Here is a 57,671-nt window from a genome sequence, read left to right on the forward strand (position 1 = left end):
ATCAAGAAGCCGGATATACGTCAGCAGTTGTGATCGTCGATCCTGATCAAGCCGGTCGTTGCAATCGGGCGGGGTCCATATACATCCACATATGAACCGAGCCGCGCAGCGTCTGGGCCTTGCGCCTTCGATCCCTCGCGCACGACCAGATCACGCCCTCGCGGGGCAGAAATAAAAAACCGGGCCCTTATGCAACAGCCACCTGCACAAAGGTCCGGCCTTATCTTAGCTTGCCGCGATACCAAACGGCTGCAAAGGACGCTTCGTATCCTTTGGGAGGTCTCGCTCTTCATCCGGGTTAAGACCCGGAGGCGGCAATATATCAGCAGCCGATATGACTACTTCTTTTTCTTTGAAGTCTTCTTCGCCACCTTCTTGGTAGCTGCCTTCGCCGTCTTCTTTGCCTTCTTTGCTTTCTTGGCCATGTCGTCCTCTGTAAGAATTGGCTCTCAGTGAACATGCCCTCGCCGTGCATAGACATGCGCACGAGTGAGACGATATCACAAAAACAAAATTGATACCAAGGAGACGCAAATCCGCATTGAGTCGCTCGCCGGAGGCACTCGCTCTCGGGTCCCGCCGTCATTGCATTCCGGCGTCTATCACTGCCCAGAGCTCGGGTATCTTAACCGGTCTCGCGACTGCACCCGGTCCCGGGTCCCGCTGCTACGCGTCGGCGCTATGGTGAACCTCCTCCGGGTGCCGTTTCTCTTAAGGCGATGCGCCCTTGGCGCACGCCCAAAACCCGTTAACAAGCAGGGCCGATCGATACGGGACGGCCGATCAGTGATCCCTTTAACTCTTTGCGCCGATGGTTGCTCAGCTTTTGGCCACGGTTGGAAACTTCAGAGCACGACGCGCCATCATCTTGCTGGCGAGGGCGAGCAGCATGCTGAGCGGCTTCAGTCCTTAAACCTCAGAACGCGCAACCTTATTACGGCCCGATCGCGGCCTTCTTTTCCGGGTCGCGCGCCATGAGATTCAATCGTTTTGCGCGGTGAGCAGATGACGCTCTTGTCCCTGTCGCTGAAATAAATTGTAGCGAATTGTGTCCACGTGCCTCCGGCTTGGTCGCCGCTATCGTTTCCTCCATGTGAGACTGCAACCAGAGAGATGGGGCTACTCGGTTGCGGAGTTTATCGTTCCGCGCCGTGAGACTTTCCCAACAGAAATCTAATTATCCGGCGGCACGAATTGAAACAGGCATTCTTATTTTTCCTGCGTGGTTGACGCTGGTCAGCTACTCAACAATGTTGAGGTGCCATGACGCGTTCATGACTACCGAAAATTGAGAGGGGTGCGATGACGTTTTTGAGCTTCCGGCGTGCCAATATCCGTAAGGGATATACCGCGCGATGACGTCAGCGCGTGAACGTGAGCTTCACCTTGGCCTCAACCTGCATGGCGCCGGGGGACATGCAGCGGCGTGGCGGTGGCCTGGAAATCCTCCCGGAGCATTCTGCGATATTGAGCATTACGTGCGAGCCGCAAAGCTCGCCGAGCGTGGAAAGCTGGACGCGGTCTTCCTCGCCGACACGCCAGCGCTTAATCCGGCAATCGACAAGCACCCACCGCTCAACGGTATCGAACCGACGATTACGCTTGCCAGCGTTGCAAGAGAAACAAGATTTGTCGGCCTGATCGGCTCGGCATCCACCACCTATAACGAACCTTATAACCTCGCGCGCCGATTCCAGTCGCTTGACGTTGTCAGTGGCGGCCGTGCGGCCTGGAACGCAGTTACGACATCCAATGTCTATACAGCGAGGAGCTTTGGTGGCCGCGAGCTGTCACGTGATGACCGCTACCGCCGGGCCGAAGAATTCGTGGAAGCCGTGCGAACCCTTTGGCTGAGCTGGGGAGAAGGTGCTCTGATCCTGGATCAGGCCTCCGGGCGGTTTGGTGATCCGGGCAGGCTGCGGACGAGGAGGCATGCCGGCGAGTTCTTCGATATCAGCGGGCCATTGACACACCCGGGCTCACGACAGGGACAGCCGGTCATCTTCCAGGCCGGTGGATCGGATCAGGGACTTCAGTTCGCGGCGCGAAGTGCCGATGCCGTGTTCTCATCGACAGGCGATTTGGAAATCGCCTTGCGGGAGGCCGATCGCCTCAGGTCCTTTGCTTCTCAACATGGACGACGGGCGCCCCTCGTCCTGCCAGGTATCGTCACGTTCGTCGGCGGAACCGAAAAGGAAGCGATCAAGCGCAAGGCGGAGCTTGATGACCTTCTCAACTTCGACGTTGCCGTTGATGGGCTGGCCAGTCGTTTCGGCATTCCTGCCGAGAAGCTGAAGATCGACGAACCAATCAATCTCAGTTTGCTGACGGAACATGCGGACGCGGCTTTTTCGATCGGCCAGCATCGGACGGTGGAAGCTCTCGCGCGTTCCGGCAAAACCGTCCGTCAGATCATCGTCGAGGCGCCTGCCTACGGCCACCGCATCCTGGTTGGAACGCCGGAACAGATTGCCGCGTCCTTCGAAGAGTGGTTCCGCTCTGGCGCAGTCGACGGGTTCAACGTCATACCGGATGTTCTGTCCGACGGCACGCCTGCGTTCGTCGATCATGTTGTTCCCATTCTGCAGCGGCGCGGCCTATTCCGCTCGGATTATCGCGGCGAAACGCTGCGCGAGCATCTTGGCATTCCAATGCCGGGTGAGCGCGCCGAGCAGGTCTCCGCCGCCTAACGTTCTTCTCCCCTTGTCACATTTGGAGCTTATCATGTCTAAGCCAGCTGCCGTTCGTTCGGCGTTTCTTCTCAAAAGTCTAAATCGTCGTCTGAAGTCTCACGCCGCAATCATCGCCATCGCGATGTCGGGCCTTTCGATCGCGGATGCCGTGCAGGCTGAGGATGCTACAGCTGGCAAGCCGCAATCGGGCGGGATTATCCGGTACGGTCACTTCCAGGAGCCGCCGTGCCTTTACGGTGGTTGGGTGCAGCAATGGTACCTGCAGCGTCAATTCAGCGACAATCTGGTCGTCAGGGCTGACGACGGAAAAATCCTGCCTTGGCTTGCGACCGGCTGGAGCATTTCGGATGACCGCACCATTTATATCTTCCAGATCAAGCCCGACGTCAAATTCACGGACGGGACTATTCTGGACGCCCAAGCGGTCGTCGATAACATCAATGGATGGTTGAGCGACAATCCGGAGCTGGAGAATCCGACTGCCGGCCCTTATCTCAAGGGCGTCTTCGAATCCGCGGCGGCAACTGGCCCGCTGACGTTCAAGGTCACGCTCAACACGCCCTTCGAGCCGCTATTGAATGTCTTTGCGCAGTCCTCGCAAGGTATCCTGTCGCCGACGGCGCTGAAGCGTGGCAAGGCTGTGAACTGCGAAAGCCCGGTGGGTTCAGGTCCGTTCATCGTGGAGAAATGGAATCGTGGCAAGAACGTCATATTTCGTCGAAACCCCAACTATAATTCGGCGCCGGCGAACGCCAAGCATCAAGGCCCAGCCTATGTCGAGGGCATCGAGTGGCGTTTTCTTGCTGACCCCACGATACGCTATGGCTCGCTTCTGACCGGCGAATCCGACGTTGTCTATCATATCCCGGCCGTCAACTGGCAGGACGCCAATTCCCACTTCACGATCGTGCGTCACCTGACGGGTGGAACCCCGCTTCGGCTTGCGTTGTACTCGGAGAGACCGCCGTTCGACGACGTACGTGTCAGGCAGGCTTTTGCTTATTCTTCCGACCGGCGTGCTGCCGTGCAAGCGGCCTTTCTCGGCTCGCTGCCCTATGAGGGCAATTTCGCTTTGAGTCGAAGCTCGCCGGAATATGTCAGCGACCTCTCAAAATCCTATTCCTATGACATCGAGAAGGCGAACAAGCTGCTCGATGAGGCCGGGTGGACGGAGCGCGATGCAAACGGCATTCGAGCTAAGAACGGCAAAGCGCTGATCATACGCATCACCTACACCAACGCCTTTTCGCCTCCCGATGGCGATCAGGTCCTGCAGATCATCCAGCAGCAAGCGAAGGCTGCGGGGTTCGACGTGCGGCTCCAGCCCACCAACCAGGCTGATTTCTGGGCGGGAAAGAATTTTGGTCCAAATGACTATGAGATCGTTCCCCTGTATTGGGTTGCGCCCGGCGCCGAGATCTATCGCATCTCATACAAGCCCGACCTGAATGGTGTCCGCAATCCCTTCAATCCATCCCGCTATCAGGATCTGCCGCTGTGGGACATCATCCGGAAGGCCGAACAGGCGCCTGACAAGGTGCAACGCATCGCGCTTTACCAGCAGGCGGAGCGCCGGATCGTCGAGAACGCGCCGTCCCTGAGTTACACGGTGTTGGATGTCACCCTCGCTTTAGCCGATAATGTGAAGGACGTCTGGCTCGACAGCGGGTCGGTGGGTGAACCCGTTTTCTCGGACGCCTACTTCTCCGGCAAGAAATGAATGCGGCGAAGAGGATAGGCCACCGAAGCCTCTGGCTGGCGCGCCGGCTCTTATCCGGCGTGATCGTGGTCTGGGCCGCGGCGACATTCACCTTCCTTGTGCAGTTTCTGATGCCCGGGGAGCGCGCCCAGATCATCTTCAATGCAAATAGCGGAAGCGTGGGAGAGATTTCTCGGGGCCAGCTGCTCGCCATCAATGCCAGATATGGCTTCGATCAACCCGTCTTCGTGCAATACGGAAAGTATATAAGGGATATGATGCACGGAGACCTCGGGCAGTCCTACGTTCAATATCAACCTGTCACGGGCCTGATTGTGCGCCAGATCGGACCGACGATTGCGCTCGCCTTCGCCGCCATTTTGGCGGCTTGGATCATCACCATCATGACCACGGTTCTTTTCGCCGGGCGCGACAACATGTGGTCCAGGGCGCTCGGCCGATTTCAGGTTCTCCTGGCAATCTTGCCGCCCTATTGGCTGGGGACAATCCTGCTGGTCGTCTTCGCGATCCAGCTTCGACTGTTTCCTGTCGTCGGCGGCAACACGCTCATGGGCCTAGTTCTGCCGACAATGGCCCTGGCCTTGGAAATCTACGGCTTTCTTGGTCAGGCGGTCCTGAGTGAATTCACGCGAGTTCTCGACCAGCCCTTCATCACCTCGTCCAGGATGCGCGGGACAGGAGATTTCAGCGTCCGCCTGGGTCACGCTCTGCGCCATGCTGCCTTGCCAGGGATCACCCTTTCCGGCTGGATCATCGGCAAGCTGCTGTCGGGCGCGGTATTGATCGAAGCGGTCTTCGGCCGTCAAGGGCTGGGCGGCGTTCTTGTCGCGGCAACGTCGACACGCGATGTCCCGGTCGTCTCGGGGGTGATCTTGGTTTCAGCTTCCCTGTTTGTCGCGGCCAGCTTGGTCGTGGATATCGCGGTGCAGCTTATCGATCCCAGGATGAAGCAGGCATGAGTTTCGCCACGAGCTCCGCCGGACACGCAAAAGCGTTCCCTGGAAGAGTGCTAGGAGGCGCTCGTACGCTTCCGGTTCCGGTCCTCATCGCGACTGTCTTCGTCGTGTTCTTCCTGGTCGCAGCGATCGAGCCGAAATTGCTTCAGACGCATGATCCGCTGGCGCTGAGCTTGATGTCACCTCTCAAGGCTCCCTCATTGACCCATTGGCTGGGGACGGACCAATCCGGACGAGACCTCTATTCCCGTATCGTGGCAGGGACAGGTCAGTCTCTCTCGATTGGCCTCGGTGCGAGTGCGCTCAGCCTCGCCATCGCGCTCATACTGGGTGTGACGGCGGGCCTGTCCGGCGGCTGGATCGACAATGTGCTCAGCCGGCTCTTCGACGCCTTGTTCGCTCTCCCCACTCTGTTCCTGGCGCTTCTCTTCGTTTCGTTGCTGGGCACCTCGGTCTCGACGCTGATGATCGCCGTCGGCCTTGGAACGTCGCCCGGCTATGCGCGCATGGTGAGGGTGCAGGTTCTGAGGGTCAAAGCGACCGGGTATGTTGAGGCGGCAAAGGCGCTCGGCCACTCGCCACGGCGCATCCTGTTCAAGCATATCCTTCCCAACGCCATCAGCCCGCTTGCGACAATGTTCACGCTCGGGATCGGGCAAGCGATCATTTGGGCATCCGGCCTATCATTTCTCGGCCTGGGAGTTGCGCCCCCGTCATCGGAATGGGGCGCGCTGCTCAATGCCGGCCGCAACTACGTGATCTATGCATGGTGGCTCGAAATCATGCCCGGTATAGCGATCGCTGCCTTCGCGCTTTCTGTGACTGTCATCGGCCAGTACGTGCAGCAACGCCTGGAAGGAAGGATCGAGCTTTCATGAATGTGACCTATCCCGCAGCTTCTTTCCGGCCAAACGCCACACGGTTCCCGGCTAGCGACCCGCTGCTCACGGTACAAAACCTCAACGTTTCTTTCGGGCCGGCGCATGCGCGTCGAGCTGTGGTCAAGGGGGTCTCTTTCACTGTTGAGGAAGGCCGGTGCGTCGCGATCGTCGGTGAATCTGGTTCAGGCAAAAGCGTTACCGCCCGGACCCTGGTTGGCCTGACGGGCACGCGTTCTCATGTCCAGGCTGACCGCCTGACCTTTCAGGGACAGAATATTGATCGGCTCGGTGACAAGGAATGGAGAGCCTTGCGCGGCAAGCGCATCGGCTTCGTGTTGCAGGACGCGCTTGTGTCGCTCGATCCGTTAAGACCGGTCGGCAACGAGATCGGTGAAGCGCTGACTGTTCACCGTGCCATCAGGACGGGCGCAGACTTGACAGAACGGGTGGTTGAGCTTCTGAAGCTCGTCGGCGTGCCCGAGCCGGCGGTGAAGGCGCGGCAGCTTCCACATGAGCTGTCAGGCGGCCAACGGCAACGAGCCCTGATTGCGACCGCGATCGCTCTCGATCCGGCTCTTTTGATCGCAGATGAGCCCACGACGGCGCTGGACGTCACCATCCAGGCGCAGATCCTGGATCTGCTCAGCGAAACCCGCGAGCGCGGCAAGGCCATGATCCTCATCAGCCACAATCTTGCCGTGGTATCGCAGATGGCCGACGAAGTCATCGTCATGTGGCACGGCGAAATGGTCGAGCATGGCTCATCAGAACAGATCTTTGGCGATCCGAGACATGAATATACCCGGGGCCTTCTCAAGGCGATCCCGTCCGTCCGGTCACGCGGGAGCCGTCTGTCGTCCTCCAGAGCGCCGCGCTTCGTCTCGGCTTCAGGCGAAGAGACCAGAGAGCTGAACCGATCGAATATCGCACAGCGTGGTAAGCCGCTGCTCGAGGCGGAAAGGCTCGTCAAGCGCTTTCGCGGACCGGATGGCAAGCTGCGTACCGTCGTCAATGAGGTCTCGTTCAGCCTCGCCGAGGGAGAGACGCTTGGCATCGTCGGGGAGTCAGGCTCTGGGAAGACGACCGTAGCACGCATGGCGCTCGCGCTCGAAATGCCTGATGAAGGAGAGGTGAGGCTTGAAGGAGAACCGTGGACCTCTGCGACAGAGAAGCAGCGACGACGCCGGCGATCGGATATTTCGGTGATCTACCAGGACCCACTCAGTTCATTCGATCCGCGCTGGACCATCGAGCGGGTCATTGAAGATGCCTTGGTCACACGCCGCGGAGCCTCTTCCCTGGACAGAGGCAGTCGACAATACGAGCTCAGTGAGCTGCTTGATCTTGTGGGTCTGTCACCAGGCTTCAGGACCAGGCGTCCACTGGAGCTGTCGGGCGGTCAACGCCAGAGGGTTGCGATCGCCCGCGCGATTGCTCCACGCCCCAGGATCATCGTGTGTGACGAGCCGGTCGCGGCACTTGATGTATCCATCCAGGCGCAAATTCTCGATCTGCTTGGCGACCTCAAGTCTCATTTGGGCGTCAGCTATCTCTTCATCTCGCATGATCTCGGCGTCGTGCACCACCTGAGCGACCGTGTTCTTGTCATGAATCATGGCGTGGCCATCGAAGCTGGCGGAGCAGACGAGGTGTTTTTGCGGCCTCAACAACCCTATACGAGGAGGCTGGTCGCGGCCGTTCCACGATTGCATTTCCAGGCGGCGTAAAATCCTCATAGGCCAGCCGCTCAATCGCCGGTTCGCAGCAACAGGAGGTAGACGACTGAGCGCATTTGGGCACTTTCGTCGGGGCCCGGTAGCGAAGATCGCAGTTGTGGCTGGGAAGTCATCACTTGAGGAAGAGCCGCAAAAACCGAAGACAACGCCGAGGTGACGCGTTGACCGAGGCGGAGGGTCTGCGCCGAGATTGACGCTGGCCGGCCGGCAGACAAAAAGGCCCCAGCGTCACCAAAAGGGTAAGTGAGCTGGGGCACAAGTCACCTTCTGGCCCGGGATCACGAACCCGAGCCATCGGGAAAACTTGGCAAGCTCATCGTCGTTCCGCGACCGAACGAAACACAACAAATATTGGCTCGAGGGCCGGATATGAGAGCCGAAAGAATGGCTGCTTTGTTGGCAAAGTGATTTATCGCCGTGGGCGAGGGTTATGTTCGTTGAATAGATCACGCAGGCCACGCAAGGCGGGTCCAAGCCGAAGAGTGCCCGCGTCCTTGCCGAGATCATCAAGGGCAAGAGGCGCGAGACAAATATTCTGAGGCTCAACGAAGGTAATTTCACTTTTGCACAAACCGCGCAACCTTTCGTTGACTGCTAAGTTTCGCTGACTCTGAATGGAGCAGGTGCCAATGCCTCGCTACTTCTTTCATCAGCATGCGCGGGCGAAAAATTGAAGACCCTATTGGAGCACTATTCCCCACTGATAAGGCAGCATGTGACCGAGCCGCCCAGCGGATGCCGGCCGACCTGAAAAGAACCGCGGTGCGTTCCGACAACACCTGCGTCGCCACGGAGGTAACTGACGGCAACCGGACATTATTTGTCGTCAGAGGAACAGTTGTCGTCGAACGGCGGTAAGACGCTTCGGCGTCGGCAAACGCGCCGGGCGTCATCATGCCCCTTGATGCGGCGCATGGGTCCGAAATTGGCTCGCCTGCGAAGCTGCGCCGCGCCCTTCGCAGGTTAACCCATAGCGGTAATGGCCCTGAACCTCAGGAAGGCCGTTTAGCGAAAGCCAAACCTAAGCCAAGCATCACCATCGCTGCGCCTGACCCTTCGCGCAGTCTTTGAATAAGTTTTGGGCGTTCAGCTACACCGCTTCGGATACTGCTTGCAGCAAAAGCCACCACAATGTCTGCCAGCGTATTTAAAAAGACTGACACCGCGCCGAGAACAATAAACTGGATCGCCACATGTCCAGCGTTCAAGTCGACGAACTGTGGAATGAAGGCTAGAAAGAACGCTGCGGTTTTGGGGTTCAGCGCTTCCACAAGTACCCCCTCCCGAAACGCTCGCCGCGTCCCAATGGAGGCCGTCGCTTTGCCGAACCCCGCATCCTTACGCGCGGATCGGAACGTGCGTACACCCAGCCAAACGAGATAGGCGGCTCCCACGAACTTAAGCGCGGTGAATAGTTCTGCACTGGTCAGCACGATGGCCGAAATCCCCAAGCCTCCAGCGACGACGTGAACCATACCACCTAAGCCGGTTCCAAGGCTGGAGCTAATACCTTCGCCCCGGCCACCCGCGAGGGTCCGTGCAGCCACGTAAAAAATGCCCGGCCCCGGCGTTATGGCAAGTAGCAGCGCGGCAGTAATGTAGAGTGCGAATTGGATGGGATCAAACATGAGCGCGCTATTACCACTAAAAAGCCTCAGGCAACAGCCCGGAAATTGCTTCCGAGAAGTCGGCATTTGGCTTATCGCCGCCGGTGTCCCACCGCGAAGATATGTCGGCTTCTGTTAGGGGTAGAGGGGCCTGAACTTAAACCGGCCAATTCGTCCCGAGTACCCCTGAGCCGCAATGCTCAGGACGTGCCGTCTGGGCCGCTGTGTGCAATAGCTGCCGTAAGAACTTCGATTCTTCGGGCGATCTCGCGCATGCGCTCAGAAGCACGCTTCAGTGCAGGGAGAACGGCAACATCGCTGATAGAAGCAATCTCGTTCACCTCTCGGTCGACAACCTCCAATTCTAGTCGGTGTTTCCGAAGTTCTGCGTTCATTAAGTCCAGGTTGTCCATCGTCTAAATCCAATGCGCAGCTTCCCCGCTGCTCCCTGTTTGCGTGCGACGATCTTACAATACTAGGCCAACGCCAGTGCCGCCCGTTGCATATTCGAGGCCATGTCGGCAGTCACTGCGCTTTGTTCATCGACTGCCGCAGCGGTGCTGGTGACATATTCGTCAACGTTCACGATAGCCGATTTGATTGCATTTAGCGCACCTAACACATCACCGGACGCGCCGGTAAGTGCGGCAATCTCAGCATTGATCTTGTCAGTGGCCTGCTTAGCTTGATTTGCCAAACTCTTGACCTCCGATGCAACAACGGCAAAGCCGCGCCCCGCTTCGCCAGCGCGAGCAGATCGATAGTCGCATTCAGCGCGAGAAGATTGATCTGCCCAGTGATGTTCGCGATCAACTCGACGATCCCGCCCATCGCATCGGTTGCCATCGTGAGACGCTGCGCTTGGCCATCTGCGCCTTCGACTCGGCTGACTGCCGTGTCTACTACGCTGCGGGCCTTGACCATCGTTTCGGAAATCTCGCGAATCGAAGCAGACATTTCTTCGCTTCCGGCTGCGACGGAATGAATGAGTCCCTTAGCCTCTTCAGCCTTCATCCGTGCAACAGCTTTCTCCGTCACGTCGGTCGCGTATTTCACAACCTTGAAAGGTTTGCCGTTGGGATCGATGATAGGATTGTACGAGGCTTCGATCCAAATCTCGCGGCCGCCCTTTGCAAGCCGCTTAAATTCACCGGCCTGATATTCACCGGCTCTAAGGCGATCCCAAAACTCCTTGTAAGAGGAAGAGCCGCGTTCAGTAGGATCGACAAACATGCCGTGATGTTTTCCTTTCACCTCACCCAAGTCATAGCCCATCGCACCAAGGAAGTTTTCGTTCGCCCATTGGATGGTGCCATCCATTGCAAATTCAATAACCGCCTGCGATTTTCGAATGGCCTCAATCTGCCCCTTCGTGTCGGCGGATTCCAGGCGTTCTCTGGTTACATCAGTTGCAAATTTGACGATTTTGATGGGCTTTCCGAACTCGTTGAGGATCGGATTGTACGACGCTAATATCCAAACTTCGCGGTTGCCCTTAGCCAGGCGCTTGAATTCGCCGCTGACAAGCTCGCCCCGGTTCAGTTTAGCCCATCCCTCTTTGTACGCGGTGCTTGCCGCAAAGTTTGAATCAACGAAGATGGAATGGTGCTTGCCGGCAATTTCAGCTAATCCGTAGCCCATCACTCTCAGGAAATTTTCGTTTGCGGTGATGATGTTGCCGTTCAAGTCGAATTCAATGACGGCCTGCGCACGATCCAGCGCGGCAATCTTTCCGTTTTGCTCAACATTCTTTACGTGTTGCGCAGTGATGTCCGTAGCGATCTTTACGACCTTGTAGGGTTTCCTGTCCTTTCCAAGAATGGGGTTGTAGGTCGCTTGTAGCCACAGCGGGGAGCCGTCCTTTCTGATCCTGTGGTACTGCGCGGCCTGGAATTCGCCGCGCGCTAACCTCTTCCAGAACTCGGCATAGCCGGGCTTCTCGCGCTCGGCCGAAGGAACGAAGATGCTGTGGTGCTTGCCTTGTATCTCCGATAACGAATACCCAACGACCGCGAGGAAGTTGGCGTTAGCGGTGACAACCGTCCCATTCGGCTCGAATTCGATCACAGCTTGCGAACGATTGACCGCCTGCGCGGTTCCGATGGCGTCTTGAACGACTTTGTTGATGCGGCGAAACATGGTCCATCCCGACACGGCTGAGCAATGCCTAAAGAATAGGCAAGCAGTGTAAACGGATCGCTAACTATGCGAACGCCCCCGTATTTGTACGATGTCATTCTTTTTGCGCGAAAGAAATTGGCGGTTCTGCGAGTGGAACTTGCTGATTGTGTTTTCGTGCAGCTTTCGTCACCGACGATCACTGCCATTGATACCGCCTGTTCGCAGCCGCGCATGAGTCTGTTTCTGGCAGATGGCAGCCGCATCTCACGGCCGAGGATATGTCCGCTGTTAAAACGAGCCAAATCGTCGCAATTGATCGTGCGCCCCGAGGGCGCGAACTATCAGTGAGGGAGGATCTCACCCGGATAATTGTCGATTGGTCCGGAAGCTGGCAGGCGGCTCGGCCGGGTAACTGGCTGGGTCGGAGCCCTGCGACGAAGGCGGCCTTGGGCCGCTGAGCGATCCGATGGGCCGTAACAGAGTGAAGCCCGAGCAGGCCTCGAAAGTTCGAATGCGGATGCCGACCCTCCGGTCATTTGGGGAAGGCCGCACGTGTGGGGAAGCAATCGACACGCGCACCCACGCGATCCGCCGGGGTAGTGGGCACGGCACGTCGGAAGGGTGGTTCGCAGTTACAGGGGGAGACCCGTCGCGGACGAGGGTAGCGGCCTCAGCATCGCATCAGGCGGTGGTCACGGCGGGAGTCGGACGGGGCAATATGAGCGTTGAGGCCGGGTAACGCCGGCGGAGCAAAGGGCCCCGACTTCTGGTGCGCTTTTGAAGATGGTGAGGTGAAGGTGATTGGTGATGAGCCTGACAACGCCTGATAAGATCCGGAGCCTTCAGAGAAAGCTCTACTGCAAAGCGAAGGCGGAGCCCACCTTCCGCTTCTATCTGCTCTACGACAAGATCTGTCGCGAGGACATCCTAGACCACGCCTATCGGCTCGCGCGCATCAATGCGGGTGCGCCGGGTGTGGATGGGATGACGTTTGCTCGCATCGAGGAGCAGGGCCTGGAAGCCTGGTTGGCGGGCTTGCGCGCGGAACTGGTCTCGAAGACGTATCGACCTGATCCGGTGCGGCGGGTGATGATCCCCAAAGCGAATGGTGGCGAGCGTCCGCTCGGCATTCCGACCATTCGTGATCGTGTGATTCAGACTGCCGCCAAGATCGTGATCGAACCGATCTTCGAGGCTGACTTCGAGGACAATGCCTACGGCTACCGGCCCGCTCGCGGGGCGGTGGACGCGGTCAAGGAAGTACACCGGCATTTATGCCGGGGCTATGCTGACGTCGTTGATGCTGATTTGTCCAAGTACTTCGATACGATCCCGCATTCCGAGCTGATCAAATCAGTAGCCCGGCGTGTGGTGGATCGAAACGTCCTGCGCCTCATCAAGATGTGGCTGAGGGCGCCGATCGAAGAACGGGACGCGGATGAGATCCGGCGCATGGGTGGCGGCAAGCGAAACACGCGCGGCACGCCGCAAGGCGGTGTCGCAAGTCCACTGCTGGCCAACATCTATATGAACCGGTTCCTGAAGCATTGGCGTTTGACTGAAAGCGGCGACACGTTCCGCGCTCACGTCGTCTCCTATGCCGACGACTTCGTCATCCTCAGCCGCGGTCGCGCGGCGGAGGCATTGGCGTGGACAAAGGCGGTGATGACCAAGCTCGGGTTGACGATCAACGAGGCGAAAACTTCGTTGAGAAACGCCCGACAGGAACGCTTCGACTTCCTCGGCTACTCGTTCGGCGCGCATTGGTTTGAGGCGAACGGGAATTGGTATCTGGGCGCGAGCCCGTCCAAGAAGAGTGTGCAACGGCTCAAGACAAGGATCGGTGATGTTCTGGTGCCGAGCAATATCGATCCATGGCCAGAAGTATGTGACAAGCTGAACAGGTCACTGCGAGGCTGGTCCAACTACTTCGGCTACGGCTCGCGGAGCAAGGCATACCGTAGCGTCGACCAATACGTCTTCGAACGTGTGCGCAGGTTCCTCGTGCGAAGGCACAAGGTGCAAGGGCGCGGCAATCGCCGATTCACATTCGATGTCATTCATCGAGAACTCGGCGTTCTGTGCCTCCAACGCCTGCCCCGAGCGGCCCCGTCGCGTGTCTCGCGGTGAAGCCAGTCGGAAAGCCGGATGCCGGAAATCGGCACGTCCGGTTTGATGAGCGTTGCGCCTTGAAAGCGCGTTGAACTCTGCCGCTTGAGATGGCGGCCGCGGTAAAGCCTAGCGAGCAGCCGCGTACCGAGTCTTGCGTGGCGTCCGGTAACGGCCGCTGCGAAGCGTAGACAGGGAGGTGGTAGGCCGGAATGCAGTGAACGGGAAAATAGCCCCGAAATCGAACGTGATCGGAGTAGCCGACCCTGTCGCTCAAAGGGGAAGGCGGAATCTCAGGCCGCGCCAGAGCGAGTGGCCGGAGGTGCTCCCGGGGTTCGTACCGCCGGCATGCAACCAAGGGGATCAACGGGAACAAGGGAGATCCATTCGGTTCAAACGCAAGTTTGTAGGGCCCGACAAGCCGACAAGGTGAGGGAGGCCTGACGACCGAGTGGAAGTCATACTGACTGATAGTACTCGGAGGACGGGAGAGCCGGCCACATGGGGAAGCGGTCAGCGGTAGGTGAATTGTTCTTGGGCAACATGGGCTCCATGCAACGGGAGACACGGCCTTCTATGCAACGAGAAGATCAGCTGACCATGGAAACGAAACTTGAACAGATAGCAGCGAAAGCTCGATGTGAACCGAAACTCCGCTTCACGTCGCTGGCACATCACATCTCGCGCGACCGGGTATGGAGGAGTCTGTCACAGATTCCGAAGTCGTCGGCCGCAGGGGTGGATGGTCAGACGGTGGAGGCGGCGAAGAAGAGCTTCGATGTATGGATAGAGCCGATGCTCCAGTCCATTCACCGTGAAGGATATAGAGCGCCGGATATTCGGCGGGTCTATATCCCCAAGCCCGGCAAGACGGAAAAGCGGCCACTTGGCGTGCCAACTGTCGCCGACCGGGCGCTCCAGCGCAGCACGGCCGAAGTATTGTCTGCCATTTATGAGCGGGACTTTCTGCCCTGCTCATTCGGTGGCCGGCCAAAGCTCAGCGCTCATCATGCCTTGGCGACCCTCAATGAGGCCATCGCCGGCGGCAAGATGGGTTGGATGCTGGAGGCGGATCTGAAGAACTTCTTCGGGAGTCTCAATCATGATTGGGTTCTCCGATTTGTTGCGCATCGAGTCGGTGATCCACGCCTGATCAGTTTGATCCGGCGCTGGCTGAAAGCGGGTGTCTTGGAAGGTGGAAAGGTCCATCCGAACGAGGAAGGAACACCGCAAGGGGGATCGATCAGCGTACTTTTGAGCAACCTTTATCTGCATTATGTGCTCGACCTCTGGTTCGAACGCGTGGTGAAGAGCCGGTTGCGGGGCGAAGCCCGGCTGGTGCGCTATATCGATGACTTTGTGATCTGCTTCCAATATCGATCGGACGCCATCCGTGTTCAGGACGCCTTACGCCTTCGGTTGGGAAAGTTCGGCCTCACTCTTGAGCCGACCAAGACCAAATTGGTTGAGTTTGGCCGGTTCGCGCAGCGACACGCAGGCAAACGCAGCAGAAAACGCCCGGAGACCATCTACTTCTTGGGCCTGACGCTGTATTGCACGCGAAACCAGAAGGGTAACTTCAAGGTTGGGATGCGCACCGAGAAATCTCGCTTGCGGCGCAGCCTTTTGTCACTGCAGGAGCTCATGCGGCAAATACGACATCACGCGATCAGTGACCAGGTCGGCGAAATCAACGCCTTCCTGCGCGGCCACTATGCTTATTACGGGGTCGCCGGAAATCTTCGGTGTCTCGTAAAGGTGTACCGTGCCGTGCAGCGTTACTGGCATCGGATGTTGCGCAGCCGTAGCTGGGCGGGACGAGCCCTCAACTGGAGCATGTTCAACCAGATCAAAGAACGGACGCCGCTACTGAAACCAAAGCTGCGCCTCCCATATGCGGAGTTGCAGGCTCTTGCAGTGCTGTGAATCAACTGTCGAAGAGCGTAGTGCGGTAAATCCGCACGCTACGTTCTGTGGGAGCCGGAGGCGGGCAACTGCCTCCGGCGACCCGGTGGGATGGGAAACGGGGCGATGGCCAATGGCCCCAAGCTACCGCGCCCATCCTCGACTCTACCGTAGCGGCCCCCCGGGGTGCTCGACACGGCATATGCTCCGGGGTGCAGAACTGTCCCGCACTGCGCAAGGTTACCGCATTTGCCGGACGACCCTAGTTTCTGCGTGCCGGCCAGGGCGTTGGGGCAGGACCGCAATCAGCACGACAATGGCAACAAGGATCACAGCCGAAGCCCAGGGACGGTTCAAGGCGAGGCCACGCAATCAAGTTTTCGCCGGACGGTGGTACAGTCGATCTTGGCGTCACCGGGGAGGGCGAAATGGCGGTCGTCCAAATCGAGGATGGCGGGCCCGGTATCACGCAGGCTGACATCGTGCGCATATTCGAGCCCTTCTTCCGCGGCGGCCAGCCGAGCGGCGAGGGCTGCGGGCTCGGTCTATCGATCGCCAAACGCGCGATCGATCAGGCGAGCGGTGTCATCGAAATTGAGAATATCCAGGCTCGAAATCGCCGGAGAAATAGCTTTCCGCGAAAGACAGGCCAGGGAGCTAACTTCGCTATCGCAGCGCGTTGTTGCCAAGTGAGCATGTCGGCGCATGGCTTCGCACCTTGCTTGGGTCTGAAAAGATAACCCGCGAGCCGTCGGGACAGGGAGCGACTTGGCATACGCCTCATCGTGAAAATGTACGTCAAGGAGCCGCTGACCCTCGCTCCTTTTCAAACAGGCGCGCTGACGCAAAGATGAAATTGCCTTGAGAATATTGCGACGTGGCGCGGCATCAGAAACGAGCGTCCATGACGCCAAACTGGAATACGGCCCTAGCGCGCTCTGGGCGACCCACGCTACCCCCTCGCCCGAGCCACCTCACAGCACAATGGGAATGAAATGGTTGCAGTCACCTGTGAACTGCCGGCCTCTGGTTACGCGCTTGGAATGTATGGCTGCCTCAGGTGCGAATTTGCAACCCGGGGGGAGGGCACAAGAGCGGTTGAGAAGAACTGAAGAGGCGCTTTCCATGCTTCAAATCAGGACCAATGACGCGCAGACGCATGCGCGCGAGGACATTTAGACCCTGGGGCCAGCGGATTTTCTGCTTCGCGCGTGCGGTTTTTGCCGCGCGGGCTCTCGTCTCGTGTTGGGGTGGATGGCCCCCTTCCGCCACACTGCGTGGCAAGATGAGGTCGTCGCTGACCTCGCACGAAGGAGCCTCCCATGGAAACGAACGTTCGCATCGGTTTGGATACGTCAAAGAGTGTATTTCAGTTGCATGGCGTTGATGGCACCGAGCAACTAGTTCTGCGGCGCAATTGAAGCGCGGGCAGGTTTTGGAGTTCTTCAGGCGTTTGCCTTGAACCAGTCTTGTCGCTGCGCGCCTCAAGGCAAAATAGCACCCGGAGAGCCTGCGCACAGCGACCCGAAGGGGCACGCGACTCCGAGCGCGATGCGCCCACGCCTGGTAGGGCCTGCGCCCCCCAAAAAGCACCTCAAGGCCAAGTCCCTGAGAATGCAGCGGAAGGCGGAGCCAGCCCGAGATTTTGTATTCTGTCATTGTCTGCGGACGGAGCTCTCGCTAGCCGAACTACGCTGCAGCTTGATCACGCGCTTCGAGAGAGACTTGCGGTACGGGTCGCGGAGATTAAGGTGACATTTAAACGCTGCAGCGCGGATGTGCGCCTATCGTCTCCCCACCCGAGTCCGACCTCGCTCGACATGCTTGTGTGCTCGAGAGGCGCATCTCGCTTGAGGTAAATGCGCAGCCTGAAGGAGGCCATTCGGCGACAAATTTTGTGATGCAGCCATCTTTGAATGATCGGCGCGACTGCGTGTCGTCCAAAATTTGCTGCGAGGCGCGATGGCTCGGAAAAATTTTGACTAACCGGATCATAAATGTCCCTCCTCAAGATAGAGGGATCATGGGCTGTTGGGGAATTGGGATGTTCGCCAGATTGAAACTTCGCATTCGTGGCCGACTTGTCGCCGGCTTCTTTGTCGTGTGTACGATTTTTGTGCTCTCAGTCGCAGTCACACTCGTGTCGGTCACCGCCGTCTCTATCACCGTCAACCAGATGGTGAGCTCGCGCACGCCGGCGGCGATCGCCAGTAGCGAATTGGTCAGCAATATTCATGCGACGCTCTCGGCTTTGCGCGGCTATCTCTTGAACGGCAATTCGCAGGCCAAGCTCGACCGGCTGGCCATGTGGAAAAAAATGGATGCGATGGTGGTCGCGTTTGACGAACTGTCGAAAGACTTCGCCGGCTCCGAAACTCGAGACAAGTGGACGGATGCCAAGACTTTGATTTCAGAGTTTCATGCAGCCCAGGAGAAGGCGGAGGCGGTTGCGTTCACCGCGGACGCGTATCCGGCGACAAAGCTCATGACGACGGAGGCAGACCCCCGTGCCGATAGCATTTTTTCGGAAACCACTCGAATGATCGACGAGGAGGGAGGCCTTGAGGCGACACCCGAGAGAAAGCAATTGTTGAAAGCGCTAGCCGATACGCGCGGCAATTTCGCGGCCGCAATATCACTGCTTCGGACATATCTGATGACGGGCAAAAAGCAAGATAAGCAGAAGTGCTTCAAGCCTTGGGAGCTGTTCGAGAGGGGCCTCGCCGACGTGACCGCCCAGGCCTCGCTTCTTACGCCCAGGCAAAGGGAATCGTTCGATAAGGTCACCAAGGCCGCGCAGGAATTTTCATCGCTCTTTGAAAGGATCTTCGCCCTGCGGGACTCCCCTGGCTGGAATTTGCCCGCCGACATTCTCGCCAGCGAAGCGGCGCCACGCGCGCTCAAGATCCTGGACCTGCTCGACGGCACCACCGGCGAGGATGGAGCGCGAAGTGGCGGAATCAAGACCGTCCAGATGGGGCTGCTCGCTGACGGCGGACATGAGGTGGAAGCGGGTCTACGGCTGTTGAGAGTGACGCTATGGGGACTTCTTGTTGCTGGAGTGGCGCTCGGCATTGTCATTGCGTTCCTGACCGCGCGCGCCATAGCGACACCCATTCAGGGAATGACAGCCGCGATGGGCAGGCTGGCAGCTCATGATACGTCCACAACAGTGCCTGGGATTGGACGGCCTGACGAAATCGGCGAAATGGCAGATGCAGTCGAAGTCTTCAAAAGGGGCATGATCGAGGCTGATCAATTGCGAACCGAGCAGGCGGAGAGCGAGGCTCGTGCGCTTCATCAGCGCCGCACGGAGCTCCTACAACTCGCCAGCCGCTTCGAGAGTGCGGTTGGAGATATTGTACATACCTTGTTCTCGTCTTCGACCGATTTGGAGGCAGCCGCCAATGCCCTCAGCAACACGGCCGAGACGACGCAAAGGCTCTCTGCTCAGGTGTCTATCGCCTCCGGGGAGGCTTCCAGCAATGTGCAATCGGTCGCCTGCGCGACCGAGGAAATGAGCTCTTCGGTGACCGAAATCAGCCGGCAAGTTCAGGAAGCCGCTTTGATTGCGAGTGGGGCGGTTCGACAAGCCCACCAAACCAACGATCGCGTGAACGCGCTCTCGGCGGCGGCCACGCGCATCGGGGATGTCGTTGCGCTTATCAACAATATTGCCGGGCAGACCAATCTGCTGGCTTTGAATGCCACGATCGAAGCGGCGCGAGCAGGCGCGGCGGGCCGCGGGTTTGCTGTCGTGGCGAGCGAAGTCAAGGCTCTGGCCGAGCAAACGGCGAGGGCGACAGGCGAGATCGCCAACCAAATCGATGACATCCAATCGGCAACGCAGAAGTCTGTTTCGGCCATCAGGGATATCGGTCTCACGATCGGTAGGCTCTCTGAAATATCGTCGGCAATTGCCTCTGCGGTTGAAGAGCAGGGCGCCGCCACGCAGGAAATTTCGCGCAACATTCAGCATGCAGCGCAAGGGACAGAGCAGGTCGCCTCAAGCATCGTGGACGTGCAGCGCGGGGCCAATAAAACTGGAGAGGCTTCAGGTCAGCTACTTGCTTCAGCGCGGGTCCTGTCCAGCGACAGCTCGCGGCTCAGGACAGAAGTGGAGAAGTTCCTGCAAAGCGTTCGCGCAGCCTGAGCTTTCTCTCGCTCAATGCAAACAAGCAAAAGCTTTTGGATGAATTGCAAAACAACACAAACAGGCGCTCCGACGGAAGCAGTTCTGGCCGTTTCCCAAGCTGCGGGGTCAACAATCATCGCTCCGCCGTTTGGCCAGCCGAGACAACAGATCGTCGGCGCGATCGGAGATTGCGAAAGGTTGCGGCAATGCATCGGTATTCTGCAGCGCGTTCTCGTCTCCCTTGAAAGAGCCGCTCGAGAGCAAGATCGTCGCACCTTCGACGAACGGCGAGACCAAATAGAGCATTTGAACCTGCTGCTGATGCAAAAGCTCGATCAGCTATCCCGGATTGACGGGTCGTTACGAGATTGGCTTCGCGGCGCTTGATCATCCGCCTGCATTGATCATCTCCCACGTTGGCTTTGGCTCTGGCGATGCTTGCTCTCTTGACTTACCCAATGTTACCCAACTTCGATCGGAATGGGTGAATATGGGCGGAAAATGACGGTTAGCGTTCCCGACACTCGCGGCCCTGGAAGAGGAGGGGCACGTGAATTTCCGGGCCAAAGAGCCCAGAGGAGGGATTAATGCCAAGGACGCAAGCCGCCTCGCGCGGCCATTCGGCTCATTTGTTCAATACCGCTCTGATTTGCTCAACTCTGCTAGGCGGTGCGGCCGCATCTTTCGGCCAGGCCAAAGCAGAGGATATCAACTGGCGCCAGTTCGAGGGCGCTTCGATCGTGTGGGCATATGACATCCATCCCTATGCCGACGCGGTTGCAGCACAGCTGCCTGAGTTTGAGAAGTTGACAGGCATCAAGGTGACGCCCGAGCTTTATCCGGATGACGCCTACTGGAATAAGCTGACCATCCAGCTGAGCACAAAGTCGCCCTCCTGGGACGTCGTCGGCACGGGGATTCAGCCGGCTTGGGATCTCGCACCCGGCCAACTGCTCGAGCCGCTCGATCGCTATCTGAACGATCCCAAGCTCACCTCGGCAAGCTATGACTACAAGGACTTCTTCCCCGCACTACGTGACGCGCTGACTTGGGAGATCGAGGGCGGGCAGATCGAGGCCGGCCGGGGTCAGGTATGGGCGATCCCGCACGGCTTCGAAAACATCCAGTTGTTCTACCGCAAGGACATTCTGGACAAGCACGGTATCAAGGTCCCGGTAACCCCGCAGGACATGTCTGCAGCTTGCGAGAAGCTGAAATCTGCTGATCCCGGGATCACACCTCTGGGGATTAGGGGAGTGCGCTTCTGGAGCAGCATCCACACGGCCGCGGTCTCGATCGCCAAGTCCTATGGTGTCCACGACTTCGTCGTCAAGGACGGCAAGTTGGAAACTGGTCTCGATTCGCCTGAGTCGATCGTCTTTCACAAAGACTATGTGGAGATGATCAAAAAGTGCGCCGCTCCATCCTTTGCCAACGACAACTGGTATCAGGTGGTCGACGGTATCAATTCGGGTCGGACAGCGATGGCGATCGATTCCAACATGTTCGGGTTCTGGAACGATGTTGCCGGCAAGCCCGCTTCGGGCAAGATCGCATTCGCTCCCCCGCTGCGCGCTCCGAACAGCAAGAATTTCGAATCCAACATCTGGATCTGGTCCCTGGCCATGAATGCTGCCTCCCAGAAAAAGGGAGCGGCGTGGCTGTTCATTCAATGGGCGACGTCAAAGCAGGTTGAGCTGAACGGAGCCGTCGCCGGCAAGCTCGTCAACTCTCCGCGCGCTTCGACCTGGAGCGACAAGGTTTGGCTCGACTATGCGGCTAAACCGGAATTCGCGAACTTCGTGGATACCTTCAAAAGCGTGCAGGACAGGGCTGCGCTCGCCTTTACGCCGCGCGTAGGGTTTGCCGAGGCCATGAATGCCTGGGCAGTCGCCATGCAGAAAATGGTCAATGGGGCGGACGTGAAGGCGACGTTGACCGACCTCGCCTTCGAGATCCGCTCTTCCATGTAAGGCGATCGGGGGACGGCAAAAGGGTTTGCCGCCCCCCACCACGCCCGAGTATCTTTTGAGAAGTGAGCGATGGACCTTCGAGGCACCGACGCAACCGTGACGTTACACTCATCGGCAGGGCAACTGGCACCGTCCAAGGACGAGCAGGTGCAAGGCGCCGAGCAGCATGCGCTTGACTGGTGGAGCCTTGCTGCGATTGCGCCCGCCATCATCATCCTGCTTGGATTTCTTTTTCTGTTTTTCTATGGGGTCTTTCAATCGCTGACGGATCTGAGGTTTGGCCGTCCCCTGGTTCGCTTCATTGGATTGGCCAATTATGATGTAGCGATCAAGACCCAGGATTTCTGGAATAGCGTGCGGGCGACCATGGCGTATGCCTGCTCCGCCGTGCTCGCGGAAGCGCTGTTTGGGCTTGCGCTCGCCAAATTGTTCGCAAGTGGGGTGTTCCTTGCCCGGCTGATGCGACCCGTCATTCTCCTTCCCTTGGTTCTGCCGCCAATGAGCGTCGCTTTGATGTGGACCACAATGATGGATCCGCAGAACGGAATCCTGAACTATTTGCTTTCGCTTGTTGGGATCGGCCGGTTCGCATGGATTTCAGACGCCAGCACGGCGATGTTCTCGCTGGTTCTCATCGACATATGGACTTATACGCCGTTTTTCGCGCTGATCATCTTCGCCGGCCTGCAGGGCATCAACGATGAGGTCAGAGAAGCCGCGCGGGTGAATGGGGCGAAGGGTTGGGCAACCTTCCTCCATATCGAGCTTCCGCTCATCGCCCCCTACATTCTGATCGCCGCGGTATTTCGGCTGATCGAATCGCTCAATCAGTTCGATATCATCTTCGGAACAACGCAAGGAGGCCCGGGTGACAGTACCTCCGTGCTCTCGGTCCGCGCCTACATCACGGCCTATCAAAATCTTGCCTTCGGGCGTGGTGCAGCGCTTATGGTCGTCAATTGGTTGATCGTACTTCTCGGGACCATGGCCATGGTGAAGTTGTGGCGCTTGGTCCGGCAGCGTGTCAGCTAGAGGAGGCTTAAGATGCGTTTAAATCGCTCAACGCCCGCAAGCCTACTCCTCAATTTGCTGGTTGTTGCCTGTACGCTGGTCCTGACATTTCCGCTGGTCTGGATCGTGATGATGTCGCTGAAGCAGCAGGCGGAGGTCCTGACCTGGCCGCCGCGCTTCATCTTCACGCCGACTTTCGAAAACTTCCGCGTCTTGTTCGATACAGCGCAGGCCGGAGCTACAAGCTACGGCACCATCAAAGTTGATTTCCTAACGCCGGTCACCAACAGCGTTGTGATCTCACTTGGCGCGGTGTTCGTATCGCTGATCGCCGGGGTGCCTGCAGGCTACGTCCTGGCGCGGCGTGATATCCCCATGAAGGAGGACATCGCATTCTTCATTCTTGGATTTCGCTTCGCGCCGGCGCTCCTTGTCGTCATACCTCTGTTCAGTGTGTTCCAGACAGTGGGACTTTATGACACCTATTTCGGTATGATCTGGGTGTATCAGGTCGTCACGCTGCCGATGATCATCTGGCTCAGCCGTTCATATATCGAGGACATCCCTAAGGACATTGAGGAGGCGGCGGCCATGGATGGTGCAAAGCCATTCCGGGTTGTCTGGCACATCGTCCTTCCGCTTTTAAAACCCGGCCTGATAGGCGCTTCATTGCTTATTTTCCTGCTCGCGTGGCACAACTTCGCTCTCGGCCTGATCCTCAGTTCGACGAAAGCACCGGTCACCGTCGCTCTCCTGAAGCTGCTCAATCCGGGCGTTCAGTTCTATCCGGTCATGGCTGCGGGTCTGGTGGTGACCATGATCGTACCTGTTATTCTGATCATCCTTGGTCAGCGTCATCTCGAACGTGGTCTTACCTTCGGGGCCGTGAAATGAGCCCGAGACCATTGATGTTCTTTGGAACGACCAATCTCGATCTCTGCTTCAACGTCGAGCGGCTTCCAACGTCGGGTGAAAGCCTGATGGGAAGCTTGAAGCGGAATGCGGGAGGCAAGGGCGCCAATCAGGCGGTCGCCGCCGCTCGATTGGGCCTTCGGCCGAGCTTCTACACCCGGCTCGGCGATGACGATGCCGGCCGGTCGTTGCTGCAAGCGTTGCGTGAGGCAGGCGTCTGTCTGGATGCAGTTACGGTGTGCGAAGGGGAGATATCGGGTTCAGCTCTTGTCCTCGTCGGTGACGACGGCTCCAACATGATCGTCATAGACGCTGGAGCCAATGCAGATGTCACACCTAGCATGGTCGAAAGGGCCGCCGAATTCATCGGGCGGGACGCAATTGTCGTTGCCGAGATGGGCTTGCCGGTCTCCGCGCTCAATCACCTCTTTGCGATGAAGAGCGTCAAAGGTTTCGAGCTCATTTTCAATCCGGCCCCCGTGAGGGCCGGCTTGTCGGCTGCGGCCTGGAGGAGTGTCGATTTCGTCACTCCAAACCAGACCGAGGCCTTCGAGCTCACCGGTGTCGAGGTGCATGACTTCGACAGCGCCGCTCATGCGGCCGGAAAGCTCCTCGATCTCGGCCCGAAAGCAGCCCTGATAACGCTTGGCGCGCAGGGGGCCTATTACGCCGATGACAGCTCGTCTTTTGCGCTCCGGGCATTTCCTGTGAAGGTCGTTGATACGACCGCAGCGGGCGATGCCTTCAATGGAGCCTTCGCAGCCTCCCTGGCTCAGCGGCTACCGATACGGCAAGCGGTCAAGAAGGCCCTTGCTGTCGCGGCGCTGTGTGTAACCCGACGCGGCGCGCAAAGCGCAATGCCGAGCAGCGAAGCCGTTGACGAGTTTCTCAAATCTCAAACTATCCTGGAGTTGGAATGACCGAACAGTTCTCAGTTGCAGACAGGACCGTGCTCGTGACCGGTGCCGGTGGAGGCATTGGCTCAGCCATTGCCAATGCTTTCCGTCAAGGCGGGGCGAACGTCCTGGCAACTGACGCAAATGTGGAAAACCTCCGGGACATTCTGACGCGCTTGCCGTACGGAAACGGCATCTTGCCGCTGAGCATGGATGTGTCGCGAGAAGACGATGTCGGCAGGGTGCTGGATGAGATCGCCAAGCGCTTCGGCAGGCTCGATGTCCTGATCAACAACGCCGGAATAAAATCGGCTCAGCCGCTTCTGACCGGCGACGCCGACAGAATCGAAAAAACCATACAGATCAATTCCGTCGCGGTGCTTCGCTGTGCCAAGCTGGCGATCGAGCGCTTCATGAAGAGCAGGGGCGGCCGCATCGTCAATATCGGGTCCTCGTTGTCATCTCAGGGCGCGGTTTTCAACTACCAGGCTGGGGGTGCCGACTATTGCCTGTCAAAGGCCATCGTTCACGATGTGACAAAGCTGCTCGCTTATGAATGTGCGCCGCTCAAGATCAACGTCAACGCAATTGCACCCGGGATTATCGACACACCCATGCACGGCCGCCCTCGAGAAGAGACCGAAGCGCGCCACAGTGGCCGGATTCCACTGGGCCGGGTCGGATTGCCGGAGGATATCGCAGGGCTCGCGGTATTCCTGGCCAGCCCCGCAGCCTCCTACATGACCGGGCAGATCGTTCATGTGAATGGCGGGATGCTGATGAATGGCTAGCACCGGCTCCAACATCAACTGGCCGTCAATAGAAGGGATCATCTCCGACCTCGATGGCGTCGTCTACCGCGGCAGCACTGCAATCGCGGATGCAATAAAAGCGTTCACGCGATGGCAGAAGGCCGGCGTGCCGTTCTGTTTTGTGACCAACAACTCGACGCATACCCCGGAGGATGTCATCCGCAAGCTGAGTGGATTCGGGCTTGCGATCGCACCATCTCAGGTCGTGACAAGCGCCATCACGGCTGCAGAACTCATCCGAACGAATTATCCGCAGATGACGCGAGCCTATGTCATCGGGGCTTCGTCGCTTGTCACGGCCATGCTCAATGCCGGCCTGGAGGTCACTGATCGAAGCCCCGAAGTTGTTGTGATGGGGCTCGACCGGGATATCACGCACGAGAAGATGCGAATTGCCGTTGAGGCGATCCTCAATGGCGCTGTCTTCATCGGAACCAATCCCGATCTTCTGTTGCCGACGACCAGCGGGTTCGAGCCTGGGGCTGGTGCGATCATTGCAGCTGTGGCTGCCGCGACACAAGTGCAGCCTTCGATCGTCGGAAAGCCGCAGGTGCCGATGATCGAGACAGCGCTCTCACGCCTCGGGACCAACCGAGCTTCGACGGTCATGATTGGGGACCAGGTTCCTACGGATATTCAGGCCGGAAAGAGGGCGGGACTTGCCACGGTGCTTGTGACAACCGGCGTGCCGATGCGTCAGGATTCGTCCCTGATGGCCCCCGACTTCATCGTGTCGAGCTTGCATGACGTTGAGGTGAGCGCCGCGCGCGCGGCCCGCCCGCAACAGAGGAGGGCATAATGGCCGATGTGCGCCTGGAAGGTCTCAAGAAGGCCTATGGGACGATCGAGATCCTGCGCAATATCGACCTTGCGATCGATCACGGGGAATTTGTTGTCTTCGTCGGTCCATCCGGGTCAGGCAAATCCACGCTTTTGCGCATGATTGGCGGGCTCGAGCCCATCAGCGGCGGGCGGCTCCTCATCGACAATGAGCTCGTCAACGATATCGATGCGGCCGATCGCAACCTGGGCATGGTCTTTCAAAGCTACGCTCTCTATCCGCATATGACAGTGAGAGAGAACCTCGCCTTTCCCCTGCGCATGGCCAAAGCCTCGAAAGCTGAGATCGCCACCAAGATAGCCAAGACTGCGTCGCTCTTGCAGATTGATCATCTGTTGGATCGCAAGCCGCGACAATTGTCGGGCGGCCAACGCCAGCGCGTCGCAATCGGGCGCGCCATCATGCGCGAGCCAAAAGTGTTCCTGTTCGATGAGCCGCTCTCAAACCTCGACACCGAGTTGCGCGTGCAGATGCGGGTTCAGATCGCCAAGCTCCACAAGCAGCTCGGAAATACCATGATCTACGTGACCCATGATCAGGTCGAGGCGATGACCATGGCCGACAAGATCGTCGTTCTCAAGGACGGCAACATCGAACAGGTAGGCAGCCCGCACGATCTGTATCACAACCCGGCCTCGCGCTTTGTGGCTGGATTCATCGGTTCGCCCAAGATGAACTTCCTGGGCGGCATGGTCGCCGCAGCCCATGACCATGGCGTGGACGTTCGGTTGGACGCCGGTCTCACGATCTCCGTTCCGGTCCAGCCGGACCAGATGCTGGTTGGCAAACCGGTCACCGTCGGAATTCGCCCGGATGACTTCTCCTCAACGGTGCCTGGGCAGGGGGAGATCTCGATTGAGCTTGGGATCGAGTTCGTCGAGCATCTCGGCAGTGTCACGTACATCTACGGTAATGCTGGAAACGAGGCTGTCGTTGCCAGGGCAGCACAATCCGGTTGGCCCAAAGGCGCCAGCAGCCTCACCCTCACCGCCGCTCCAGCCGATTGCCACTTGTTCATGAGCAATGGAAAGGCGGTACGGCGGTTGCACGCACCTGCGAGTTGGAGCTAGTCTTGACGTAGAGCCGTGCAATGATGCGCGGCTCAAAAGGGGCACGCGGACGGCTGAAGTGAAGGGAGCCGGTATCAGGCAATTCTTCCGTAATTCCCGTTCGTTTGTCCTTGGTGCGGGGATCGGGTCGGGCATGACCGCAAGGGCCGCCGAGCGGGCGGGCGCCGATTTCGTGCTCGCGCTTAATGCAGGCCGTTTTCGTGCCATGGGTGGCGCCTCGCCCGCCTCGATCCTCCCAATCCGCAATAGCAATGAATTCGTGGCAAGCTTCGGACGGACCGAAATCCTTGCAAATACGAAGCTACCGGTCTTCTTCGGGGCCTGTACCTTCGACCCCGAGCTCGATCTTGATGGTTGGCTCGACCGGATCATCAAATGGGGATTTGCCGGTGTCACCAACTTCCCATCGGTCATCCATATCGACGATGAGCGCAGGTCTTTGCTCGAGAAGTGTGGTCTTGGTTACTCCCGTGAAATCGAGCTGCTCGTGAAAGCTGCAAAACGCGGCCTGATGACGATTGGCTATACGCGCAGCCAATCCGAAGCGCGCCGCATGGTCGAAGCCGGCGCCGAGGCCATTTGCATCAACTTCAATCTCAACCGTGCCGTTGAAAGCGGGTCCGATCCATCGATCAGCCTGTCTGAACTTGCAGCGCGTACGAATGCCGTTGCGCGCGTTGCTCAATCCGTCAACAAGAGCGCCATCTGCCTGCTTGGAGGCGGCCCGATTACAAAGCCGGATGAGCTCCTGGACATCTGCCGCGAAACCGGAATCCAGGGGTTCATCGGAGGCTCCTCGCTTGACCGCGTGCCTCTGGAAATGTCGGTGCTTGAGGTGACGTCGGGGTTCAAGACCATCCATCTGTTGCGCGAGAAGGTGGATCTGCTCGAACGGCAGCTGCAGTTGAGTGGCTTCAGACACGGCGTGGTCGCGCAGTCCTCGGCAATGAAGCGCATCCTCGAGATCACCAAACGCGTTGCGGCGACCCCCAGCCCAGTCCTCATCTGGGGAGAGGCCGGCTCCGGCAAGCGTAGGATAGCAAACCTGGTCCACGCGTTCAGCGACCGCAGGCAGGCCAAGGCGGCGCTATTTCATTGCCGCCCCGGTCCGGCGATGGATACACTTGGTCCGTTGTTCGGCGCCGAGCGCCTTGAGAGCGGCAGACGCCAATTGTCGCTCCTGGAGACGTCGAGCGACGGAGCCGTCGTGCTGCTGCATGTCGAGCAGCTTTCGCGCGATGGACAGGAGCGCCTCGCCGATTACCTCGAGACAGGCGGATTTACCCCTCTGAACGGGGTAACTGTCATGCGTTCCCATGCCCGGATCATTGCGACCACGACGGTCGAGCGAGGCGCTGGTCTTGAAACGGTTCTGTGCGCACGGCTTCTCGCCCTTTTTACCGGCCTGGACGTCCGCTTGCCTTCGCTGCCCGACAGGCTTGAAGATCTGCCGCAACTCATTCAACACTTCACGGTGGAAGCGAAGGGGGATTCCAGCGCCCAGACGCTCACAATCGAAAACTCTGCATTTCTTGCGCTCGCCGGGCACGGCTGGCCAGGCAATTTGCGCGAGCTGCGGCAGGTCGTGAACCAGCTCGTGACCCTCCCATCAAGTCACATCACCGGTGAAGTGCTAAAGCCGCTGCTCGAGGCACCTTCAGGCGCCAGGCCTGCGGCCGCGCTGTCCGAGCGAGACTGGATTATCGAGGGCCTGAAGAGAAATCGGCTTCACCGCGGCAAGACTGCTCGCTCTCTCGGGCTTTCGCGCAAAACCCTCTACAACAAAATCAAGAAGCTGCGGATTCTCGACTAGGGCCTCATGGCTGCCGCAGCGACTGCTTTGGCCTGGCCGCATGCTCCAGAGAGAACCTCGGTATGGACGAGGATCGATGAAAGCCAAGGCTGACGAGGCCGATATCCGATCCGATCGACAGCGCAAGCGCGTCGGACCCCAGATAGACGAGTCCATCCAGCTGCGAGCCTAGCCGTTGCTCTGCTGCTGCCATCTTCGCCTCGTCCGCCGCGACAAACAGGACTTTGAACCCGCGGCTTGCAAACCATTCCATTCGCCGAAGCTCGAGCTCCTGCCCGCTATCGAGCGGCACTCCGGCCGGTGTCCGTTCAATCATGGAGGCAGGCGGAAAATTCGTCACTCCGGTCATCTTTGCATCCTGTAACAGATCTCCGAGATCTTCCCAGCAGGCAAAGGGATCGATCATGACGACGGCCGCATAGCAGCAAGGGGGCGCCTTGGGGCTCGCGTGCAAGTCCCGCACGAGGCAGTCGTTCCAGTCGATGACAGGAAGTGTAGCCATGACGAGCATGGCATTCTGCGGAAGAGTCCGCAGTGACGGCGCATAGATCGTTATCTGATCACCGCGAGGCGAGGGGAGACTTGCCGCAATGCGACCTAAGACACTGGTTCTCACGGTTCTACCCAATCCTACCCATTTGAACCTTTCGCCGATCTTACACGCCATTCCATCGAGGTCTAGACCACCACTCGTCGATGTTTGGGGAAGCAATGTCATGTCTTTCTTCGGCGGGGGAGCCGGGCTCGGCTGGATGCGATGAATGCTAACGCCGTCATAGCCGTTCTTGCTTGAGTAGCCTCTTCGCGCCTTGCTGTGAGCCGGATACGATTTGCCGATGCTGCCCGAGTTCGGCTCGTTCTGAAAAAGCGCCCGTGAAGCGTCTCGGGTAGAAAATTCCGGGCGAGCTATCGCTGCGTCCTACGGATCCGCTAGCAGACCGGCTCGTCTGCTTCCTCCCTGACTCGCGCCGCTGCTGGAAAACTCCGGCAGCGGCATCTTTTTGTCTCGGAGCGCGCCGACGATGCGGGCGGCCCAAACCACAAAGCTCGCCAGCTGACGTTCGCCTCCTTGCACAGGGGAGAGGCGGCTTCCCTCGTCACGGTGGCGCTCAGGATGAAGCGGCTGCTGCTATGGCCGCTTGGCAGCTACCCAACTTTACCCAATCGCGCTCGTATCCGGGCTTATGGGCCATTTCACTCCGATCTAGACCTCCAGGTGTCCAGAAACGTCCAGGAGGAAGATCGTGTCTCACCATTACGCGGACGACGAAAGGTCGATCCGGGATGGTCAGCGGTCCGATCCTGCGGGCATGGTCGCGATCGTCGCAACCCTGGACACAAAGGGCCGCGAAACCGCTTATCTCGCGCGCGTCATCGAACAGTGGGGCCGCAAGACTCTTACGATTGATGTAGGCACATCAAACCGGCGGAACAGCAGCGATGCACGCGTGGCTTCACCCGCCGAGGTCTTACGGGAAATAGCTGCAAGCGCTCGTGAAGAGGTCAAGGAGCTCCTCCGATCAGGTGCGATCGACGCCATTGTCGGCGTGGCGGGCGGCAAAGGCAGCGCGGTCTTCGGTGAAGTTGTATCGGATTTGCCGTATGGATTTCCGAAGCTGCTGGTGAGCAGCGCGAGGCCGGCCCTCCTGGCCGAATTGGCCCTCCACAACGACATCATCCTCTATCCGACCCTGGTCGATCTTTTCGGGATCAACGCGTTCACCGAACGCGTTCTGGACAATGCGGGGCGGGCCGTTGCGGCGATGCGTTATGTACCCGCTCAAGATCGGCAGAAGAGAAAGACTGTTGCGATCACGGCCTTTGGGGTCACGACGCCGGCGGCAAATCGTTGTGTCGCGCGGCTGGCAGAGGCAGGCATCGACGCGATTGTCTTTCCGGCCAATGGCGCGGGGGGCCGCAAGATGGAGCAGCTCGTGTCCGCCGGTGAGTTCGATGCGGTGCTCGATCTGACCACAACCGAGCTCGCTGACGAGCTGGTCGGCGGCACCGCCAGTGCGGGTCCGGATCGGCTCAAAGCAGCATCTCGCCGCATGATTCCGCAGCTCATCGCCCCGGGGGCCGTCGATATGGTGAATTTTGGCCCTCCCTCGAGCGTGCCTGCCGAGTTCAAGGAGCGCCAATTCTATTCGCATACCCCCTTCACGACGCTTATGCGCACGACCGTCTCGGAGAACGAGCGCATAGGCAGGTTGACTGCCGAGCGCCTTTCGCAAGCAAAGGCGCCCGCCCTCGTTCTGTGGCCGGCCAAGGGGGTCTCTGACTATGACCGGGACGGCGGCATCTTTCGAAACCCTGAAGCCGATAGGGCCTGGTTCGACGCGGTCAGGCGACGTCTGCCGCGATCGATCATCGCCCGCGAGCTGGATTGTCACATCAATGATCCGGAATTCGCGGAGGCGGCCGCATCGTGGATCGTCGAACAATTGACACCAGGAGGTTCATCAGTTGCGGATGTTTGACCGGGCCGAAATACTCGCAAAGATCTCAGCTCAAGTTGCGGCTGGAAACTCAGTGCTTGCCGCTGCGAGCAGTTGCGGCCTCGTCGCAAAATGCGCAGCTCTCGGCGGCTCCGACATGCTCGTGGTCTACAGCACCGGGCTGTCGCGGTTGATGGGGCTGCCGACGAGCCGGATCGGCGATTCCAATGCGCGCACGCTCGAGCTCGCGGCGGAGATCCGCAACGTCGTCTCCTCCGTTCCTGTGATAGGCGGTGTCGAGGCCTGGGATCCCCTTCGGCTCGACCTCGATGATCTCTTGGACAAGTTTTGGGCTGCCGGATTCTCCGGCGTGATCAATTACCCGACCATTTCAACGATGGGCGAGAAATGGCGCGAGCGTCGTGGCCGCGTCGGGCTCGGCTTCGAGCGCGAGGTCGAGCTGATCGCGGCGGCCCGCCAGAAGAACATCTTCTCCCTCGCCTATGTCGCAACCCCGCACGATGCCACGGCGATGGCAGCCGCGGGAGCCGACTGCATTGTTCCACATGTCGGTGCAACGCGCGGCGGGCTTGTGGGTCATGAGGAGGGACAGTCGATCGAAGAGGCCATCAGGCGCATCAACGAGATCAATGCTGCCGCTCAAGCCGTCCGGCCGGAAGTCATCCTTCTCTGCCATGGCGGGGCAATCGCTGAGCCCCAGGATACCTCGGAAGTCTACCGATCGACCGGATGTGTCGGTTTCGTCGGCGCCTCTTCCATCGAACGGATTCCGATCGAGCGGGCCGTGAAAGCTGCAGCCGAAGAATTCAAAGCCGTTCCGCTCCCGCGAAAGGGCCAGCATTCACTGCATGATCTGCACCGAGGCACGAATGAATAGCCCAGTCACCGGATTGAAAGCCGATACCGCCTCCTTCTCCAAAGCGAGCAAGCCCACGCACGATTGGGAGACGGACGTGCTCGTGATTGGCAGCGGCGCCGCTGGACTGTCCGCGGCGCTCTATGCGGCAAAGGCCGGACTTCGCGTGACGGTATGCGAGAAGTCTGGCCGGCTCGGTGGCACGACCGCCCTCTCGAACGGCATGATCTGGGTTCCATGCTCAATGCAGGCTCGAGCGGCGAAAATTGATGATTCGATCGCGAAAGCGAAGACCTATCTGCAACACGAACTTGGCAATTACTACCGCGCCGAGTTCGTCGACGCCTATCTTGAAGACGGTCCAACAGCGCTCGCCGGCCTGGAGAATGGGAGTGAAGTCAAATTCACACTGGCCTCCGCCCCCGATTATCATTCGAGCCAGATCGGCGGGGTCGACAAGGGCCGGGCGCTCAGCCCCGCGCCTTATGACGGACGGCTCCTCGGGAAGGATTTCGACCTCATAGGTGATCCGATCCGTGTCGTGCTCGGCGGGATGATGATTTCATCCAGCGAGGTCAGAAGCTTCCTTAATCCCTTGCAGTCGGCTGACTCGCTCAAGCACGTCCTGCGCCGGGTCGGCCGCTATGCAAGCGACCGCCTGCGCTACAGGAGGGGCACTGAACTCAGTGGGGGCAATGCGCTGATCGCCAGGTTACTGGTAAGCCTGCGTACATATGGCGTTGAAATCTGGCCAAACTGTCCTGCGGTGGATCTGACGAGGGAGGGCGGGAGAGTGACTGGCGCCATCGTCAAGCGGGATGGCGCGGATTTGCGCATCCACGCCTCGCACGGAGTGATCCTGGCAACCGGCGGCTTTGCACGGAACGGTCAATTGCGAGCGCAGCTGAGCGGAGCTCACCAGCACCATGATACGCTGGCCCATAGCGGCGTCACTGGTGATGGCATTGCGCTCGCAGGCAAGCTCGGGGCTGCGATCGATAATGACGTTGCATCGAGCGGCTTCTGGACGCCCGTCTCTATCCTCAGGAACGGCCGCTCCTCGCAAGTGGTCCCGTACGGCTGGCTCGATCGTGGCCGTCCAGGTGTCATCGCCGTGGGACCAAATGCCAAGCGCTTCGTCAATGAATCCAATTCGTACCACGACATCTGCCTTGCAATGTTCAACAACGGCTATCCGGCGGACAATCGGTTCTATTTCATTTGCGACAAGGAATTCGTCCGCCTCAGAGGCATGGGGCACCTGCTTCCCTGGCCATGGACTTTGAGCATCAAGAAATATGCCCGCTTGGGCTACATCGAGATTGGCCGGACGATTGCGGAGCTTGCGGCGGAATTGGGGCTCGACCCGAAAGAGCTGCAAAAGACAGTTGAAGAACATAATGCCCACGCAGCTGAAGGACGCGATCCGCTTTTCAAACGCGGTGAATCGGCTTTCAACCGAACCCTGGGAGATCCCGCCGTCGGAAAGAAAAACCCGAACCTTGGAGCGATAAAAAACGGACCATTTATCGCGCTTCCGATTGTCCCGGCAACCCTAGGAACGGCGACCGGCCTGTCAACGGATCCCGGCGGAAGGGTCCTGAATGGAAACGGTGTGCCGATCGCAGGTCTTTATGCCTGCGGCAACGACATGACCTCGCCGATGCGCGGGATCTACCCCGGGGCAGGCATTACGATCGGACCAGCGATCGTGTTCGCTTATCGTGCAGTGAACAGCATCGTACAATCCGCGCATCAGGCACAGACGGCGGCGGCATCCGGAGCTTAAGGAGGTGTTTTCACCTGCTCGCCCAACAACGACGGACAGCGAAGAAAGCGAAACTGCGCAACGTCGGCCAGCTCGCTTTTGAGTATATGAGCGGCCCAATCTCGTTTGATACCGGGCTTATCTTCTGACCTGGAGGGGCACGATGCGCCGCTTACGCCATGCCAAGATCGTCGCCACAATTGGGCCGGCAACCGCGTCACCTGAAAAGCTTCGCGCACTCTATCTTTCGGGGGCCGATACTTTCAGGCTGAACTTCAGCCACGGGACCCATGACGACCACGCTCGTGTGCTCGCCTCGATCCGTGCGCTGGAGCGGGAATTCAATCGACCGATCGGCGTGATGCAGGATCTGCAAGGCCCGAAGATCCGCATTGGCCGGCTTGATGAAGGCAAGCTCGCGCTGGATGCCGAGGAGACCGTCTGCTTCGTGCTCAGCGAAAGGACAGGCGGGAGGCAGTCAATTCCGCTGCCTCATCCAGAAATATTCGCAGCTGCCTATCCCGGTCAGGCTCTGCTCATCGACGATGGGCGCGTTCGTCTGATCGTCGAAAAGCTGGCTTCCGACCAGATTGTGGCGCGCGTTGCGACCGGCGGCGTCATCCGTGATCACAAGGGCGTCAACCTGCCAGGCGCGCTGCTCAACATCTCGCCTCTAACCAAGAAGGATCGAGCCGATCTTGCATTCGGCCTCGAGCTTGGCGTTGACTGGGTTGCATTGTCCTTTGTTCAGAAACCATCTGACCTTATCGAGGCACGCGCATTGATCGGTGAGGCCGCCGGTGTCGTTGCCAAGATCGAGACCCCGATGGCGCTTGATCGTATTGGGGATATTATCCACTTGTCAGACGCCATCATGGTTGCGCGAGGCGACCTCGGGGTTGAAATCCCCCCTGAGGAGGTGCCGGGCCGGCAAAAGGAGCTGGTCAGGGCGTGCCGGCTAGCTGCCAAGCCCGTCATCGTCGCCACTCAGATGCTGGACTCGATGGTCACTGCGCCGACACCGACGCGCGCGGAAGCCTCTGATGTCGCCACCGCCATCTATGATGGTGCGGACGCGGTGATGCTCTCGGTTGAATCAGCCAGCGGCGCTTATCCAATCGAAGCGGTCGAAATGATGGATCGCATCATCAAGAGTACGGAGCAGCATCATCTTTACCGCTCTCTGATCGACGCCTCGCGAGGGGATGAAGACATGACGCCGCCCCACGCCGTCGCGGCTGCGGGGGCTGACCTTGCAGCCGCCATCAATGCCAAAGCGATCATAGGCCTCACCGCTAGCGGGACGACGGCGGCCAGAATAGCGCGCAAGCGGCCGCCGGTGCCGATACTTGCTTTGACACCGGATCAGAACGTAGCAAGGCGCATGTGTCTGTTGTGGGGCGTGCACAGCGTCGTCTCCGGCGATCCCGCAGGCCATGAAGAGATGGCCAGGATTGCGACGAATGCCGCGCAGCAGCAGGGCTTTGCCACGTCAAGCGACCTGGCTGTGGTGGTGTTTGGACTGCCTTTTGGGCTCAGAGGCGCGACGAACAATGTGCGGGTGGCCGTCTGCTAGAGCATGATCCGGCAAGGCGCGAAGCGGTTTTCCAAAAGGATCATGATCAAACAAGGAGCTAAAGCGCGATGACGATTCAACCCAATCCCTCGCGCGTTAGCGGTAAGGTTGGGGTTCAGCTGTTCGAGCTCAGGCCCGCAGCTCTTTCTCGATGGACACGACATGAAGGTGTCCGCAACTGATTGCAGCTCGCCTGATCAGGAGCTCACATTGCTTGAGTTCGACGACAGCATCAGCCTCGCCGATATACTTCCCTTTATCGAAGAAAAGCTGTCGATCGGCCTGTGGCGAAGCAATGACAAAGGGCAGATGCAATGGTCCCGCGGATTCTACGAGTTGTTCGGCCTGGACCCGCGCCAAACAGGACCGTCCCCTGCCGAGATCGAAAGAAGGATTCATCCCGACGACCGCGGCCGGGTCCGCTGGCTCAATCAGCGATCAATCGAGCATGGGATGCTCGAGGACGAATTTCGTATCATCCGGCCCAACGGCACCTTGCGCAGAATCTGGGCCCGAGCCGAGCCGTTGCTGGACCCGGCCGGCACGCCGCAATGGCTGCTTGGGCTTGCTGCCGATGTCACCGAAAAACGCAACTTGTCGGAGGCTCTCAATATTGCAACGGAGCGCTGCGTCGCTATGGCCCGAAGCGCTCGGGGACTGGTCTGGACGGCCAGTCGCGACGGTCACATAAGCGCATTTTCCGAACCAGATCAATGCGTAGACCAGGTTGGGCCTGGATCAAGCTGGGCGGACCTTCTCCATGACGAGGAACGCGAAGCCGTTCTCAGGCAGTGGCAATTCTCCTTAGCAACGGGACAGCCATACGAGGTGGAGTCCCGGTTGCGGCAGGCAGATGGAGCTTACCATTGGCATCAATGCAAGGCTGTACCGCTCGGCAACGGCAATGGCGGTGTAAGGGAGTGGCTCGGCGTCTGGGTCGACGCGCATTACGATATACTCGCAAGGGAGCGAAAAGGCTCATCGAAGCTCACGGGAAGGCAGTTGCGAGCCGCACGGGGGATGCTGAACTGGTCGGTGAAGCAGTTGGCCGAGCGAAGCGGGGTGTCATGCGCCGTGATCAGGCGGCTGGAAGAGTACAATGACACGCCTCCCGCGTCCGACGATCTGCTACAGACTCTGTGGAACACGTTTGCGGGTGCGGGAATTGAGTTCACATTTCCGCTGGTCGGCAAGCCAGGTGTTCGGCCAAAATGACTTGATGCTTCCTCGCCGCTGAACCAACTGCCTACGGCCATCGCCGAGTGGTACGTCAGCTCGTTTGGTTTACTCCGATAGTGTGGCAAGCACCAGCGACGAGCGCAGTTGCGAGCGCGTGCGGTGAGGGCATGCGGATAGCTCGATATCGGTTTTGGCTGCATCAAAATTGGGCTGGCGAGAACGGCCGGCGACTCGTCGGAAGCCCGCTTCAACGCGGGCGCAGTGTCGCTTTCCCGGCCAAATTTGCCCAACATTACTCAGATCTCCCTACGTTGCTCTAGGCAATCTCGCGCCTGATGTCGTGAATGAAGCGCCGAAAGGCGGGCCGCCCAAGAAGCCCACCATCGCCTGCAAATCCCATTGCCGGGATGACCTTCCAGGAGCGCTCTCGTGCCAGCAGCCCTTCGCATTTCAACGTGCGGCTTACGCCTTCGAACGGTCGGCGTGAAGATGATGTGCTCGCAATCGCTTGCGATGTGACACAGCAACATGGATACGCTCCTTATCGCGACGTTCGAGATCTTGAGCTTTGGCGCGATCGTCGTGCTGGTCGTGCTCGGTCTCGGGATCATTGCCAGCATGATGGGCATCTTCAATTTCGCCCAGGGCGAGTTCGTCCTGCTCGGCGCTTACATCACCTATCTCGTGCACAGCGTCGGTTTGCCGGTCTCGCTCGGCATGCTTGCCGCGCCCGTCGCGGTCGGAACGATTGGTTTCGTCCTGGAAAAACTCGTGGTGCGACGGTTCTATGCCGCTCCCATCGTCGCCATGCTCGGAACCTATGCGCTCGGGCTGATCATTCGCGAAGCCGTGCGCGGCCTGACCGGTGGCCTCTATCTCTCGGTGCCGGAGCCAATCAGTGGCTCGATCACAATCGGTAATCTGCATTTCGCCACCTGGCGCGGCGTCATCGTCATCATCACTTTGCTGGTCATGGCCGCGAGCCATGCGCTGCTCGCCTACACTTCGTTCGGCCTGCGAGTCCGCGCCTCGCTGGAGAACCCACAGCTGGCGCGTGCCTCCGGTATCTCCACGGGCATGATCTACAGCGTCACCTTTGCGTTTGGTGCGGCACTCGCGGGTCTCGCCGGCGCGCTCATCGTGCCGGTCTTCTCGCTGTTTGCCGATCTCGGCATCCGTTTTCTTATCCAGGGTTTCGTTGCCGTCATGGTAGGTGGCGTCGGGTCCTTCGCCGGCCCGGTCGCTGGCGCCAGCGTTATCGGCACGTTCAGCGCCTGGCTGCCTTGGCTGATGTCACCGGTCATCGCCGACGTTCTGGTGTTCGTGCTCGCCATCGTTTTCATCAAGTTCCGGCCGCAAGGCCTTGTTTCGGGAAGAGGGGTCAACCGATGATCAATACCAGCCGTCAACTGAGCCGCCGCCGCTTTATCCGCAATTTCGCCTTCGCCTCCGCCGCCATCGCAGTGGGGCCGGGCAGCTGGGTTATCCGCCCGGATTGGGCAAATGCTGCGGAAGGCCCGATCAGGCTCGGTATTGCAACGGATCTTACGGGCTCACTCGGCTTTGCCGGCAATACCGACGCCAATGTCGCTCGCATGCTGGTCAAGGAGATCAACGACTCCGGCGGCCTGTTGGGGCGTCCGATCGAGCTCCTGATTGAGGACACTGCCTCCGACGAATCCGTCGCTGTGGGCAATGTGCGCAAGTTGATTCAGCGAGACAAGGTCGATTTGGTGATCGGCGGTATTTCGAGCTCGATGCGCAATGCAATCAAGGACGTCATTATCTCTCGCGGCAAGACGCTCTATATCTATCCGGAAGGGTACGAAGGCAAAGAGTGCACGCCCTATCTGTTCTGCACCGGGCCGGTACCGGCACAGAATTGCGACCAGTTCATTCCCTGGTTGATCAAGAATGGTGGCAAGCGTTTCGCGCTGCCTGGCTCCAATTACGTTTGGCCGCAAACGATCAACGCCTATGCGCGCAAGGTGATCGAGAGCAGCGGTGGCGAAGTCGTCTTCGAAGAATACTATCCGCTCGACCAGATCGACTTTTCCTCGACGGTTAGCCGCATCATATCCAACAAGGTCGACGTGGTGTTCAACGCTATCGTCCCGCCCGGCGTCAGCCCGTTCTTCAAACAGCTCTATCAAGCCGGCTTCTCCAAAAACGGCGGGCGGCTGGGTTGCGTCTACTACGACGAAAATTTCCTGGAAATGAACCAAGCCCAGGAGATTGAAGGGCTCGCGAGCAGCCTCGACTACTACAAGGTGCTTGCGGCGGAGGATCCGGTAAGCGCCAGGATTCAGTCGGCTTACGACAAGCAGTTCCCTGCCAAGTTCCGGTTCTCTGCAGGCAGCGCCGCGACCGGCACCTATCGAGGACTGAAGCTGTGGGAGGCTGCAGTGAAGGAGGCCGGTACAATTGATCGCGACGCGGTCGCCGCCGCCCTCGACCACGCGAAGATAGCGGAAGGGCCGGGCGGGCCTGCGGAAATGGCGCCCGGCAAGCGCCACTGCAAGATGAACATGTACATTGGCGTGGCGAAGGGCGGCCAGTACGAGATTGTCGCGCGTAGCGCCGGCCTGGTCGATCCAAAGGAGTGCTGATGTCATCGACCGGCACTGGCATACAGCCCCCGCCTCACGTGATTGAAGCTGCTCGTTCGCCCGTCATGGCATCTGCCATCGCTGGGCGAATGAAAGTGCTTCCGATTCTCGAACTGGCATTGCTGGTTGCCGCTTCGATCGCACCGCTCGTCCTGCGGGATTACATCACTGTCTATGCAACGCGAGTGCTCATCCTGTGCCTCTTTGCGTTGTCGTTCGACCTGGTGTGGGGCTATGCTGGGATATTGAGCTTGGGTCAGTCGTTGTTCTTCGGCATGGCCGGCTACGGTGTGGCGCTGCTGTCACGCGATTTCGGGGTCGGATCGATTTTTGCTGTTCTTCCGGCGGGAACCCTGATCGGCTTTGTCGCGGCATTGTTGCTGGCAGGTTTTTTGCTGCTCGGCCGTCACCCCTCCAGTGTGGTCTTCGTTTCGCTTGGTACCATGACCGGAGCTTACGCAGCTGACCGGCTGGCTCGGGGTTCTCATTATCTCGGCGGCCAGAACGGTATCCCTTCGATCCAACCGATGACAATCGGCTCGCACGAACTGAGCGAGGGACCAGGATTTTACTACCTGGTTCTCGCCATTTTGGTTCTGATCTACCTTCTGTCGCGCTTTTTGCTGCGGTCGCAGTTCGGTCTGGCGCTGGCGGGATTGCGAGAGAACGAACAGCGCATCGCCTTCTTCGGGTACAAAGTGCAGCATTTAAAGGCGATCATATTCGCAATCAGCGGAGCGATCGCAGGGACTGCCGGCAGCCTCTATGCGTTTCACGAGGGCTTCGTCTGGACCAACATGCTGGGCGTGGTCATGTCGACCCAGGTCGTGCTCTACGTATTGTTCGGCGGCTCCGGGACATTGATCGGTGCGGTCATCGGCACCGCGATTGTCGAGGGCCTCAGCTTCTGGCTCTCCGACAACTATCGGGACATCTGGCCGATCATTCTTGGCGTTTTGCTGTTGCTCGTCATTATGTTCCGGCCCCTCGGCTTGATCAGCCTCGTGCTGGGAGAGCGGGAACGTGTCGGTCATTTCGGCCCGAGCCTGAAGGAGAAGCGCAATGCCGCTCCTTGAAGCCGTGGGCATCTCCAAGGTCTTTGGCAAGCTCACCGCGCTGGACGCAGCGGCGCTCACCGTGGGCGAGAGAGAGTTTCATGGCCTGATCGGGCCGAACGGCTCTGGCAAGAGCACGCTGATGAAGTGTGTTGCAGGTGCGCTCGTGCCAACGCGGGGCAAGGTGACGTTCATCAATACCGACGTCACATTGTTGACGCCGCCAGAGCGCGCGCGAGCGGGCATGAGCCTGAAATTCCAGATCACCGCCGTGCTGCCGACCCTCACGCTTTACGACAACATCCTGCTCGCGCTGCAGGCCCGGTCCTCACTGCTGGATCTGGCGTTCTCGCGCAGTCGGGGACGACTGCGGGAGGAGGTCATGACACTGCTCCTCCAGTTCCGGCTCGCCGATCGCGCCTTTGATGCTGCGGCGACCCTGTCTCACGGGCAGCAGCAATGGCTGGAGATCGCGATGGCGCTTGCTTGCCGGCCGCGCCTTCTGCTGTTGGACGAGCCGACCGGTGGCATGAGCCTCGAGGAGCGCCGCGTCACGGGCGAGTTGCTGCAGCCGATCAAAAAGCATTGCTCGCTCGTCATCGTGGAGCACGACCTGGATTTCATCCGCGACATCTGCGACCGGCTAACCGTGCTCGATCAGGGCAAGGTTCTGGCGTCGGGGACGGTTGCCGAGATCCAGGCCAACAGAAGCGTCCAGGAGATCTATTTGCGCCGTGCCTGAATTCCTCAATATCAACCATCTCGACGCCGGCTATGGACGCAGCCAGGTCTTGTTCGACGTCAATATGGCCGTCCCGCCGCGCGGCGGTGTGGCCGTCCTTGGCCGCAACGGCGCCGGAAAGAGCACGCTCATGAAGGCGATCGTGGGCGAACTGCCGGCATGGAAGGGCGGCGTGCAGTTCAACGGCCAGGATATCGACCGCCGCCGCACCGAGGAGCGGGTACGGGCGGGCATCGGATATGTGCCGCAAGAGCATTCAGTGTTTGCGCGCCTGTCCGTGCGCGACAATCTCGCCGTCGGATCGCTTTTGCACCGCGACGGATCGGCAGTGGACCGGGTGATGAGGACGTTTCCAAAACTCGGCCAGCGACTGGATCAGCCGGCCGGAACACTGTCCGGTGGCGAGCGCAAGATGCTCGCAATCGCCCGGGCGATGCTCGGCAACCCTAAGCTTCTCCTATTGGATGAGCCGACCGAGGGGGTCTGGATCGGCGTCATCGAGGAGATCACCGAGCGCTTGATGGAGCTTGCCAGAGAGATCGCCATCATCATCGTTGAGCAACATCTCGATCTCGCAATGCGTGTCGCGGAGAACGCCTATGTGCTCGATCGCGGCCGTGTTGCGCTTTCGGGCCCGTCGCAGCGGCTGCGCGACGACCCGCGACTCCTGACATATCTGGCTCCGTAGAGGCGTCCGCCAGCGGCCATCTCCCAGCCGAAGGTGGCGCATTCAAGTTCCTTGCGATGGCTGAACAGAGAGGGACGATGTCTGAGACCATGAGCGATTTTGTAAATGCCTGCCAGGTCGTCGATGTCCATGAGCATCACATGCCCGAGGTCGCACATAGCCGGGACGTAAATCTGTTGAAGCTATTCCAGCAGAGCTATGCGGCCTGGACAAGCAACGTTCTGCCATCCGACCCCAAGGCGACGGGCGATATTTTATCTACCGCTACTCAGCCGACCACCTGGGAAGCCCTTGCGCCGTTCCTTGAGAGGAGCGGCTCAAATGCATTCGTTCGCAACCTTGCGGACGGTGTCGCCGAGCTTTACGGCGTCGCCGACACCGGAATCACGCGCGAAAACTGGGAGGCGGTGGACGCTACCGTGCGCTTGCGCCACAAGGAAGTGACATGGCCAGGTGAAGTGATTAAGCGCGCCGGCATCAGGAGAATCGTAACGGACCCTTTTCTGGATCCGTTGATGGATCCGCGTCCGGGTCTTGGGCAAAGCTACGATGCGGTCCTGCGGATCAACGCATTCGCGCTCGGCTGGCATCCTGAAGCCCGCGATCACAACGGAAATTGCGGCCAGGCGTTGCTGCTGCGCCTCGGCATGGAGGTGAAAACCTTCGACGACTATTGCGCCGCGATCCGCGAGCTCGTAGCCGGCTGCGCCTGGCGCAATCACGTTGCGCTTAAGAACGCGCTCGCCTATGACCGCGACCTGAGCTTTGACGAACCGAATGAGGAACTGGCCCGGCAGGCCTGGGGACAAAGGGCTCCATCCCCTGCGGCGCGCAAGGCTTTCTGCGACTTTGTCGTCGACCTGTTTTGTCAGCTCGCAGGCGAGGCCGATCTGCCAGTCCAAACGCACCTTGGAACGGCAATCATCAGCGGCTCCCACCCGCTAAGGATAACCGGGTTGATTGAGCGTCATCCTCGGACCCGCTTTCTGCTGATGCATTTGGCTTATCCGTGGAGCCGGGACTTGTTGGGAATGGCCTTTGTGTACCGAAATGTCTGGCTCGATCTGTGCTGGTCGTTTCTGTTGAGCCCGTCACATTTCAAGCTCGCCTTGCACGAGGCTATTGAAGTCTTGCCGGATGAATCGCGAATGATGATCGGAGGAGATTGTCTTCACGTTGAGGAGACCTTTGCCGCGATACAGGGCGCGCGCCGGCTGATCGGCGAGGTTCTGAACGAAAAAGTCGCGAACGGTTACTTCCGATCCCAAGACGCAGAGCGCCTGGCCGTCAGAATCCTTGGCGAGAACGCGAAGGAGTTTTTCAGACTGCCCTGAATGCTGCCCCTCGTTACGCGATTTTACCCAAAGTCGGCGGAAGAGGCTGCTCGAGGCCCACGAATGACGGTTAGCTTTTCGGCTATCGCGCCGCCGGAACGAGCAGGGCGCGCGGATCGAAGGCCAAGAGCCAAGGGGAGGTCAGTTCGATGTTGAATGATCACCGGCACCTCAGCCGCCGCCGCTTTCTTAGCAATTTTGCCTTTGCGTCTGCGGCCATTGCGGCCGGCCCGGGCAGCTGGGTGATCCGTCCTGACTGGGCCAACGCTGCCGAAGGTCCGATCAGGATCGGCATTGCCACCGACCTTACCGGAGCACTTGGCTTCGCCGGGAATACCGACGCCAATGTTGCTCGCATGATCGTGAGCGAGATCAACGAGAACGGTGGTCTGTTGGGGCGCCCGATCGAGCTCCTGATTGAGGATACCGCGTCCAACGAGTCCGTTGCTGTCGGCAACGTCCGCAAGCTGGTTCAACGAGACAAGGTCGACCTGGTGCTCGGCGGCATTGCCAGCTCAATGCGCAACGCGATCAAGGACATCATCATCTCTCGTGGCAAGACGCTCTACATCTATCCGCAGGCCTACGAAGGCAGGGAGTGCACGCCCTACCTGTTCTGCACCGGGCCGGTACCGGCGCAGAATTGCGACCGGTTCATTCCGTGGTTGATCAAGAATGGTGGCAGACGCTTTGCGCTGCCTGGATCAAACTACGTCTGGCCGCAAACGATCAATGCGTATGCGCGCAAGGTGATCGAGAGCAGCGGCGGGGAGGTGGTTTTCGAAGAGTATTACCCGCTCGACCAGATCGATTTTTCATCCACCGTGAGCCGCATCACGTCCAACAAGGTAGACGTAGTATTCAACAGTGTCATCCCTCCAGGCGTCGGCTCGTTCTTCAAACAGCTTTATGAAGCGGGCTTTTCCAGGAATGGCGGACAGCTGGGCTGCGTCTACTATGACGAAAACACACTCGAAATGAACCAGGCTCACGAGATCGAAGGCCTCGCCAGCAGCCTCGACTATTACAAGGCGCTCGCGGTGGAAGATCCGGTGAGCGCCAAGATTCAGTCGGGCTACGAAAAGCAGTTTCCCGGCAAGTTCCGGTTCTCAGCAGGCAGCGCCGCGACCGGCACCTACCGAGGACTGAAGCTGTGGGAAGCCGCAGTGAGGGAAGCCGGTACAATTGACCGCGAGGCCGTCGCCGCAGCCCTCGACCACGCCAGGATTGCGCAAGGGCCTGGCGGGCCGGCGGAGATGGTGCCGGGCAAGCGCCACTGCAGGATGAACATGTACATTGGTGTGGCAAAGGCCGGCCAATACGAGATCGTCGCCCGTAGCGCCGGCCTGGTCGAGCCGAAGGAGTGTTGAATATCGCATGTAGCGCGGGCGAGCTTCGCCGGCGCCGCTTGCGAGCAGAACTCGCCTACCTCCCCCGATAATTCGGCGGCCTCTTCTCAAAGAAGGCGTTCATTCCCTCCTGCTGGTCAGCTGTGCTGAAAGCGTGGCGTATCGCTTGCCGCTCGAACTCGAGCCCGGCGTCCAGCGTGGTCTGAAACGCGGCGAGAACGGCCGCTTTGGCAAGTTCAGCCGATCGGGGAGGCTTTTGCGCAATCAGATCGGCTATTTCGAGGGCTCGCGCCTGTGCCCGGCCGCTTTCGACAACTTCGGCCACGAGACCGGCCTGCATCGCCATGCGGGCCGTGATGGACTGGCCGCTCAGGATCATCAGCATGGCAAGAGATTTGCCAGCCACGCGTGTCAGCCTCTGCGTTGCGCCGTCGCCCGGCAATATCCCGATGTTGATCTCGGGCTGCGCAAATACCGCCTCTTCGCCTGCTATCACGATGTCCGCGAGCAGGGCCAATTCGTGGCCACCGCCGAAGCAAATGCCCTCGACCGCGGCGATGAGGGGCTTGGGGAAATTGGCGATGTCCCGCCAGGCCGAACGTCGCGCCGAATTGTCGATGGCCTCAAAGCCGCGCTCTCGCATCTCCTTGATGTCGGCTCCGGCAGAGAAGAACCCAGCGCTGCCACAAAGCACCACACAGCGGACATCCTCATCGATTGCGGCACGGCGCAAAGTGGCGCCAAGCTCCACGATCAGCTCGTTGCTCAAGGCGTTTCGTTTCGATGTCCTGTTCAGCGTCACAAGGCGCAAACGGGGCGCGACAGATGTCGACAGGATGAGATCGGACGTGTTGGTCATGGAGCGGTTCTCCGGAGGGGAATAAGAGAGCTCGGCCTTAGACTGAAATCGATTTCTTGGCAATGAACCTTCTTTTGCGCTATTTTTTTGAGTGCTCAGCTCCCGCAGCCCGACGGCATGCGCTCAATGCGGCGTTGACGGCGAGCGTTTAGGCAGGTCCAGCGCTTGAAATGAGCTTGACTCCGCGGTTCCGAACACGTATTGAGTTTGAAATCGATTTCAGAAATTTTATGTAGAAATAGACAATACTGCGGGAAACCGGAAGCGGCCGGCGAGAGTGGGCTGCATCTGAGGGATCTCCATTGACGCTGCGAGGGTCCCGTGACCCCGAGCCGTCCAAGAAGACTATCAGCTTCTTCGGAAGCGGGCTGAGAGCAACAGGAGGAAGGCTAGCCATGGGGATGGCATGGAATCCCGCGCGCGCTTCATGCGAACCGCAGCGCAAGTCGCAAACATCGATGGAGGCGTCCTGCGCGATTGAGCTCGTGCAATCGCCGCTGGTGAGGCGAGGCCCGCAAACAAGCGAAGCGAGGCGGGGCTTGCCGCCAGCATACGGGGCTCCTTTTACGCCAGAGCTTGCGCGGGCCGGCAGACTTAAGGCCGCAACTCTCGTGGACCCCGCCGCGGCGGGCGCAGTCGAGCGGGCGAACGGCTGTTCGTTGTCGCCCGGCCCGCAACATCATTGACGTCATCATCAGAGCCCGAGGACCCATGAACATTGTTGCTCAGCCCAGCGCCGTATCCATCCAGCTTGACAATCCAGTTGCGGACAAACGGATGACCGCCGGCCTCGGAGGAGGCGTAGCTCTGGAGTGGTACGACTGGAATATCTATGGCGCGATGGCGGCGTTTCTCTCGCCCCACTTCTTTCCCTCTGATGATCCCACGACCTCGCTGCTCGCGGGACTGGCCGTATACGGCGCGGGTTTCTTCGCGCGGCCCCTGGGCGCAGCGCTGCTGGGCCCCGTCGCCGATCGCATCAGCCACAAGCGCGTGATGCTGATCTCGGTCACGGCCATGGCGGTTTGCTCGCTTTTGATATCCTTGTTGCCGACCTACAAGGACATTGGCGTCATGGCGGCGGTGGCGCTGCTCATCATGAGACTGATTCAGGGGCTTGCCACGGGCGCTGAAGCGGGTGTCGCCAACGCCATCGCGATTGAACTGGCGCCGCCCGGAAAGGAAGGACGTTTTCTTGGTCTGATCGGCGGCACGTTCATCCAGCTCGGGAATCTCGGATCCAGCCTGGTGGCCTTCCTGGTGAGTGCCTCGGTGGCTCCCGATGTGATGCGCGAGTGGGCCTGGCGCATACCCTTCGCGGTCGGTGGCGTGCTGGGCCTGCTGATCATCTATCTGCGCACCGCCGTGCCGGAAACCTTGATCCATCGAGCCATGCACCGGCAGGACGAGGCTTCGCGCATTCAGGAAACGACGAGCGGGGTGTGGAAGACGCTGTGGAGCGTGCGGCTATCCCTACTGACTGTCATTCTCGTGATCGGGTCGATGCAGATTGCCAATTATGCCTGGAACGCAGGTCTGCCCAACATGGCCAATACCGTGTTCAAGGAGAACAGCACGTCGGTGTATGGGATCATGACATTGATGATCCTGACCTGGATGCTGTCCGCTCCCCTGGTCGGCGCCTTCGCCGACAAAATTCGGCCCTCGCGCGCATTCACGCTGCTGCGGCTGCTGCTCATCCCGTGCTTCTTCCTGACACTGCTCTACTCCGAAAAGAGCATCTCTACCTTCTTCTTTGTCACGGTGTTCGGCGGCGCCATTGTGGGCTTCAACATGGCCCTCTACAACTTCATCGCGACCACGCTGATGCCGCGGGCGGTACGGACGACGGGCGTAGCTCTTGGGTATGCGCTCGGTGTTTCGCTGTTTGGCGGAACGTCACCCTACCTCATGGTCTGGCTACAACGCGAGCATATTGCCTGGATGTTTCCCGTGTATGGCTCACTGGTAGCGCTGCTCAGCGTCGTGGTCTACCAGATCGCCAAGAAACGCGGCCGCGTCTACATCGGTGATTGAAGGCGCTCTGCCTGCTGCTTTTCGGCTGCGCCAAGGCAGACGCAAGCGTTTCTTGTCCGGTGCGGTTGATCACGGCACGGCTCGCACGCGGACCGGCGAATTCCTGAACTGGAGTCCAACGAATGAAAACACCTTCATCGCCGCACTTCACGTCCGTGGACTTGAAGCCATATTTCAACGCGAGGCGTGTAAATGCCGGTGAAGGTTTCGCCAGCCGCCCGGGCGATAATGGCTGGATCGATTCGCTTCGCGGGCTGAAGACCCATCGCGGCATGCCCTTTCTTTTCGGCAGCGAAACAGGGCCGGACGTGCTGGAGCTGCGTCCAGGGGCACCTCCTGTCGTCATCGCATTGCCGCCGAGAATGGCGAGCTATGTGCTGTTCGTGCAAGTGGCGGCAGACCGCCCCAGCGCAAGCCCGCAAGGTTTCGGGGAGATCGGCCCGGCCACGCTGCCTGTAGAAGGCAATCCACTTGGCGATCGGGTAGCCACTTATGGGCTCCGCTATACCGACGGCAGCGAGACTGACGTGCCGGTGCTGCGCAGGTTCGCGATCCAGCAGAACCACATCTCCTGGAGTGCGAGTGCGTTCGCTGCACTGCCGCTACGCGCACCGATCGTGCACGCAAGCACCGGCGAGGAGTTCGTACTCGGCAGAGCGCCGGGAGCGAGCTTCTTCCTGGGCGAGGCCCGCACCGAATCGGGACGCATGGATCGGCAAGGCGAGAACCTGTGGCTTTACGCGCTCCCGAACCCCTATCCGGACAAGGAGCTTTCGGCGTTAAGTTTGCGCGCGGAACAGGAAATCTCGCTGGTCTTTGCGGTGACCACGACAACGCTCACCGAGCATCCGCTGCGCCTTCAGGGCCGCCGCAAGCTCAAGATGCAGCTGCCGCTCGGAGTCCATCTGAACAAGCTTGGCGAGCTCGACGTCGACGATCGGGACGAGCAGATCGGCATGGACCTCGGCACGGTCATCTCGGCCCGCGCAGTGCTGGAGTACTCCAAAGCGGATTGGCTCGGCGCCAAAGTTGATGTGCAGCCCGTGCGCTCCGGGAACGAAGTCATCGTCGAGTACTCCGCACATTCGGAGGCAAGGCTCTATCTGCGCTCCGACGATGGTCGCTTGCACGTCTTTGAGCTTCGATCGCTCGAAGTTGCCGGCAATGCAGGAGGCGCATCGCTCAATGCGAGCACAGTCGAACCGGCCACAAGGCCGGTCAGGATCCGCATCGTGGAGAAGGCCAGTGGCATGCGTGTTGCCGCGCGCCTGCATCTCCACGGTGCGCAGGGGGAGTATCTGCCGCCCAAGGGACATCACCGCAAGGTCAACACCGGCAGGTTCGAGGACTTCGCCGGCGAGTTTGCCAATGGGCTGAACCAGTACGCCTATGTGGACGGCAGCTGCGAGGCGGACCTGCCGCTGGGGCCCGTGTTCGTCGAGATCTGCAGGGGCTTTGAGGTGCATCCGCTGCGCACCATCGTCGAAATCACCGCGACCACCGACAATCTCACCTTTGAGCTCGATCGTGTGCTGCGCTGGCGCGAACAGGGATGGGTCAGCTCCGATACGCACGTCCATTTCCTGAGTCCGCAGACGGCTCTGCTCGAGGGCAAGGCTGAGGGTATCAACGTCGTCAACTTGCTCGCGGCACAGTGGGGCGAGCTATTTACCAACGTCGCCGATTTCGACGGCCGCACGACGATCGGGGCAAAGGATTTCGGAGGGGACGGAGAGTTCCTCGTTCGCGTTGGCACGGAAAACCGGATGCAGGTTCTAGGGCACATATCGCTGCTCGGCTACGAAGGCGAGATGATCAATCCCCTCTCTTGCGGCGGGTCCAACGAAGCTGCGATCGGCGATGTCCTGGAAGCGACCATGGCCGACTGGGCGGAGCGCTGCCGCCAGCAAGGGGGACTGGTCGTGATGCCGCACGCCCCGAACCCCCAAGCCGAGCGGGCGGCCGACATTGTGCTCGGCCTTGTCGATGCCATCGAAATGATGTCGTTCAACCCGCGAACAGCTCAGATCAGCGCGTTTGGCCTGGCCGACTGGTACCGCTACCTCAACATCGGATACCATCTGCCGCTGGTCGCGGGCTCCGACAAGATGGATGCGGCCGCACTTCTCGGGGGCTCGCGGACCTATGTGCGGCTGGGCGAACGCGACTTCACCTATCGCAACTGGATGGAGGCCGTGCGTCGCGGGGATACGTTCATCACCGTCGGGCCCCTGGTTGAGATGACCGTCGAAGGCCTGCGTCCTGGGAGCACGATTTCCCTGTCCCGTTCAGGCGGCACGCTTGTCATCGACTGGCGCATCGAATCGGTCAGCGTCGCACCGACACGGCTGGAGCTGATCCGGAACGGCACTGTGGTCGAGGAAGTCCGATGTGCCAGTCTGTCCTGCAAAGGTCAGCTCTCGCTGCGCATCACCGAATCCTGTTGGATCTCGCTCCGAGTGCGGGGCAGTGTCGCCGGACGCGAGGCCGACATCGCGGCGCACACCAGTGCCGTCTACGTCACGGTTGGCGAGCAACCCATCTTTGCCACTGCGGACGCCGTGTCGGTCCTTGCGCAAATCGAGGGATCAATCGCCTACATGGACACGCTTGCGCCGAAGTCGAATGAGGCGCGGCACGCGCGGCTTCGAGCCACCCTGGAACTTGCGCATCATCGCCTGCATCACAGACTGCACGAGCTTGGCGCCGGCCATCACCATGCGCCCGTTCACTCCGTTCACGTAGAACGCGAGCATTAAAACCCTCGTATGCCCTAGGCTTTGGGGCAGCTGTCATGGCCTCAGGCGCATCTACTCTTCTCGCTAATCAATGATGTGGGCGAGAGCAGCCACTGCATTCCGACCGGCTCCTAGGGCCCTGGGGAGAGTCATGTGAAATCGTTTTCATGATGTCGGATCAAACATCCCGACTGCGCCGCCGGCGGGCCGGGCCTTCGCCGGAGCGTGGCGGCGCGCTCGATGAGCGCATGACCAGGCGGTAGGGCAACAGGACGCTTTTGGGAACCGGGCTTCCGGCGATGGCATTGATCAGATAATCGGCGGCCCCCCGGCCGATTTCAGCTGCCGGAACACTGACGGTTGTGAGCGGGGGGTCCATTTGCGCCGCGAGCTCCACATCGTCAAATCCTGTGATGGAAAGCGCGACCGGGACCATCAGCCCCATCTTGCGAGCCTCAGCCATTGCACCGATGGCAAGCGTGTCGGTGGTGCAGATCACCGCCGTCGTATCAGGGTGGTCGGTCAGGAGCTGACGAAGGGCGCTGCGGCCCTGGGCAAGCGAATAATCGGCCTTGATGATCTGGGTCGGCTTGAGCGGGAGGCCGGCCTCGGAGAGCGCGCGCTGAATTCCCTCGAGCCTGGCGCGAGATCTGTCGTTGGAGGTTGCCACAACATTGGCGATCGCGCCGAATCGGACATGTCCGAGCCTCAGGAGATACTCGGTCATTTCCCGGGTGGCGCTTTCGTTATCGATCCCGATCGCGGGGATGCCGCCGCCGGCCTTGGAAACATAGGTCGTGATGACAGGTACGCCGGCCTGTTCAATCAGGCTCCTCAGTTCACGTCCATGGGAGCCGCCAACCAGGACAATTCCATCGATGCCGCGTTCGACGAGGCTCTGCAGTTCCTGGAATTCACGCCGCTGGTCATACTGGGAATTGGCAATGAACAGCGTGTAACCGCTTTCGCTGAGGCGGTTCTGCAGCGCCTCCACCCCCTCCGCAAAGATGCCGAGCGCCAGCGTCGGGACGATGACGCCAACGGTGCGCATGCGTCCCGATTTCAATGCCCTGGCCGCGCTGTCGCGCGTATAGGACAGGTCATTGATATGCCGCATGACCCTGTCGCGAAGCTCCGGCCGTACGATATCGGGGTGATTGAGGACGCGCGAGACGGTCGCCGGCGAGACATTCGCCTTCCGGGCGACGTCCTCGATCTTCACGCGCGGTTGCTGGCGGCCCTTGGTGTCGATGACGGGTTTCTTGTCCATCTGCTCTAAAAACAATCGGGAGAAGGAGAGGGTCTCCGCTCAAAGCTTTAACCACCCCGAGCGCCACCTGCTCAACCCCCGTATGTGGACGATCTCGCGCTATTAGTGGTCCTCCTCACGCAGACGGCATTGGTGAGCTGGTCGAACGGCATTCGAAAAGTCTGTCGGTCCGCTTGACTCCATCCAAATGAGGGAATATTTCTGAAATCGATTTCAGAACTGAAGTAAGAAAATACCGTCAATCTCAGGAAACCCGAAGGCACAGACGTATGGTCGATCTCTTGAAGGGCATTCGTATCCTGAGCTTCAATCACTTCCTGATGGGTCCGGTCGGGGTGCAGTTTCTGGCGGACCTCGGCGCCGACGTGATTGCCGTCGAACCTCCGGGTGGTGCCTTCCAGAGGAAGTGGGGCGGAGCGGACAAGCGGGTCGACGGCCAGTCGATGTTGCTTCTCACCGGAAACCGCAACAAGCGCAGCCTCGCGCTCGATCTGAAGAAGCCCGAAGCGGTCGCCATCGCCAGGCAACTGATCGCGCAATCGGATGTGATCACCGAGAACTTCCGCCCGGGCGTGCTCGACAAGCTTGGCCTTGGCTATGAGGATGCGAAGAAGATCAATCCTCAGATCATCTATGCTGCCGCCTCCGGCTACGGTCCTGACGGGCCCTACGTCAATCGGCCCGGCCAGGATCTCTTGATCCAGGCGCTGTCAGGGCTTGCGATGATCACCGGAAGTCGCGAGCAGGGGCCGAGGGCTGTCGGCGTTTCCGCCATCGATCATCACGGCGCTGCCTTGTTTGCGGCGGGGATCCTCGCTGCCCTGGTGAGGAAAGCGCGCACGGGGCAGGGCTGCCGGGTCGATGTCAGCCTGCTGTCGGCAGCGCTCGACCTGCAGATGGAATCTTTTACCTGCTACCTGAATGGCCAAAGGCCTGACGACGTCCGTCAGCCCGGCCCCGTGGCCGGTTGGTACTACGGAGCGCCTTACGGCATCTATGCAACGCGCGATGGACACATTGCGATCTCTCTGGGATCGCTGGAGGCGCTCTCGGAAGCGCTCGGCCTTCCTGCCGATCAGCGAATTCCTGACGAGGAGGCGTATCGAAGGCGGGATGAAGCCTCGAGTCGGATTGCCGCCAACGTCGCTAAACGCTCGACCACGGAATGCATCGCCCTGTTCGAAGCGCACGGGATTTGGCACGCCGCAGTCAACGATTATGCCGAGGTCGTTGCCGATCCGCAGATCGCGCACAACAAAAACTTCCAGGTCGTCGCTGGCGCAACGGGGACTCCCATCACGCTTGTCAGCCATCCCGTGCGCTACGACGGAGAACTGCCGGACGTGCGTTTGCCGCCGCAAAAGCTTGGTGCGCAAACGGAAGAGATCCTGAAAGAGCTCGGCTATGACGCCCGGCAATTGAAGGATCTCTACGAGACGGGCGCCGTCGGCGCTGCAGAATAGCATTACCAAACAAAAATAAGCTTCACAAAAGAAGCGCGCTTTCTCAACCGGAGGGACCATGGGAATGGGACATGAGCCAACTGGCGCGCGCCTTTTCGGCGACGCTTCCAGCGACGTTTACTCTTCGACATCAGCGCAAGCGGCGATGCCGCTTGGTGGAGACGTGAACACCTTCGTTCACGTCAGTCCCGTGTCCGATGGGCATGAAGCTCAAATTGCGAGCAGGACAATGACCGCGGGCCTCGGCGGAGGCGTTGCGCTCGAATGGTACGATTGGAACGTCTATGGCGTGATGGCGGCGTTTCTGTCGCCTCATTTTTTCCCGTCCAATGATCCCACCACCTCGTTGCTCGCCGCACTCGCCGTCTACGGAGCGGGCTTCCTCGCGCGGCCGCTGGGCGCAGCCCTGCTCGGTCCGGTCGCCGATCGCATCAGCCACAAACGGGTGATGATGATCTCGGTCACGGCGATGGCGCTGTGCTCGCTCTTGATCGCGCTTCTGCCGACTTACAAGGATATCGGGGTCACCGCGGCGGTTGCACTGCTTCTCCTTCGTCTCGTTCAAGGACTTGCGACCGGCGCTGAAGCCGGCGTCGCTAACGCCATCGCCATCGAGCTGGCACCGCCCGGCCAGGAGGGGCGTTATCTGGGCCTGATCAGCGGTACGTTCATCCAGCTCGGCATCTTCGGATCCAGCATGGTCGCCTTCCTCGTGAGCGCGTCGGTCGCCCTCGAGGTGCTGCGCGAATGGGCCTGGCGTCTACCATTCGCCGTCGGCGGCGTGCTTGGCTTCTTGATCATTTATCTGCGTAGCACCCTTCCAGAAACCTTGATTAGTCGCGCGATGCACCGCCAGGATGAGCTGTCGCGAATTCAGGACACGACAGGCGGTGTCTGGAAGACGCTTTGGAGCGTCCGGCTCTCGCTGCTCGCTGTCATCCTGGTGATCGGGTCGGTGCAGATCGCGAACTACGCTTGGAACACCGGCCTACCCAACATGGCGAACACCGTGTTCAAGGAGGATAGCACGTCTGTCTACGGCATCATGACGCTAATGCTCCTGATCTGGATGTTTGCCGCTCCTTTGGTTGGCGCGTTCGCCGACAAAGTCCGGCCCTCACGTGCTTTCACGCTGCTGCGCCTGTTGCTCATCCCGTGCTTCTTCCTGACGCTGGTCTATTCGGAGAAGAGCATCTCCACGTTCTTCTTTGTCACGGTGTTCGGAGGCGCCATCGTGGGCTTCAACATGGCCCTCTACAACTTTATCGCCACAACGCTGATGCCGCGTGCCGTGCGGACCACGGGGGTGGCGCTCGGCTACGCGTTAGGCGTGTCGCTGTTTGGCGGCACATCACCCTATCTGCTCGTGTGGTTACAACGTGAGCAGATCGCCTGGATGTTTCCTGTCTATGGATCGTTGATCGCGCTGCTCAGTGTCGTGGTCTACCAGATCGCCAGGAGGCGTGGCCGCGTCTACATCGGCGACTGACCCCCGCGCCGCCTCACCGCGCCTTTTGGCGTAAAGAGAATTCTGTCGGACCAAGAATGATGTCGAGAAGCGAATATCTTTCCGCGCGCGAGCGCATGCTGACGCGCATTGCACAGACCCGGGACGCTGCACGCTCTGGCCTGCCACATTGGGCGAGCACCGTCGACGGAAACTGGACGTTCACGCCTGACGGCGATTGGACCGGCGGCGCGTTCGTCGGCGAGCTCTGGCTTGCGCATCTCGCCGATCCCAGGCGCTTTTCAATCGAAGATGCGCATGCCGCGCTGGCGCGGATGTTGCCACGCGCCGAGCGGCTTACGGCCTTCAAGGGTTTCGGCTTCTATCACGCCGGCGCCCTCGGCAGCATTGTCTTTGCGGATGAAACTGCGCGAGCGGCGGCTCTCACGGCAGCAAGGTCGCTTCGGGATATGTTTGATCCTCGCCTCGGACTGATCCCGTTGGGCGGGGATGCCGAGGAGGCGAGCGCAGTCGGAGCCTCCGAGAGCAGCATCGATACGCTCCAGGCGATAGGCCTGCTCTATTGGGCCGCAGACGAGCTTGGCGATGCGCGGATGGAGGAGGTTGCCAACGCGCATATGCGGCGCGTCCTGGAGATCCACGTGCGGCCGGATCATTCGGTGATCCAGTCCTCCACGCTCGACCCGCACACCGGCAAGGTCCTCAGAACGCACACGCACAAGGGATATAGCGATATCAGCACCTGGGGCCGGGCGCAGGGATGGGCGATGCTCTACACCGCTCACGCGGCCATGGTTCGCCCGAAAGAGCCGTTATGGCGCGATTACGCGGTGCGGGTTCTCGACTGGTGGATCGACCATGTCCCTGCCGACCTTATTGCCTACTGGGATTTCGACGATCCTGCGATTCCCAACACCAGCAGGGATACTGCGGCCACTGCTATCGCCGCTGCCTCGGCGCTGCGGCTCGCATCCGCACTCGGTCCTGAGGAGGGCGCCAAGTATCGAGTGTTTGCGGAGCGCACGGTAACGCAGCTGTCGACATACCTGACACCGATTGCTCCCGATGACCGGCGCCCGCCTGGAATGCTCACAGGGGGCTGCTTCACCCGGAAGGCGGTCGTGCGTGATATCGATGCGGCGGAGAACGTCGAGCTGATCTTCGGAAGCTACTTCCTGTTTGAATGTCTTGTCATCCTGACGGGGCTGCTCCCATCTGGGCGGATCTAGGAACGATGAGCGAAACGTCCGACCTCGATCAACAGCATCTTCGAGCAGTCTTGCTCGGGCGCCCCGCCGCTCAATCTGTCCAGGAAGTTCGACGGCATCGGCTCCAATCCTTGAATGTTCCGAAGTTTTAATCGGGCCCGAGAGCAACTGACTGCCTTCAGTTTGGAATCCGCTGCATGAGAAATGCGAAAACTCCCGTCTATCGCGGCCTGTTCCCGGTCGCTCCCACGCCCTTTACGGACTCTGGAGATCTCGATCTGGAAGGGCAGCGGCGCGTGCTGGATTGCATGATCGATCAAGGCGTCGACGGGATCTGCATTCTGGCCAATTATTCCGAGCAGTTCCTGCTGTCGGATCAGGAACGCGATATTCTGGTCGATCTCTGCCTCTCGCATGTCGCCGGCCGCAAGCCCGTCATGGTGACCTGCAGCCATTTCAGTACGCAGATCGCGGTGCAACGCGCTCGCTATGCGGCCGAACGTGGCGCAAGCCTTGTCATGCTGATGCCGCCTTATCATGGCGCAAGCCTCAAGGCGGATGAAAGCGCCATGATCGGGCATTTCGGCCGCATCGCGGACGCCGCCGGGATTCCAATCATGGTCCAGGACGCGCCGCTCTCCGGCGTAACATTGACGGTCCCTTTTCTCGTCCGGCTCGCTTGCGAGGTGCCGCTCGCGAGATATTTCAAGATCGAGGTCCCATTTGCGGCTGCCAAGCTGCGTAGCCTGATCGACCTCGGCGGTAAGTCCATCATCGGTCCATTTGACGGGGAGGAGGCCATCACCATGATGGCCGACCTCGATGCCGGTGCGACCGGAACGATGTCGAGCGCGCTGCTGCCCGATCTGCTTCGCCCCGTGCTCGATCATCACAAAGCGGGACGCAGGCAGGAAGCAGCTCTTGCGTATGCAAGGGTCCTGCCGCTCATCAATTTCGAGAACCGCCAGTGCGGCCTGCGTGCTGCCAAGAGCGTGATGGCTGAAGGTGGTGTGATCAAATGCGAAGCCGTGCGGCATCCGCTCGATCAGCTTCATCCGGTCACGAGAGCTGGATTGATCGAGCTTGCGCATGAGCTCAACCCGCTGGCTCTTCGCTGGGGACATTGAGGCATGAACAATCGGGAGCGAGCGCTGCAGTCACAACCTGTGTACCCCCAGGCCAGGATGTTCATCGCCGGGGAATGAACGGAAGGGGGTTCGGATCGGTCCGAAGAGATCTTCAACCCCCGCGACCGGACAGCCCATTGGCAAGTCTCCTTATGCGTCCCGCGGCGATCTTGATCGTGCCCTCGCGGCCGCCGCGGAGGGCTTTGAGATATGGCGAAAGGTATCGGCCTTCGACCTGTACAGGATGATGGCAAGGCAGCCGATCTCATGCGCTCGCTCGCGGCCGACATCGCAGCAATCATGATGCTCGAACAGGGTAAACCGCTCGGCGAGTCGAACGCTGAAACGCTCCTTGCCGCCGATGTCATCGACTGGCACGCCGAGGAAGGACGCCGAGCTTATGAGCGGATCGTGCCGGCGCGCTTTGGCAATGTCGCCCAGCTCGTGACCAAGGAGCCGGTCCGGCCGGTTGCCGCATTTACGCCTGGAATTTTCCGATCAATCAGGCCGTGCGGAAGATCTCCGCCAGCCTTGCAGCCGGCTGCTCCATCATCGTCAAGGGCCCTGAAGAGACCCCGGCAAGCTGCATGGAGTTGGCTCGTAGCTTCGCGGATGCGGGCTTGCCGGCGGGCGTGGTCAATCTCGTCTTCGGGGTACCGTCCGAAGTGTCAGACTATCTCATCCGCCATCCTATC

General features: G+C 59.7%; 42 protein-coding genes and 3 pseudogenes (1 of these 45 running past the window's edge). 39 read left to right on the forward strand and 6 right to left on the reverse strand.

Annotated elements, in window-relative coordinates:
- Positions 1-1,355: 1,355 nt before the first annotated feature.
- Genes XH80_RS06835 through XH80_RS06855 form a run of 5 tightly spaced genes read left to right on the forward strand, consistent with a single transcriptional unit; the run spans position 1,356 to position 7,977 of the window.
- Complete coding sequence (locus XH80_RS06835; RefSeq protein WP_271597910.1) at positions 1,356-2,690, forward strand: NtaA/DmoA family FMN-dependent monooxygenase; 1,335 nt, start codon at positions 1,356-1,358, stop codon at positions 2,688-2,690.
- 34 nt (positions 2,691-2,724) lie between these two features.
- Positions 2,725-4,413, forward strand: a complete 1,689-nt coding sequence (locus tag XH80_RS06840; RefSeq protein WP_271597911.1) for an ABC transporter substrate-binding protein — start codon at positions 2,725-2,727, stop codon at positions 4,411-4,413.
- The gene (locus tag XH80_RS06845) at positions 4,410-5,372 is read left to right on the forward strand and encodes an ABC transporter permease (RefSeq protein WP_271597912.1); all 963 of its coding nucleotides are present in this window, start codon (positions 4,410-4,412) and stop codon (positions 5,370-5,372) included. The genes XH80_RS06840 and XH80_RS06845 overlap by 4 nt, the downstream gene beginning before the upstream one ends.
- Complete coding sequence (locus tag XH80_RS06850) at positions 5,369-6,247, forward strand: ABC transporter permease (RefSeq protein ID WP_271597913.1); 879 nt, start codon at positions 5,369-5,371, stop codon at positions 6,245-6,247. Before XH80_RS06845 ends, XH80_RS06850 begins: the two co-directional genes overlap by 4 nt.
- Positions 6,244-7,977 carry a dipeptide ABC transporter ATP-binding protein gene (locus XH80_RS06855; protein WP_271597914.1) on the forward strand — a complete coding sequence of 578 codons (1,734 nt, stop codon included), beginning with the start codon at positions 6,244-6,246 and terminating at the stop codon, positions 7,975-7,977. The genes XH80_RS06850 and XH80_RS06855 overlap by 4 nt, the downstream gene beginning before the upstream one ends.
- Before the next feature lie 1,001 nt (positions 7,978-8,978).
- Here the strand turns inward: XH80_RS06855 and XH80_RS06860 are convergent.
- The 3 genes and pseudogenes from XH80_RS06860 to XH80_RS06870 all read right to left on the reverse strand — a co-directional run bounded on the left by XH80_RS06860 (position 8,979) and on the right by XH80_RS06870 (position 11,732).
- The gene (locus tag XH80_RS06860) at positions 8,979-9,614 is read right to left on the reverse strand and encodes a LysE family translocator (protein ID WP_271597915.1); all 636 of its coding nucleotides are present in this window, start codon (positions 9,612-9,614) and stop codon (positions 8,979-8,981) included.
- Positions 9,615-9,793: 179 nt separating this feature from the next.
- Positions 9,794-10,006 (reverse strand): hypothetical protein, encoded by a 213-nt coding sequence (locus tag XH80_RS06865; RefSeq protein ID WP_271597916.1) that lies wholly within the window; start codon positions 10,004-10,006, stop codon positions 9,794-9,796.
- A 62-nt stretch (positions 10,007-10,068) separates the two neighbouring features.
- Positions 10,069-11,732, reverse strand: a pseudogene (locus XH80_RS06870) (methyl-accepting chemotaxis protein).
- A gap of 84 nt (positions 11,733-11,816) precedes the next feature.
- Between XH80_RS06870 and XH80_RS06875 the strand changes: the two are divergent.
- The 15 genes and pseudogenes from XH80_RS06875 (at position 11,817) to XH80_RS06940 (ending at position 29,191) form a co-directional block, all read left to right on the forward strand.
- On the forward strand, positions 11,817-12,062 hold the full coding sequence (locus XH80_RS06875) for a hypothetical protein (RefSeq protein WP_271597917.1): 246 nt from the start codon (positions 11,817-11,819) through the stop codon (positions 12,060-12,062).
- A 459-nt stretch (positions 12,063-12,521) separates the two neighbouring features.
- Positions 12,522-13,844: a group II intron reverse transcriptase/maturase gene (ltrA, locus tag XH80_RS06880; protein WP_271597918.1), complete on the forward strand. Its 1,323-nt coding sequence runs from the start codon at positions 12,522-12,524 to the stop codon at positions 13,842-13,844.
- Positions 13,845-14,423: 579 nt separating this feature from the next.
- A complete protein-coding gene (gene ltrA, locus XH80_RS06885; protein WP_271597919.1) occupies positions 14,424-15,749 on the forward strand; it encodes a group II intron reverse transcriptase/maturase in 1,326 nt (441 codons plus the stop codon).
- A 350-nt stretch (positions 15,750-16,099) separates the two neighbouring features.
- A complete protein-coding gene (locus XH80_RS06890) occupies positions 16,100-16,468 on the forward strand; it encodes a sensor histidine kinase (RefSeq protein ID WP_271597958.1) in 369 nt (122 codons plus the stop codon).
- 582 nt (positions 16,469-17,050) lie between these two features.
- Positions 17,051-17,187: pseudogene (locus XH80_RS43930) on the forward strand (IS110 family transposase); the annotation flags it as partial.
- A gap of 585 nt (positions 17,188-17,772) precedes the next feature.
- Entirely contained in the window at positions 17,773-19,881 is a 2,109-nt protein-coding gene (locus XH80_RS06895) for a methyl-accepting chemotaxis protein (protein WP_271597920.1), read from the forward strand.
- 39 nt (positions 19,882-19,920) lie between these two features.
- The gene (locus XH80_RS06900) at positions 19,921-20,250 is read left to right on the forward strand and encodes a hypothetical protein (protein ID WP_271597921.1); all 330 of its coding nucleotides are present in this window, start codon (positions 19,921-19,923) and stop codon (positions 20,248-20,250) included.
- A 200-nt stretch (positions 20,251-20,450) separates the two neighbouring features.
- On the forward strand, positions 20,451-21,836 hold the full coding sequence (locus XH80_RS06905) for an ABC transporter substrate-binding protein (protein ID WP_271597922.1): 1,386 nt from the start codon (positions 20,451-20,453) through the stop codon (positions 21,834-21,836).
- Between the two features lie 69 nt (positions 21,837-21,905).
- Complete coding sequence (locus XH80_RS06910; protein ID WP_271597923.1) at positions 21,906-22,868, forward strand: carbohydrate ABC transporter permease; 963 nt, start codon at positions 21,906-21,908, stop codon at positions 22,866-22,868.
- A 12-nt stretch (positions 22,869-22,880) separates the two neighbouring features.
- The gene (locus XH80_RS06915; RefSeq protein WP_271597924.1) at positions 22,881-23,741 is read left to right on the forward strand and encodes a carbohydrate ABC transporter permease; all 861 of its coding nucleotides are present in this window, start codon (positions 22,881-22,883) and stop codon (positions 23,739-23,741) included.
- Between the two features lie 14 nt (positions 23,742-23,755).
- A complete protein-coding gene (locus XH80_RS06920) occupies positions 23,756-24,679 on the forward strand; it encodes a ribokinase (RefSeq protein ID WP_271597925.1) in 924 nt (307 codons plus the stop codon).
- The gene (locus XH80_RS06925) at positions 24,676-25,446 is read left to right on the forward strand and encodes an SDR family NAD(P)-dependent oxidoreductase (protein WP_271597926.1); all 771 of its coding nucleotides are present in this window, start codon (positions 24,676-24,678) and stop codon (positions 25,444-25,446) included. Before XH80_RS06920 ends, XH80_RS06925 begins: the two co-directional genes overlap by 4 nt.
- Positions 25,439-26,266 (forward strand): HAD-IIA family hydrolase, encoded by an 828-nt coding sequence (locus XH80_RS06930; RefSeq protein WP_271597927.1) that lies wholly within the window; start codon positions 25,439-25,441, stop codon positions 26,264-26,266. The genes XH80_RS06925 and XH80_RS06930 overlap by 8 nt, the downstream gene beginning before the upstream one ends.
- Complete coding sequence (locus XH80_RS06935) at positions 26,266-27,378, forward strand: ABC transporter ATP-binding protein (protein ID WP_271597928.1); 1,113 nt, start codon at positions 26,266-26,268, stop codon at positions 27,376-27,378. Before XH80_RS06930 ends, XH80_RS06935 begins: the two co-directional genes overlap by 1 nt.
- Positions 27,332-29,191, forward strand: a complete 1,860-nt coding sequence (locus tag XH80_RS06940) for a phosphoenolpyruvate hydrolase family protein (protein ID WP_271597929.1) — start codon at positions 27,332-27,334, stop codon at positions 29,189-29,191. The genes XH80_RS06935 and XH80_RS06940 overlap by 47 nt, the downstream gene beginning before the upstream one ends.
- Before the next feature lie 4 nt (positions 29,192-29,195).
- Here XH80_RS06940 and XH80_RS06945 read toward each other — a convergent pair whose 3' ends face one another.
- Positions 29,196-29,702, reverse strand: a complete 507-nt coding sequence (locus XH80_RS06945; protein WP_271597930.1) for a hypothetical protein — start codon at positions 29,700-29,702, stop codon at positions 29,196-29,198.
- Positions 29,703-30,435: 733 nt separating this feature from the next.
- On the opposite strand from XH80_RS06945, the gene XH80_RS06950 reads away from it, so the two are divergent.
- The 12 genes from XH80_RS06950 to XH80_RS07005 all read left to right on the forward strand — a co-directional run bounded on the left by XH80_RS06950 (position 30,436) and on the right by XH80_RS07005 (position 44,827).
- Positions 30,436-31,671, forward strand: coding sequence for a Tm-1-like ATP-binding domain-containing protein (locus tag XH80_RS06950; RefSeq protein WP_271597931.1), 1,236 nt, complete (start codon positions 30,436-30,438; stop codon positions 31,669-31,671).
- Positions 31,672-31,723: 52 nt separating this feature from the next.
- Positions 31,724-32,527 (forward strand): phosphoenolpyruvate hydrolase family protein, encoded by an 804-nt coding sequence (locus XH80_RS06955; protein WP_271597932.1) that lies wholly within the window; start codon positions 31,724-31,726, stop codon positions 32,525-32,527.
- Positions 32,520-34,295: an FAD-dependent oxidoreductase gene (locus tag XH80_RS06960; protein ID WP_271597933.1), complete on the forward strand. Its 1,776-nt coding sequence runs from the start codon at positions 32,520-32,522 to the stop codon at positions 34,293-34,295. The genes XH80_RS06955 and XH80_RS06960 overlap by 8 nt, the downstream gene beginning before the upstream one ends.
- Positions 34,296-34,437: 142 nt before the next feature.
- The gene (gene pyk / locus XH80_RS06965; protein WP_271597934.1) at positions 34,438-35,850 is read left to right on the forward strand and encodes a pyruvate kinase; all 1,413 of its coding nucleotides are present in this window, start codon (positions 34,438-34,440) and stop codon (positions 35,848-35,850) included.
- A 162-nt stretch (positions 35,851-36,012) separates the two neighbouring features.
- A complete protein-coding gene (locus XH80_RS06970; RefSeq protein WP_271597935.1) occupies positions 36,013-37,065 on the forward strand; it encodes a PAS domain-containing protein in 1,053 nt (350 codons plus the stop codon).
- 492 nt (positions 37,066-37,557) lie between these two features.
- The gene (locus tag XH80_RS06975) at positions 37,558-38,421 is read left to right on the forward strand and encodes a branched-chain amino acid ABC transporter permease (RefSeq protein WP_271597936.1); all 864 of its coding nucleotides are present in this window, start codon (positions 37,558-37,560) and stop codon (positions 38,419-38,421) included.
- Positions 38,418-39,638 carry a substrate-binding protein gene (locus XH80_RS06980; protein ID WP_271597937.1) on the forward strand — a complete coding sequence of 407 codons (1,221 nt, stop codon included), beginning with the start codon at positions 38,418-38,420 and terminating at the stop codon, positions 39,636-39,638. Before XH80_RS06975 ends, XH80_RS06980 begins: the two co-directional genes overlap by 4 nt.
- A gap of 65 nt (positions 39,639-39,703) precedes the next feature.
- The gene (locus tag XH80_RS06985) at positions 39,704-40,714 is read left to right on the forward strand and encodes a branched-chain amino acid ABC transporter permease (RefSeq protein WP_271597959.1); all 1,011 of its coding nucleotides are present in this window, start codon (positions 39,704-39,706) and stop codon (positions 40,712-40,714) included.
- Positions 40,701-41,435 carry an ABC transporter ATP-binding protein gene (locus tag XH80_RS06990; protein WP_271597938.1) on the forward strand — a complete coding sequence of 245 codons (735 nt, stop codon included), beginning with the start codon at positions 40,701-40,703 and terminating at the stop codon, positions 41,433-41,435. The genes XH80_RS06985 and XH80_RS06990 overlap by 14 nt, the downstream gene beginning before the upstream one ends.
- Complete coding sequence (locus XH80_RS06995) at positions 41,428-42,123, forward strand: ABC transporter ATP-binding protein (protein WP_271597939.1); 696 nt, start codon at positions 41,428-41,430, stop codon at positions 42,121-42,123. Before XH80_RS06990 ends, XH80_RS06995 begins: the two co-directional genes overlap by 8 nt.
- Before the next feature lie 77 nt (positions 42,124-42,200).
- Positions 42,201-43,457 (forward strand): amidohydrolase family protein, encoded by a 1,257-nt coding sequence (locus XH80_RS07000; protein ID WP_271597940.1) that lies wholly within the window; start codon positions 42,201-42,203, stop codon positions 43,455-43,457.
- A 149-nt stretch (positions 43,458-43,606) separates the two neighbouring features.
- Positions 43,607-44,827, forward strand: a complete 1,221-nt coding sequence (locus XH80_RS07005; protein ID WP_271597941.1) for a substrate-binding protein — start codon at positions 43,607-43,609, stop codon at positions 44,825-44,827.
- A gap of 55 nt (positions 44,828-44,882) precedes the next feature.
- On the opposite strand, the gene XH80_RS07010 is transcribed toward XH80_RS07005, so the two are convergent.
- Positions 44,883-45,665 carry an enoyl-CoA hydratase-related protein gene (locus XH80_RS07010; protein ID WP_271597942.1) on the reverse strand — a complete coding sequence of 261 codons (783 nt, stop codon included), beginning with the start codon at positions 45,663-45,665 and terminating at the stop codon, positions 44,883-44,885.
- A gap of 711 nt (positions 45,666-46,376) precedes the next feature.
- On the opposite strand from XH80_RS07010, the gene XH80_RS07015 reads away from it, so the two are divergent.
- Together XH80_RS07015 and XH80_RS07020 are read left to right on the forward strand one after the other, a co-directional pair.
- Positions 46,377-47,702, forward strand: a complete 1,326-nt coding sequence (locus tag XH80_RS07015) for an MFS transporter (RefSeq protein WP_271597943.1) — start codon at positions 46,377-46,379, stop codon at positions 47,700-47,702.
- A gap of 308 nt (positions 47,703-48,010) precedes the next feature.
- Positions 48,011-50,461, forward strand: coding sequence for a CehA/McbA family metallohydrolase (locus tag XH80_RS07020; RefSeq protein ID WP_271597944.1), 2,451 nt, complete (start codon positions 48,011-48,013; stop codon positions 50,459-50,461).
- 157 nt (positions 50,462-50,618) lie between these two features.
- On the opposite strand, the gene XH80_RS07025 is transcribed toward XH80_RS07020, so the two are convergent.
- Entirely contained in the window at positions 50,619-51,662 is a 1,044-nt protein-coding gene (locus XH80_RS07025) for a LacI family DNA-binding transcriptional regulator (protein WP_271597945.1), read from the reverse strand.
- Between the two features lie 317 nt (positions 51,663-51,979).
- Here XH80_RS07025 and XH80_RS07030 point away from each other — a divergent pair, with 317 nt between their 5' ends.
- The 5 genes and pseudogenes from XH80_RS07030 to XH80_RS07050 all read left to right on the forward strand — a co-directional run.
- Positions 51,980-53,173, forward strand: coding sequence for a CaiB/BaiF CoA transferase family protein (locus XH80_RS07030; protein ID WP_271597946.1), 1,194 nt, complete (start codon positions 51,980-51,982; stop codon positions 53,171-53,173).
- A 229-nt stretch (positions 53,174-53,402) separates the two neighbouring features.
- Positions 53,403-54,662: an MFS transporter gene (locus tag XH80_RS07035; protein WP_271597947.1), complete on the forward strand. Its 1,260-nt coding sequence runs from the start codon at positions 53,403-53,405 to the stop codon at positions 54,660-54,662.
- 59 nt (positions 54,663-54,721) lie between these two features.
- Entirely contained in the window at positions 54,722-55,870 is a 1,149-nt protein-coding gene (locus tag XH80_RS07040; RefSeq protein WP_271597948.1) for a hypothetical protein, read from the forward strand.
- A gap of 176 nt (positions 55,871-56,046) precedes the next feature.
- Entirely contained in the window at positions 56,047-56,976 is a 930-nt protein-coding gene (locus XH80_RS07045; protein ID WP_271597949.1) for a dihydrodipicolinate synthase family protein, read from the forward strand.
- A gap of 136 nt (positions 56,977-57,112) precedes the next feature.
- Positions 57,113-57,671, forward strand: a pseudogene (locus XH80_RS07050) (aldehyde dehydrogenase family protein) (it continues 755 nt past the right edge of the window).

The organism is Bradyrhizobium sp. CCBAU 45384 (genome assembly GCF_028128665.1).
GTDB lineage: Bacteria > Pseudomonadota > Alphaproteobacteria > Rhizobiales > Xanthobacteraceae > Bradyrhizobium > Bradyrhizobium manausense.

Coding starts and splice junctions, on each gene's coding strand:
- XH80_RS06960 (WP_271597933.1), top strand. CDS start 32,520: ATGAATAGCCCAGTCACCGGATTGAAAGCCGATACCGCCTCCTTCTCC.
- XH80_RS06895 (WP_271597920.1), top strand. CDS start 17,773: ATGTTCGCCAGATTGAAACTTCGCATTCGTGGCCGACTTGTCGCCGGC.
- XH80_RS06925 (WP_271597926.1), top strand. CDS start 24,676: ATGACCGAACAGTTCTCAGTTGCAGACAGGACCGTGCTCGTGACCGGT.
- XH80_RS06990 (WP_271597938.1), top strand. CDS start 40,701: ATGCCGCTCCTTGAAGCCGTGGGCATCTCCAAGGTCTTTGGCAAGCTC.
- XH80_RS06975 (WP_271597936.1), top strand. CDS start 37,558: ATGGATACGCTCCTTATCGCGACGTTCGAGATCTTGAGCTTTGGCGCG.
- XH80_RS07030 (WP_271597946.1), top strand. CDS start 51,980: ATGGTCGATCTCTTGAAGGGCATTCGTATCCTGAGCTTCAATCACTTC.
- XH80_RS06855 (WP_271597914.1), top strand. CDS start 6,244: ATGAATGTGACCTATCCCGCAGCTTCTTTCCGGCCAAACGCCACACGG.
- XH80_RS07015 (WP_271597943.1), top strand. CDS start 46,377: ATGAACATTGTTGCTCAGCCCAGCGCCGTATCCATCCAGCTTGACAAT.
- XH80_RS06850 (WP_271597913.1), top strand. CDS start 5,369: ATGAGTTTCGCCACGAGCTCCGCCGGACACGCAAAAGCGTTCCCTGGA.
- XH80_RS06985 (WP_271597959.1), top strand. CDS start 39,704: ATGGCATCTGCCATCGCTGGGCGAATGAAAGTGCTTCCGATTCTCGAA.
- XH80_RS06945 (WP_271597930.1), bottom strand. CDS start 29,702: ATGCTCGTCATGGCTACACTTCCTGTCATCGACTGGAACGACTGCCTC.
- XH80_RS07005 (WP_271597941.1), top strand. CDS start 43,607: ATGTTGAATGATCACCGGCACCTCAGCCGCCGCCGCTTTCTTAGCAAT.
- XH80_RS06905 (WP_271597922.1), top strand. CDS start 20,451: ATGCCAAGGACGCAAGCCGCCTCGCGCGGCCATTCGGCTCATTTGTTC.
- XH80_RS06940 (WP_271597929.1), top strand. CDS start 27,332: ATGGAAAGGCGGTACGGCGGTTGCACGCACCTGCGAGTTGGAGCTAGT.
- ltrA (WP_271597918.1), top strand. CDS start 12,522: ATGAGCCTGACAACGCCTGATAAGATCCGGAGCCTTCAGAGAAAGCTC.
- XH80_RS07010 (WP_271597942.1), bottom strand. CDS start 45,665: ATGACCAACACGTCCGATCTCATCCTGTCGACATCTGTCGCGCCCCGT.
- XH80_RS06840 (WP_271597911.1), top strand. CDS start 2,725: ATGTCTAAGCCAGCTGCCGTTCGTTCGGCGTTTCTTCTCAAAAGTCTA.
- XH80_RS07040 (WP_271597948.1), top strand. CDS start 54,722: ATGTCGAGAAGCGAATATCTTTCCGCGCGCGAGCGCATGCTGACGCGC.
- XH80_RS06930 (WP_271597927.1), top strand. CDS start 25,439: ATGGCTAGCACCGGCTCCAACATCAACTGGCCGTCAATAGAAGGGATC.
- pyk (WP_271597934.1), top strand. CDS start 34,438: ATGCGCCGCTTACGCCATGCCAAGATCGTCGCCACAATTGGGCCGGCA.
- XH80_RS06920 (WP_271597925.1), top strand. CDS start 23,756: ATGTTCTTTGGAACGACCAATCTCGATCTCTGCTTCAACGTCGAGCGG.
- XH80_RS07045 (WP_271597949.1), top strand. CDS start 56,047: ATGAGAAATGCGAAAACTCCCGTCTATCGCGGCCTGTTCCCGGTCGCT.
- XH80_RS07000 (WP_271597940.1), top strand. CDS start 42,201: ATGTCTGAGACCATGAGCGATTTTGTAAATGCCTGCCAGGTCGTCGAT.
- XH80_RS06910 (WP_271597923.1), top strand. CDS start 21,906: ATGGACCTTCGAGGCACCGACGCAACCGTGACGTTACACTCATCGGCA.
- XH80_RS06860 (WP_271597915.1), bottom strand. CDS start 9,614: ATGTTTGATCCCATCCAATTCGCACTCTACATTACTGCCGCGCTGCTA.
- XH80_RS06970 (WP_271597935.1), top strand. CDS start 36,013: ATGAAGGTGTCCGCAACTGATTGCAGCTCGCCTGATCAGGAGCTCACA.
- XH80_RS06980 (WP_271597937.1), top strand. CDS start 38,418: ATGATCAATACCAGCCGTCAACTGAGCCGCCGCCGCTTTATCCGCAAT.
- XH80_RS06865 (WP_271597916.1), bottom strand. CDS start 10,006: ATGGACAACCTGGACTTAATGAACGCAGAACTTCGGAAACACCGACTA.
- ltrA (WP_271597919.1), top strand. CDS start 14,424: ATGGAAACGAAACTTGAACAGATAGCAGCGAAAGCTCGATGTGAACCG.
- XH80_RS06935 (WP_271597928.1), top strand. CDS start 26,266: ATGGCCGATGTGCGCCTGGAAGGTCTCAAGAAGGCCTATGGGACGATC.
- XH80_RS06900 (WP_271597921.1), top strand. CDS start 19,921: ATGAATTGCAAAACAACACAAACAGGCGCTCCGACGGAAGCAGTTCTG.
- XH80_RS06845 (WP_271597912.1), top strand. CDS start 4,410: ATGAATGCGGCGAAGAGGATAGGCCACCGAAGCCTCTGGCTGGCGCGC.
- XH80_RS07035 (WP_271597947.1), top strand. CDS start 53,403: ATGACCGCGGGCCTCGGCGGAGGCGTTGCGCTCGAATGGTACGATTGG.
- XH80_RS06835 (WP_271597910.1), top strand. CDS start 1,356: ATGACGTCAGCGCGTGAACGTGAGCTTCACCTTGGCCTCAACCTGCAT.
- XH80_RS06915 (WP_271597924.1), top strand. CDS start 22,881: ATGCGTTTAAATCGCTCAACGCCCGCAAGCCTACTCCTCAATTTGCTG.